The 57671-nt window shown below is 51.3% G+C and carries 57 protein-coding genes (2 of these 57 running past the window's edge); 35 read left to right on the forward strand and 22 right to left on the reverse strand.

The features are described 5' to 3' along the window. Positions 1–432 carry the 3' end of a 23S rRNA pseudouridine(2605) synthase RluB gene (gene rluB / locus HV314_RS12055; protein WP_006684306.1) on the forward strand. 444 nt of this gene lie to the left of the window's left edge, so the window shows 432 of its 876 coding nt (coding positions 445–876); the start codon falls outside the window, past its left edge; the stop codon is at positions 430–432. Positions 433–515: 83 nt separating this feature from the next. On the opposite strand, the gene cobO is transcribed toward rluB, so the two are convergent. After that, a complete protein-coding gene (cobO, locus tag HV314_RS12060) occupies positions 516–1106 on the reverse strand; it encodes a cob(I)yrinic acid a,c-diamide adenosyltransferase (protein ID WP_016156652.1) in 591 nt (196 codons plus the stop codon). Continuing rightward, positions 1103–1864: a YciK family oxidoreductase gene (locus HV314_RS12065; protein WP_016156651.1), complete on the reverse strand. Its 762-nt coding sequence runs from the start codon at positions 1862–1864 to the stop codon at positions 1103–1105. Before HV314_RS12065 ends, cobO begins: the two co-directional genes overlap by 4 nt. Before the next feature lie 210 nt (positions 1865–2074). Here HV314_RS12065 and sohB point away from each other — a divergent pair, with 210 nt between their 5' ends. Further along, complete coding sequence (gene sohB / locus HV314_RS12070) at positions 2075–3121, forward strand: protease SohB (protein WP_049269473.1); 1047 nt, start codon at positions 2075–2077, stop codon at positions 3119–3121. A 53-nt stretch (positions 3122–3174) separates the two neighbouring features. Here the strand turns inward: sohB and HV314_RS12075 are convergent, their stop codons facing one another. Continuing rightward, entirely contained in the window at positions 3175–3426 is a 252-nt protein-coding gene (locus tag HV314_RS12075) for a YciN family protein (protein ID WP_003020616.1), read from the reverse strand. 397 nt (positions 3427–3823) lie between these two features. On the opposite strand from HV314_RS12075, the gene topA reads away from it, so the two are divergent. From topA to acnA, 5 genes are all read left to right on the forward strand, one after another. Next, complete coding sequence (gene topA / locus HV314_RS12080; protein ID WP_016153252.1) at positions 3824–6421, forward strand: type I DNA topoisomerase; 2598 nt, start codon at positions 3824–3826, stop codon at positions 6419–6421. Positions 6422–6629: 208 nt separating this feature from the next. Continuing rightward, positions 6630–7604, forward strand: coding sequence for an HTH-type transcriptional regulator CysB (gene cysB / locus HV314_RS12085; RefSeq protein ID WP_016153251.1), 975 nt, complete (start codon positions 6630–6632; stop codon positions 7602–7604). A 314-nt stretch (positions 7605–7918) separates the two neighbouring features. Next, a complete protein-coding gene (locus HV314_RS12090) occupies positions 7919–8059 on the forward strand; it encodes a YmiA family putative membrane protein (RefSeq protein ID WP_213238933.1) in 141 nt (46 codons plus the stop codon). A gap of 3 nt (positions 8060–8062) precedes the next feature. Next, positions 8063–8233, forward strand: coding sequence for a hypothetical protein (locus tag HV314_RS12095; protein WP_176442202.1), 171 nt, complete (start codon positions 8063–8065; stop codon positions 8231–8233). Between the two features lie 267 nt (positions 8234–8500). Then, positions 8501–11176, forward strand: coding sequence for an aconitate hydratase AcnA (acnA, locus tag HV314_RS12100; protein ID WP_094761282.1), 2676 nt, complete (start codon positions 8501–8503; stop codon positions 11174–11176). Between the two features lie 50 nt (positions 11177–11226). Here the strand turns inward: acnA and ribA are convergent, their stop codons facing one another. Beyond that, positions 11227–11817 carry a GTP cyclohydrolase II gene (gene ribA, locus HV314_RS12105; protein ID WP_016153247.1) on the reverse strand — a complete coding sequence of 197 codons (591 nt, stop codon included), beginning with the start codon at positions 11815–11817 and terminating at the stop codon, positions 11227–11229. A 202-nt stretch (positions 11818–12019) separates the two neighbouring features. Here ribA and pgpB point away from each other — a divergent pair, with 202 nt between their 5' ends. The 5 genes from pgpB to yciH all read left to right on the forward strand — a co-directional run bounded on the left by pgpB (position 12020) and on the right by yciH (position 15673). Next, the gene (gene pgpB / locus HV314_RS12110; RefSeq protein WP_181548053.1) at positions 12020–12784 is read left to right on the forward strand and encodes a phosphatidylglycerophosphatase B; all 765 of its coding nucleotides are present in this window, start codon (positions 12020–12022) and stop codon (positions 12782–12784) included. Positions 12785–12933: 149 nt separating this feature from the next. Continuing rightward, positions 12934–13242, forward strand: coding sequence for a LapA family protein (locus HV314_RS12115; RefSeq protein WP_181548054.1), 309 nt, complete (start codon positions 12934–12936; stop codon positions 13240–13242). Positions 13243–13248: 6 nt separating this feature from the next. Further along, on the forward strand, positions 13249–14418 hold the full coding sequence (gene lapB / locus HV314_RS12120; protein WP_047417273.1) for a lipopolysaccharide assembly protein LapB: 1170 nt from the start codon (positions 13249–13251) through the stop codon (positions 14416–14418). Positions 14419–14608: 190 nt separating this feature from the next. Beyond that, a complete protein-coding gene (gene pyrF, locus HV314_RS12125; RefSeq protein WP_049282555.1) occupies positions 14609–15346 on the forward strand; it encodes an orotidine-5'-phosphate decarboxylase in 738 nt (245 codons plus the stop codon). Then, entirely contained in the window at positions 15347–15673 is a 327-nt protein-coding gene (gene yciH / locus HV314_RS12130; protein ID WP_016153243.1) for a stress response translation initiation inhibitor YciH, read from the forward strand. A gap of 90 nt (positions 15674–15763) precedes the next feature. Here yciH and osmB read toward each other — a convergent pair whose 3' ends face one another. The 7 genes from osmB to fabI form a co-directional block, all read right to left on the reverse strand. After that, positions 15764–15982 (reverse strand): osmotically-inducible lipoprotein OsmB, encoded by a 219-nt coding sequence (gene osmB / locus HV314_RS12135; RefSeq protein WP_003020583.1) that lies wholly within the window; start codon positions 15980–15982, stop codon positions 15764–15766. A 268-nt stretch (positions 15983–16250) separates the two neighbouring features. After that, a complete protein-coding gene (yciT, locus tag HV314_RS12140) occupies positions 16251–17003 on the reverse strand; it encodes a DNA-binding transcriptional regulator YciT (protein ID WP_016153242.1) in 753 nt (250 codons plus the stop codon). Positions 17004–17098: 95 nt separating this feature from the next. Continuing rightward, entirely contained in the window at positions 17099–17281 is a 183-nt protein-coding gene (locus tag HV314_RS12145; protein ID WP_016153241.1) for a YciZ family protein, read from the reverse strand. A gap of 182 nt (positions 17282–17463) precedes the next feature. Next, a complete protein-coding gene (pdeR, locus tag HV314_RS12150) occupies positions 17464–19455 on the reverse strand; it encodes a cyclic di-GMP phosphodiesterase (RefSeq protein ID WP_047502364.1) in 1992 nt (663 codons plus the stop codon). Positions 19456–19720: 265 nt separating this feature from the next. Then, positions 19721–21655, reverse strand: a complete 1935-nt coding sequence (locus HV314_RS12155; protein WP_181548055.1) for an exoribonuclease II — start codon at positions 21653–21655, stop codon at positions 19721–19723. Positions 21656–21744: 89 nt separating this feature from the next. Next, positions 21745–22890 (reverse strand): carboxymuconolactone decarboxylase family protein, encoded by a 1146-nt coding sequence (locus HV314_RS12160; protein ID WP_181548056.1) that lies wholly within the window; start codon positions 22888–22890, stop codon positions 21745–21747. A gap of 199 nt (positions 22891–23089) precedes the next feature. Then, the gene (fabI, locus tag HV314_RS12165) at positions 23090–23878 is read right to left on the reverse strand and encodes an enoyl-ACP reductase FabI (RefSeq protein ID WP_131345935.1); all 789 of its coding nucleotides are present in this window, start codon (positions 23876–23878) and stop codon (positions 23090–23092) included. Positions 23879–24319: 441 nt separating this feature from the next. Here fabI and HV314_RS12170 point away from each other — a divergent pair, with 441 nt between their 5' ends. Further along, positions 24320–25009, forward strand: coding sequence for an EAL domain-containing protein (locus HV314_RS12170; protein WP_141875524.1), 690 nt, complete (start codon positions 24320–24322; stop codon positions 25007–25009). A gap of 38 nt (positions 25010–25047) precedes the next feature. Here HV314_RS12170 and sapF read toward each other — a convergent pair whose 3' ends face one another. From sapF to sapA, 5 genes are read right to left on the reverse strand one after another with little or no spacing between them, the layout of a single operon-like run. Further along, positions 25048–25854 carry a peptide ABC transporter ATP-binding protein SapF gene (gene sapF / locus HV314_RS12175; protein WP_016153235.1) on the reverse strand — a complete coding sequence of 269 codons (807 nt, stop codon included), beginning with the start codon at positions 25852–25854 and terminating at the stop codon, positions 25048–25050. Position 25855: 1 nt separating this feature from the next. Continuing rightward, positions 25856–26848: a peptide ABC transporter ATP-binding protein SapD gene (gene sapD / locus HV314_RS12180; RefSeq protein WP_016153234.1), complete on the reverse strand. Its 993-nt coding sequence runs from the start codon at positions 26846–26848 to the stop codon at positions 25856–25858. After that, positions 26848–27738 (reverse strand): peptide ABC transporter permease SapC, encoded by an 891-nt coding sequence (gene sapC, locus HV314_RS12185; protein ID WP_016156640.1) that lies wholly within the window; start codon positions 27736–27738, stop codon positions 26848–26850. The genes sapD and sapC overlap by 1 nt, the downstream gene beginning before the upstream one ends. Then, the gene (gene sapB, locus HV314_RS12190; RefSeq protein ID WP_003020545.1) at positions 27725–28690 is read right to left on the reverse strand and encodes a peptide ABC transporter permease SapB; all 966 of its coding nucleotides are present in this window, start codon (positions 28688–28690) and stop codon (positions 27725–27727) included. Before sapB ends, sapC begins: the two co-directional genes overlap by 14 nt. Continuing rightward, a complete protein-coding gene (sapA, locus tag HV314_RS12195; RefSeq protein ID WP_016153232.1) occupies positions 28687–30330 on the reverse strand; it encodes an ABC transporter substrate-binding protein SapA in 1644 nt (547 codons plus the stop codon). Before sapA ends, sapB begins: the two co-directional genes overlap by 4 nt. 313 nt (positions 30331–30643) lie before the next feature. Here sapA and HV314_RS12200 point away from each other — a divergent pair, with 313 nt between their 5' ends. Next, positions 30644–30967: a hypothetical protein gene (locus HV314_RS12200; RefSeq protein ID WP_094761287.1), complete on the forward strand. Its 324-nt coding sequence runs from the start codon at positions 30644–30646 to the stop codon at positions 30965–30967. A gap of 8 nt (positions 30968–30975) precedes the next feature. Here the strand turns inward: HV314_RS12200 and HV314_RS12205 are convergent, their stop codons facing one another. Beyond that, entirely contained in the window at positions 30976–31620 is a 645-nt protein-coding gene (locus tag HV314_RS12205; RefSeq protein ID WP_032492467.1) for a quinolone resistance pentapeptide repeat protein QnrB10, read from the reverse strand. 93 nt (positions 31621–31713) lie between these two features. Further along, entirely contained in the window at positions 31714–32703 is a 990-nt protein-coding gene (pspF, locus tag HV314_RS12210) for a phage shock protein operon transcriptional activator (protein ID WP_181548057.1), read from the reverse strand. 155 nt (positions 32704–32858) lie between these two features. On the opposite strand from pspF, the gene pspA reads away from it, so the two are divergent. The 15 genes from pspA to HV314_RS12285 all read left to right on the forward strand — a co-directional run bounded on the left by pspA (position 32859) and on the right by HV314_RS12285 (position 47271). Then, a complete protein-coding gene (gene pspA / locus HV314_RS12215) occupies positions 32859–33527 on the forward strand; it encodes a phage shock protein PspA (protein WP_016153228.1) in 669 nt (222 codons plus the stop codon). Between the two features lie 54 nt (positions 33528–33581). Beyond that, on the forward strand, positions 33582–33806 hold the full coding sequence (pspB, locus tag HV314_RS12220) for an envelope stress response membrane protein PspB (protein ID WP_016153227.1): 225 nt from the start codon (positions 33582–33584) through the stop codon (positions 33804–33806). Beyond that, positions 33806–34165, forward strand: a complete 360-nt coding sequence (pspC, locus tag HV314_RS12225; protein ID WP_003020497.1) for an envelope stress response membrane protein PspC — start codon at positions 33806–33808, stop codon at positions 34163–34165. The genes pspB and pspC overlap by 1 nt, the downstream gene beginning before the upstream one ends. 8 nt (positions 34166–34173) lie before the next feature. Then, positions 34174–34404 (forward strand): phage shock protein PspD, encoded by a 231-nt coding sequence (pspD, locus tag HV314_RS12230; protein ID WP_003833267.1) that lies wholly within the window; start codon positions 34174–34176, stop codon positions 34402–34404. A 164-nt stretch (positions 34405–34568) separates the two neighbouring features. Next, positions 34569–36275 carry a sugar phosphorylase gene (locus HV314_RS12235; protein ID WP_239008176.1) on the forward strand — a complete coding sequence of 569 codons (1707 nt, stop codon included), beginning with the start codon at positions 34569–34571 and terminating at the stop codon, positions 36273–36275. Between the two features lie 16 nt (positions 36276–36291). After that, a complete protein-coding gene (locus HV314_RS12240; protein ID WP_181548059.1) occupies positions 36292–37584 on the forward strand; it encodes an ABC transporter substrate-binding protein in 1293 nt (430 codons plus the stop codon). A 20-nt stretch (positions 37585–37604) separates the two neighbouring features. Then, the gene (locus tag HV314_RS12245) at positions 37605–38486 is read left to right on the forward strand and encodes a carbohydrate ABC transporter permease (RefSeq protein ID WP_003840754.1); all 882 of its coding nucleotides are present in this window, start codon (positions 37605–37607) and stop codon (positions 38484–38486) included. Then, entirely contained in the window at positions 38473–39315 is an 843-nt protein-coding gene (locus HV314_RS12250) for a carbohydrate ABC transporter permease (RefSeq protein ID WP_003020474.1), read from the forward strand. Before HV314_RS12245 ends, HV314_RS12250 begins: the two co-directional genes overlap by 14 nt. Before the next feature lie 27 nt (positions 39316–39342). Continuing rightward, the gene (locus HV314_RS12255; protein ID WP_181548060.1) at positions 39343–40395 is read left to right on the forward strand and encodes a zinc-dependent alcohol dehydrogenase; all 1053 of its coding nucleotides are present in this window, start codon (positions 39343–39345) and stop codon (positions 40393–40395) included. Between the two features lie 16 nt (positions 40396–40411). Then, the gene (locus tag HV314_RS12260) at positions 40412–41200 is read left to right on the forward strand and encodes a sugar phosphate isomerase/epimerase family protein (protein WP_181548061.1); all 789 of its coding nucleotides are present in this window, start codon (positions 40412–40414) and stop codon (positions 41198–41200) included. Positions 41201–41210: 10 nt separating this feature from the next. Beyond that, positions 41211–42266, forward strand: coding sequence for a Gfo/Idh/MocA family protein (locus tag HV314_RS12265; RefSeq protein ID WP_016156633.1), 1056 nt, complete (start codon positions 41211–41213; stop codon positions 42264–42266). Continuing rightward, complete coding sequence (locus tag HV314_RS12270) at positions 42263–44539, forward strand: glycoside hydrolase family 65 protein (RefSeq protein WP_181548062.1); 2277 nt, start codon at positions 42263–42265, stop codon at positions 44537–44539. The genes HV314_RS12265 and HV314_RS12270 overlap by 4 nt, the downstream gene beginning before the upstream one ends. Further along, complete coding sequence (gene pgmB / locus HV314_RS12275; protein ID WP_181548063.1) at positions 44536–45204, forward strand: beta-phosphoglucomutase; 669 nt, start codon at positions 44536–44538, stop codon at positions 45202–45204. Before HV314_RS12270 ends, pgmB begins: the two co-directional genes overlap by 4 nt. 10 nt (positions 45205–45214) lie before the next feature. Further along, a complete protein-coding gene (locus HV314_RS12280) occupies positions 45215–46297 on the forward strand; it encodes an ABC transporter ATP-binding protein (RefSeq protein WP_016153219.1) in 1083 nt (360 codons plus the stop codon). Positions 46298–46365: 68 nt separating this feature from the next. Continuing rightward, the gene (locus HV314_RS12285; RefSeq protein ID WP_181548064.1) at positions 46366–47271 is read left to right on the forward strand and encodes an OmpG family monomeric porin; all 906 of its coding nucleotides are present in this window, start codon (positions 46366–46368) and stop codon (positions 47269–47271) included. A 29-nt stretch (positions 47272–47300) separates the two neighbouring features. On the opposite strand, the gene HV314_RS12290 is transcribed toward HV314_RS12285, so the two are convergent. Continuing rightward, entirely contained in the window at positions 47301–48311 is a 1011-nt protein-coding gene (locus HV314_RS12290; protein WP_046274546.1) for a LacI family DNA-binding transcriptional regulator, read from the reverse strand. A 228-nt stretch (positions 48312–48539) separates the two neighbouring features. On the opposite strand from HV314_RS12290, the gene pspE reads away from it, so the two are divergent. The 4 genes from pspE to tyrR all read left to right on the forward strand — a co-directional run bounded on the left by pspE (position 48540) and on the right by tyrR (position 53147). Beyond that, the gene (gene pspE / locus HV314_RS12295; RefSeq protein ID WP_016153216.1) at positions 48540–48857 is read left to right on the forward strand and encodes a thiosulfate sulfurtransferase PspE; all 318 of its coding nucleotides are present in this window, start codon (positions 48540–48542) and stop codon (positions 48855–48857) included. Positions 48858–48999: 142 nt separating this feature from the next. Then, complete coding sequence (locus HV314_RS12300) at positions 49000–50397, forward strand: YcjX family protein (protein WP_016153215.1); 1398 nt, start codon at positions 49000–49002, stop codon at positions 50395–50397. After that, positions 50394–51455: a YcjF family protein gene (locus HV314_RS12305; RefSeq protein WP_181548065.1), complete on the forward strand. Its 1062-nt coding sequence runs from the start codon at positions 50394–50396 to the stop codon at positions 51453–51455. Before HV314_RS12300 ends, HV314_RS12305 begins: the two co-directional genes overlap by 4 nt. Positions 51456–51602: 147 nt before the next feature. After that, entirely contained in the window at positions 51603–53147 is a 1545-nt protein-coding gene (tyrR, locus tag HV314_RS12310; protein WP_016153213.1) for a transcriptional regulator TyrR, read from the forward strand. A 53-nt stretch (positions 53148–53200) separates the two neighbouring features. On the opposite strand, the gene tpx is transcribed toward tyrR, so the two are convergent. Then, positions 53201–53707: a thiol peroxidase gene (gene tpx, locus HV314_RS12315; protein WP_181548066.1), complete on the reverse strand. Its 507-nt coding sequence runs from the start codon at positions 53705–53707 to the stop codon at positions 53201–53203. Positions 53708–53822: 115 nt separating this feature from the next. Here tpx and ycjG point away from each other — a divergent pair, with 115 nt between their 5' ends. Further along, a complete protein-coding gene (gene ycjG / locus HV314_RS12320; RefSeq protein WP_181548067.1) occupies positions 53823–54788 on the forward strand; it encodes an L-Ala-D/L-Glu epimerase in 966 nt (321 codons plus the stop codon). Here the strand turns inward: ycjG and mpaA are convergent. Further along, positions 54763–55491 (reverse strand): murein tripeptide amidase MpaA, encoded by a 729-nt coding sequence (gene mpaA / locus HV314_RS12325; RefSeq protein ID WP_016153210.1) that lies wholly within the window; start codon positions 55489–55491, stop codon positions 54763–54765. The genes ycjG and mpaA overlap by 26 nt on opposite strands. A 184-nt stretch (positions 55492–55675) precedes the next feature. On the opposite strand from mpaA, the gene mppA reads away from it, so the two are divergent. After that, positions 55676–57289, forward strand: coding sequence for a murein tripeptide ABC transporter substrate-binding protein MppA (mppA, locus tag HV314_RS12330; protein ID WP_016153209.1), 1614 nt, complete (start codon positions 55676–55678; stop codon positions 57287–57289). A 107-nt stretch (positions 57290–57396) separates the two neighbouring features. Here mppA and HV314_RS12335 read toward each other — a convergent pair whose 3' ends face one another. Then, positions 57397–57671, reverse strand: partial view of a DeoR/GlpR family DNA-binding transcription regulator gene (locus HV314_RS12335; protein ID WP_065554831.1) — the final stretch only. The gene runs 496 nt beyond the window's last position; only the last 275 of its 771 coding nucleotides appear in the window; its start codon lies off the right edge, out of view; its stop codon occupies positions 57397–57399.

A 57671-nucleotide genomic window follows, 5' to 3' on the forward strand; every position in this document is an offset into this window, starting at 1 on the left:
GATGACGCAAAACTGCGCGATCTGAGTCGTGGCGTGCAGCTGGAAGATGGTCCGGCCGCATTTAAAACGATCAAGTTCAGCGGCGGTGAAGGGATCAACCAGTGGTATAACGTCACGTTGACCGAAGGGCGTAACCGTGAAGTCCGTCGCCTGTGGGAAGCCGTGGGCGTGCAGGTAAGCCGTCTTATCCGTGTACGTTACGGTGATATCCCGCTGCCGAAGGGCCTGCCGCGTGGCGGCTGGACGGAACTTGACCTCGCGCAGACCAACTATTTGCGTGAACTGGTGGAACTGAAGCCGGAAACCACCTCTAAAGTTGCCGTTGAGAAAGATCGTCGCCGTATGAAGGCAAACCAGATCCGCCGTGCGGTGAAGCGCCACTCTCAGGTTGGCGGCAGCCGTCGTCCGGGCGGTCGCAGCAACAACGGTTAATCATGAGTAGGCCTGATAAGCAACGCGCCATCAGGCGTTAGCGTGGAGCCGGATGCGGCGTAAGCGCCTTATCCGGCCTACTGTCAGTAATCGATCCCCATCTGGGCTTTCACACCCGCTTCAAAGGCGTGCTTAACCGGCCGCAGTTCGCTGACCGTATCCGCTAACTCCAGAATATCGCGATGACATCCACGACCGGTGATAATAACCGTTTGATGGGCAGGGCGCGCGTTTAGGGCATTGATGACCTCGTCGAGCGGCAGATAGTCGTATGCAACCATGTAGGTCAGCTCGTCCAGTATCACCATATCCAGCTCAGCGTCGGCCAGCATCCGCTTGCCGTGTTCCCATACGGCCATGCAGGCTGCGGTGTCCGACTCGCGGTTCTGCGTTTCCCAGGTAAATCCTGTCGCCATGACCTGAAACTCAACGCCGTGGGGTTCGAGTAAGTTTCGTTCACCGTTTGGCCATGTCCCCTTAATAAATTGCACTACGCCGACTTTTTTACCGTGGCCTACTGCGCGCGTGGCGGTACCGAACGCGGCGGTGGTTTTACCCTTACCATTTCCGGTGAACACAATAATAATCCCGCGCTCGTCTATGGCGGCGGCAACACGGGCGTCAACCCGGTCTTTTACGCGCTGCTGGCGCTGCTGATAGCGTTCTTCACTCATTGGGCGATTCCTGGTTTACGGCCCGGCTGGGCATCGAAAGTCATACCGGTTTTACGGCGGCTGTCATCGCCCATCAGCCACAGGTAGAGCGGCATAATATCGGCGGGGGTTTTCAATTTTTGCGGATCTTCCGTCGGGAACGCGCTGGCTCGCATGCCGGTACGCGTTCCACCAGGATTGATACAGTTTACGCGCAGGTGGCGGTTCTGATATTCATCAGCCAGAACCTGCATCATTCCTTCGGTAGCAAATTTGGAGGTGGCGTATGCCCCCCAGTTGGCGCGCCCCTGGCGACCGACGCTGGAGGAGGTAAAGACCAGCGATCCGGCATCTGATTTGAGCAACAACGGCAGCAATGCCTGAGTCAGCATAAAGGTGGCGTTCACGTTTACCTGCATCACGTCCTGCCATACCTGCGGGTTTTGCTCGCTCATCGGGCAAATGTCACCGAGCAATCCGGCATTATGCAGTACGCCATCCAGACGCGGGAAATGCGCGGCAATGCGCTGTGCGAGCTGGTGGCATTCGTCAGACGTACAGGTGAGCAGATCCAGCGTGAACCAGTGTGGTTGCGTACCTTTTTCTTCGGCGATGGAGCGGGCAACCTGACGCAGTTTTTCTTCGTTACGCCCTAACAGAATCACGGTCGCGCCATAACGCGCGTAGGTCTGTGCGGCTTCACGTCCGATACCATCGCTGGCACCGGTGACCAGAATAATGCGGTCCTGTAGAAGATCTTGTTTCGGTTGATAATGCACGGCTACTCCTCGGCGACGTCCTGGCCATCTCGTTCGCGATAACTTGTGGGCTTTATGCCTTAAACCCTGTTCTTTTTCAATCAGCCAAAGGCAATAACACCGCAAAATGAACGCGTTGTCATGCTTTTTACTGAATGGATGAAGCAAGACGGGTTAACAAGGCTGTTGTACACTGAGCGAAAGTAGCGTTGTTTAACCAAGGTGGGTCACGTGGAATTGTTGTCTGAATATGGGTTGTTTTTGGCAAAAATTGTCACTGTCGTGGTGGCTATTGCGGTGGTAGTTTTGCTGATCGTAAACGCGACACAACGCAAACGTCAGCGTGGGGAATTGCGGGTTATTAATCTCAGCGATCAATATAAAGAGATGAAAGAAGACCTGTCGTTGGCCTTATTGGATGGGCATCAGCAAAAATTCTGGCATAAGGCGCAGAAAAAGAAACACAAGCTTGAGGCGAAGGCCGCTAAGGCAAAAGCGAAACTGGGAGACAGTACGTCATCTGATAAACCACGGGTATGGGTACTTGATTTTAAAGGCAGTATGGATGCCCATGAGGTCAGCGCATTACGCGAAGAGGTGACGGCAGTGCTGGCGGTCGTTAAACCCCAGGATCAGGTCGTAGTTCGTCTGGAAAGTCCGGGCGGCGTAGTACACGGCTATGGCCTGGCCGCGTCCCAGTTACAACGTCTGCGCGATAAGCAGATCCCGCTGACCGTTACGGTAGATAAAGTCGCTGCGAGCGGCGGATATATGATGGCTTGCGTGGCGGATAAAATTGTCTCGGCGCCGTTTGCTATTGTCGGCTCTATTGGCGTTGTGGCACAGATCCCGAACTTTCACCGCTTCCTGAAAGGGAAAGATATTGATATCGAACTGCACACCGCCGGACAGTACAAGCGTACGCTGACCTTACTTGGTGAAAACACGGAAGAAGGGCGGCAGAAATTCCGCGAAGACCTGAACGAAACCCATCATCTGTTTAAAGATTTTGTACAGCGCATGCGTCCGGCTCTGGACATTGAGCAGGTTGCCACGGGTGAACACTGGTTTGGTCAACAGGCGCTGGCCAACGGGCTGGTGGATGAGATCAATACCAGTGATGAGGTGATCCTCGGACTGATGGACGGTCGTGACGTATTAAACGTACGTTATCTGCAGCGTAAAAAACTGATGGACCGTTTTACCGGCAGTGCCGCCGAGAGCGCCGATCGTTTACTGATGCGTTGGTGGCAGCGAGGACAAAAACCGCTGATGTAAAATTGTAATTGCCGGATGAGGCGCAGCCGTCATCCGGCAAATCATTTCTCGTGTTAATCGATCAAGTGATACTTTTCAGAAAGTACGTGCGCCAGATGTTTAAACATATTAAACACCGCCGTACTTTTGGGCGTCGGTAGCCCTTGCTCGTCTAAAAAGTAATCTCCGCTGAAAACCAGCACGCCATTTCGCTGCGTTACGCCGGTGGCGACAATCCCCGCCAGCGTGTCCTCATGCTCACGAATGATTTTGTTGGCTTCAATCAGCAGTGTTTCGCGATCGATGGGTTGAGTGTCTTTATGCATTATTTACTCCTTAAACAAGGACATTAGTCTACGCCGAGCCCGGCTTATGGGCAAATATTCCCTGACTTAAATGAAGGTCTTACGACAGTGTTGCAAGTGGCGAGATTTGTTTTTGCATGCTAATAAAGTTGCGTAACGCATTTTATCAGGTACAGTGTGACGCTTTCGTCAATCTGGCAACAGATTTGCTTGACATTCGACCAATACTCCGTCGTGCTATAGCGTTTGTGAGCGAAAAAGCCTGTTAACTCAGTTACATGAGAGTTACATTACAAGCGTGAATCAGTTTAAGGGTTGATATCCGCCGACGCAGAGACCATATCGATGTCTCGTCGCCAGTGGAAGGTGAATCAACGTGCGACGCATTCTGGAAGAATCAAATTAGGTAAAGGTGAATATGGGTAAAGCTCTTGTCATCGTTGAGTCCCCGGCAAAAGCCAAAACGATCAACAAGTATCTGGGTAATGACTACGTGGTGAAATCCAGCGTCGGTCATATCCGTGATTTGCCGACCAGTGGCTCAGCAACTAAAAAGAGCGCCGACTCAACCTCCACCAAAACGGCTAAAAAGCCCAAAAAGGATGAACGTGGCGCTCTCGTCAATCGTATGGGTGTTGACCCGTGGCACAACTGGGATGCGCGCTATGAAGTGCTGCCCGGTAAAGAAAAAGTTGTTTCTGAACTGAAGCAACTGGCTGAAAAAGCCGACCACATCTATCTCGCAACCGACCTTGACCGCGAAGGGGAAGCCATTGCGTGGCACCTGCGGGAAGTGATCGGCGGCGACGACACCCGCTACAGTCGCGTGGTGTTTAACGAAATTACCAAAAACGCTATTCGTCAGGCGTTTGAAAAACCGGGCGAACTGAACATCGACCGCGTCAATGCGCAACAGGCGCGCCGCTTTATGGACCGTGTTGTGGGCTATATGGTGTCGCCGCTGTTGTGGAAAAAAATTGCGCGAGGCCTGTCAGCGGGACGCGTACAGTCGGTTGCCGTGCGTCTGGTGGTTGAGCGTGAACGTGAAATCAAAGCATTCGTTCCAGAAGAGTTCTGGGAAATTGATGCTAACACGACTACGCCAGGCGGTGACGCGTTACCGCTTGAGGTGACGCATCAGAATGATAAACCGTTCCGCCCGGTCAACCGGGAACAAACGCTTGCCGCCGTTAGCCTGTTGGAAAAAGCGCGCTACAGCGTTCTGGAACGTGAAGATAAGCCGACCAGCAGCAAGCCGGGTGCGCCGTTCATCACCTCCACGCTACAGCAGGCCGCCAGCACGCGTCTGGGCTTCGGCGTGAAGAAAACCATGATGATGGCGCAGCGCTTGTATGAAGCGGGCTACATCACTTATATGCGTACTGACTCAACCAACCTGAGCCAGGATGCGGTGAACATGGTTCGCGATTACATCAGCGATAATTTCGGCAAAAAGTATCTGCCGGAGAGCGCGAACCAGTACGCCAGCAAAGAGAACTCGCAGGAAGCGCACGAAGCTATCCGTCCTTCCGATGTCGCCGTTCAGGCGGAATCGCTGAAAGATATGGAAGCCGATGCGCAAAAACTGTATCAGCTGATCTGGCGCCAGTTTGTTGCCTGTCAGATGACACCTGCTAAATATGATTCCACCACGCTGACGGTGGGCGCGGGTGATTTCCGTCTGAAGGCGCGTGGTCGTATTCTGCGCTTCGATGGCTGGACGAAAGTGATGCCTGCGCTGCGTAAGGGCGATGAAGACCGCATTTTACCAGCGGTGGATAAAGGCGATACGTTGACGCTCATCGAACTGACACCTGCGCAACACTTTACCAAACCGCCTGCGCGCTTCAGTGAAGCTTCGCTGGTAAAAGAGCTTGAAAAACGTGGTATTGGTCGCCCATCCACGTATGCGTCGATCATTTCTACGATTCAGGATCGCGGTTATGTTCGCGTTGAGAACCGTCGCTTCTACGCTGAAAAAATGGGTGAAATCGTCACCGATCGTCTGGAAGAAAACTTCCGCGAACTGATGAACTACGACTTTACCGCACAGATGGAAGACAGCCTCGACCAGGTGGCAAATCACGAAGCCGAATGGAAGGGCGTACTCGACAACTTCTTCACTGATTTTACTCAGCAACTGGATAAAGCCGAGAAAGATCCTGAAGAGGGCGGTATGCGTCCGAACCAGATGGTGCTGACCAGCATTGATTGCCCAACCTGCGGTCGCAAGATGGGTATTCGTACCGCCAGCACCGGCGTTTTCCTGGGGTGTTCTGGCTATGCGCTTTCCCCGAAAGAGCGTTGCAAAACCACCATTAACCTGGTGCCGGAAAACGAAGTGCTGAACGTGCTGGAAGGCGACGATGCGGAAACCAACGCTCTGCGCGCCAAACGTCGTTGCCAGAAGTGCGGCACGGCGATGGACAGCTACCTTATCGATCCTAAGCGCAAACTGCACGTATGTGGTAATAACCCTACCTGCGACGGCTATGAGATCGAAGAAGGCGAATTCCGCATCAAGGGTTATGACGGTCCTATCGTTGAGTGCGAGAAATGTGGCTCTGAAATGCACCTGAAAATGGGACGTTTCGGCAAGTACATGGCGTGTACCAACGACGAGTGCAAAAATACCCGTAAGATCCTGCGTAACGGTGAAGTTGCTCCACCGAAAGAGGATCCGGTTCCGTTGCCGGAACTGCCGTGTGAAAAATCTGATGCGTATTTCGTGTTACGTGATGGTGCTGCAGGTATCTTCCTGGCGGCAAATACGTTCCCGAAATCACGTGAGACACGTGCGCCGCTGGTTGAAGAGTTGTACCGCTTCCGCGATCGTCTGCCGGAAAAACTGCGCTATCTGGCAGATGCGCCGCAGACTGACCCGGACGGCAACAAGTCGATGGTTCGTTTCAGCCGTAAAACCAAGCAGCAATACGTTGCTGCGGAGAAAGACGGTAAGGCGACCGGCTGGTCCGCGTTCTTCGTTGACGGTAAATGGGTAGAAGGGAAGAAATAACAGCATTCCGGCTGAATTTCTCCTCAAAGGGTCGCGTAAGCGGCCCTTTTTGTTTCTGGCGTATTATTTTTTGTCATCCCTATACAGCTCACATAGAAATGATATAGTGGTTATAGTTAACACACTTTTTATTATTAAATCGTATTAGCAGCGCCAACGAGCCTGCTCTGAAACGATGATTTGATGGCGCAAATCGGGATGGCTTAACATGAAATTACAGCAGCTTCGCTACATTGTTGAGGTGGTGAACCACAACCTTAATGTCTCCTCAACGGCGGAAGGGCTTTATACCTCGCAGCCAGGTATCAGTAAGCAAGTTCGTATGCTGGAAGATGAACTTGGCATCCAGATTTTTGCCCGTAGCGGTAAGCACCTGACCCAGGTTACGCCAGCGGGCCAGGAAGTCATTCGAATCGCGCGAGAAGTTTTGTCGAAGGTGGATGCCATTAAGTCCGTTGCTGGCGAACATACCTGGCCGGACAAAGGCTCACTGTATATCGCCACCACGCACACTCAGGCGCGTTACGCTTTGCCGAACGTTATTAAAGGCTTTATTGAGCGTTATCCACGCGTCTCATTGCATATGCACCAGGGATCGCCGACGCAAATCGCCGAAGCCGTCTCGAAAGGGAATGCAGATTTTGCTATCGCGACGGAAGCCCTGCACCTGTATGACGATCTGGTGATGCTGCCTTGCTACCACTGGAACCGTTCGATTGTCGTTACGCCGGACCATCCGTTGGCGGGCAAATCCGCCGTATCCATTGAAGAACTGGCGCAGTATCCACTGGTGACCTACACGTTCGGATTTACCGGACGTTCGGAACTGGACACCGCGTTCAACCGTGCGGGGCTTGAGCCGCGTATAGTTTTTACCGCGACCGATGCCGATGTCATTAAGACCTATGTACGCCTGGGCCTTGGCGTGGGGGTAATTGCCAGTATGGCGGTTGATCCTGTCTCCGACCCTGACCTGGTGCGCGTTGATGCCCATGATATCTTCAGCCATAGCACCACCAAGATTGGTTTTCGTCGCAGCACTTTTTTACGCAGTTACATGTATGATTTTATTCAACGTTTCGCGCCGCATCTGACGCGTGATGTGGTGGATACGGCGGTGGCGCTACGTTCCAACGACGATATTGAAGCCATGTTTAAAGATATTAAATTGCCTGAGAAATAATAACGGCTGTTACCTCGTCGGTATCCTCAAACATAAAGCGATACCGACGGCAGAGTCTGAATCTATTCAATATTTTTCCTCTATATATTAACCATATATTGTTTATGGTAAACACTTGCTAAAGTAGTTTCAAATTAGTAAGGTCGCCAAAAATCCCTCTCAAATATTTATAACCGATCAAATAATTAATTTATTTATCAGGTCGAGTATGAAAATTATCTGGCTTTTTTTGACCTTTTTTATTAGGATTCCTCCTATCTGATGATTAATTGTACCGATTGTTTGGTGCTTAAATGATAAGTGATTTCGATAGTATGAGGTTAGCGATGCCTTCAGGAAACCAGCCAGCACGCCGGGATCCCGTCATGAAACGTAAAGCCTGGTTCGCTGTGTTTCTTGGCTCTGCCGTGTTCTGGATTATTGTCGCGCTCGTGGCCTGGAATGTGTGGGGGTAGGTCATGTCCACACTGGAACAACGCTCCACCGTGATGCCATATCCGGATGACCCTGAACAAGAGAGTCAACGCAGCGCAGAGAATAAGCCGAATATTCCAGCGACCTGGAAACTCTCTCCTGAACAACGGGCGTTTATCGATCTGTTTGCGGATGATGATGAACAGAAACAATAATTGATACGAATTTTATAATTATTATTAGTCTGTTGTCTTGTACTGCAAATATTTTATTCCGGGCAATCGTGATGAGCCATGCTTATCACCGTATTAACCTTGACCGCTTAAACCTTTCTCCTCGCCAGATACTTCAGTTGCCCCTTTTGTAGCCCTCCACTTTTATCAATTTGAGTTGTTATCAAAGCGTTACATTTTGTTTGTGTTATCTTTAATACTAACCCTGAGGAAAATCAGGGGATCCAACCCTGTCATTAAGGAGGAGCTATGTCGTCGACCCTACGAGAAGCCAGTAAGGACACATTGCAGGTTAAAGATAAAACCTACCGTTACTACAGTCTGCCGCTGGCCGCTAAATCACTGGGTGATATCACCCGTTTACCGAAATCGCTAAAAGTTTTGCTGGAAAACCTGCTTCGCTGGCAGGACGGTAATTCCGTTACCGAAGATGATATTCATGCGCTTGCGCATTGGCTGAAGACCGCTCATGCCGATCGAGAAATTGCCTATCGACCTGCTCGTGTTCTGATGCAGGATTTTACCGGCGTGCCGGCGGTGGTCGATCTCGCCGCCATGCGCGAAGCGGTGAAACGTCTGGGTGGGGATACGGCAAAAGTGAACCCGCTTTCGCCAGTGGATCTTGTCATTGATCACTCTGTAACGGTGGATCGTTTCGGTGATGATGATGCTTTCGAAGAAAACGTGCGTCTGGAAATGGAACGTAACCATGAACGTTATGTGTTCCTGAAATGGGGACAGCAGGCATTTAGTCGCTTCAGCGTTGTACCGCCGGGTACGGGGATTTGCCACCAGGTTAACCTTGAATATCTTGGCAAAGCTGTCTGGAGCGAGTTACAGGACGGTGAGTGGGTGGCTTATCCCGATACACTGGTCGGTACCGATTCCCATACCACGATGATTAATGGCCTCGGTGTGCTGGGCTGGGGCGTTGGAGGCATTGAAGCTGAAGCGGCAATGCTGGGTCAACCGGTCTCAATGCTGATCCCGGATGTTGTGGGCTTTAAACTGGTGGGTAAACTGCGGGAAGGCATCACTGCCACCGACCTGGTTCTGACCGTCACCCAGATGCTGCGTAAGCACGGTGTAGTCGGTAAATTCGTTGAATTCTACGGTGATGGGCTGGACACCTTACCTCTGGCCGATCGAGCAACCATTGCGAACATGGCACCGGAATACGGCGCAACCTGCGGTTTCTTCCCGATCGATGACATTACCCTTGAGTATATGCGTCTGAGCGGGCGCAGTGAGGAACAGGTTGAGTTGGTCAATGCCTATGCCAAAGCGCAGGGAATGTGGCGTAACCCAGGGGATGAACCTGTGTTTACCAGTTCGTTGGAGCTGGATATGGGCAGCGTAGAGGCAAGCCTTGCTGGACCGAAGCGTCCGCAGGATCGGGTGGCGCTGGCTGATGTGCCGAAAGCCTTTTCGGCGAGTAATGAACTCGAGGTGAATAGCTCGCTGAAAGACCGTCAGCCAGTGGACTATACCATGAGCGGTCAGCAGTATAAGCTGCCGGACGGCGCGGTGGTGATAGCCGCTATCACCTCTTGTACCAACACCTCAAACCCAAGCGTATTGATGGCGGCGGGGCTGCTGGCGAAAAAAGCCGTCACGCTTGGTTTGAAACGTCAGCCATGGGTGAAAGCCTCGTTGGCGCCAGGATCGAAGGTGGTTTCCGATTATCTGGCAAAGGCTGGGTTCACTCCGTACCTTGATGAGCTGGGATTTAATCTTGTGGGTTATGGCTGTACCACCTGTATTGGCAACTCTGGACCCTTACCCGATCCTATCGAAACAGCCATCAAAAAAGGCGATCTTACGGTTGGGGCAGTGCTTTCTGGAAACCGTAACTTTGAAGGTCGTATCCATCCGCTCGTGAAGACCAACTGGCTGGCGTCTCCGCCGCTGGTGGTGGCCTATGCGCTGGCGGGGAATATGAATATCAACCTGACGAAAGATCCGTTAGGCCATGACAGAAAAGGCGATCCCGTTTATCTGAAAGATATTTGGCCGACAGCCAAGGAAATTGCCCGCGCCGTTGAGCAGGTCTCTACCGCCATGTTCCACAAAGAGTATGCTGAAGTCTTTGAAGGCACGCCAGAATGGAAAGCAATCCAGGTTGATCGCGCTGATACCTATGGCTGGCAGTCTGACTCGACCTATATCCGTTTGTCACCGTTCTTCGATGGTATGCAGGCTACGCCAGCTCCGGTTCAGGACATTCACGGTGCGCGTATTCTGGCGATGCTCGGAGATTCTGTTACCACCGACCATATTTCTCCTGCCGGCAGTATTAAACCAGACAGTCCGGCGGGGCGTTATCTGCAAAGCCATGGCGTGGAGCGTAAAGATTTTAACTCCTACGGTTCGCGACGCGGGAATCATGAAGTGATGATGCGTGGTACCTTTGCCAATATTCGTATTCGCAATGAGATGGTACCCGGCGTGGAAGGTGGCATGACGCGTCATTTGCCGGGAACCGAAGTGGTGGCTATTTATGATGCGGCCATGCAATACCAGCAGGAGAACGTGCCTCTGGCGGTGATTGCCGGGAAAGAATATGGATCCGGCTCCAGCCGCGACTGGGCGGCGAAAGGCCCACGTTTGCTGGGCGTTCGCGTGGTTATCGCAGAGTCTTTTGAGCGAATTCACCGTTCTAACCTGATTGGCATGGGCATTTTACCGCTGGAATTCCCGCAGGGCGTCACGCGTAAAACGCTGGGATTAACCGGTGAGGAGGCGATCGATATTACGGACCTACAAAACATTAAACCGGGGGCGACAGTTCCGGTGAGTATGGTACGCGCAGATGGGCGTAAAGAGGTGATTCTATGCCGCTGTCGCATTGATACCGCGACGGAGCTAACGTATTACCAAAACGACGGCATTCTGCACTACGTGATTCGTAATATGTTGAATTAAAATGCAAAAAAGCCTGCGAGAGCAGGCTTTTTGATAGGCGGTGACAACGATTATTTGCCCAGCAAATGTCCCATCTTGGCGGCTTTGGTGTCCAGATAATGTTCATTTTTTGGATTACGGCCCACGATCAGCGGCACGCGTTCAACAATATTGATTCCCGCTTCGGTCAGGATTTCTACTTTCTTCGGATTATTGGTCAGCAAACGTACCGCATCCACGCCCAGCAGCTTGAACATATCGGCACACAGCGTGAAATCGCGCTCGTCTGCCGCAAATCCCAACTGATGATTCGCTTCAACGGTATCATAACCCTGGTCCTGCAACGCGTAAGCGCGGATTTTGTTGAGCAGGCCAATGTTGCGTCCTTCCTGACGGTGATAAAGCAGAATGCCACGCCCTTCTTCTGCAATGTGGGTGAGGGCCGCTTCGAGCTGGAAACCGCAATCGCAACGCAGGCTAAACAGCGCATCGCCAGTCAGACATTCGGAGTGGACGCGCGCCAGGACAGGTGTTTGGCCTGTTATATCACCAAAAACCAGTGCGACATGATCGTGTCCGGTTGCCAGTTCTTCAAATCCCACCATCAGGAAATCACCCCAGGGGGTTGGCAGTTTGGCTTCTGCCACACGTTTAAGCTGCATGTAATTCTCCAGATTATGCTGGCACTCGTCGTGCCTTCGCCTGTCGGCTTCTGTTCTGTATTACACTATTTTGCCATAAGGCAACGACGTTCACCTAATCGCGACCACGGATTCGCTTTTGGAATGGCACAAAATTGTCAATTTTCCCGGCGTGCGAATTTTTCAGTTATGATTGTGATACTTATCGACGAAAGGAGAGGCAATGCTGTCTATTGCAAAGCGCACCGCAGTGGGGACCGGACTGCTACTTATCATGCCGGTTGCCGTATGGGTATCAGGCTGGAGCTGGCAGCCGGGGCACAATGTCTGGTGGTTAAAGTCCTTGTACTGGGTAACGGAAACGGTGACGCAGCCGTGGGGAATTTTCACTCACGTTGCGCTTTGTGCATGGTTTCTGTGGTGCCTGCGTTTTCGTCTTAAAGCCGCGGTAATGTTGTTTGCTATTCTGGCAGCGGCGATTTTAGTGGGACAGGGCGTGAAGTCCTGGGTAAAAGACAGGGTGCAAGAACCGCGACCTTTTGTCGTGTGGCTGGAAAAAACGCACCATATTCCGGTTGATGAGTTCTACACTTTAAAACGTAAAGATCGTGGGCATTTAGTCAAAGAACAATTGGCTGAACAGCAGGATATTCCAACGTTTTTACGCAAGCACTGGCAAAAAGAAACGGGTTTTGCCTTTCCGTCCGGACATACGATGTTTGCCGCCAGTTGGGCTTTACTGGGCGTAGGGCTGTTATGGCCGCGCAGACGTACGCTGACGATTGTGTTTCTGCTGATCTGGGCGACCGGCGTGATGGGTAGCCGCTTGCTGTTAGGCATGCACTGGCCCCGTGATTTGGTGGTGGCAACGCTGATTTCGTGGCTGTTGGTGACGCTGGCAACCTGGCTTGCACAGCGGGTATGCGGACCATTAACCCCACCAGAGCAGGAGGAAAAAGAAATCGCGCAGCGAGAACAAGAAAGCTAGCGATGATTGATTTTTCAAATTTTGCCCTTAAATCAGAAAGTGGAAAGCGCTTTTCCGTTTCGCACTCGTTGTGAAAATGGTAATTTAAAGGGCTAAACGCGGTAAGTTGGACACGATTTATTCGCTCAAACCACATAACGGGAAGTAATGTGAAATATTTACTCATTTTCTTACTGGTGTTGGCGATTTTTGTTATTTCGGTGACATTGGGTGCGCAAAACGATCAACAGGTTACGTTTAATTACCTGCTGGCTCAGGGTGAGTATCGTATCTCTACGCTGCTTGCTGTATTGTTTGCCGCAGGGTTTGCGATTGGTTGGCTAATTTGCGGCCTTTTCTGGCTGAAGGTTCGTGTGTCTCTTGCGCGCGCCGAACGTAAAATCAAACGACTGGAAAACCAGCTTGCGCCTGCGACCGACGTTGCGGTATCTGCCAATTCGTCGGTTGTGAAGGAATAATTATTTATGTTGGAGTTGTTGTTTCTGCTTTTACCTGTAGCCGCTGCCTATGGGTGGTATATGGGTCGCAGAAGTGCGCAACAAACCAAGCAGGATGAAGCTAACCGTCTTTCTCGTGACTATGTCGCCGGGGTTAACTTCCTCCTGAGCAACCAACAAGATAAAGCGGTGGATCTGTTCCTTGATATGCTAAAAGAGGACACAGGCACCGTTGAGGCTCATCTCACCCTCGGAAACCTGTTCCGCTCTCGCGGTGAAGTCGATCGCGCAATCCGCATCCATCAAACGTTAATGGAAAGTGCCTCGCTGACCTACGAGCAGCGTTTGCTGGCCGTGCAACAGCTGGGGCGCGACTACATGGCCGCGGGACTGTACGACCGCGCGGAAGACATGTTCAATCAGCTTACCGATGAAACTGATTTTCGGGTTGGCGCATTACAGCAACTGTTGCAAATTTATCAGGCCACCAGCGAATGGCAAAAAGCCATTGATGTAGCAGAGCGTCTGGTAAAACTCGGCAAAGACAAACAGCGTAATGAGATAGCCCACTTCTACTGCGAACTGGCCTTACAGCAAATGGGCAGCGACGATATGGATCGCGCCATGACGCTGTTGAAAAAAGGCGCGGCGGCAGACAAAAACAGTGCACGGGTATCCATCATGATGGGTCGCGTGTACATGGAAAAAGGTGATTACGCGAAGGCGGTTGAAAGCCTGCAACGGGTCATTTCCCAGGATAAAGAGCTGGTCAGCGAAACGCTGGAAATGCTGCAAAGCTGCTACCAGCATCTGGGGAAAAACGATGAGTGGGCGGAGTTTTTACGTCGGGCCGTTGAGGAAAATACTGGTGCCGCCGCCGAACTGATGCTGGCTGATATTCTTGAGGCGCGTGAGGGGGCTGATACCGCTCAGGTCTATATCACTCGTCAGTTGCAACGTCATCCTACGATGCGCGTGTTCCACAAGCTGATGGATTATCATCTCCACGAAGCAGAAGAAGGGCGTGCTAAAGAGAGCCTGATGGTTCTGCGCGATATGGTCGGAGAGCAGGTACGCAGTAAACCGCGTTACAGCTGCCAGAAGTGCGGTTTTACGGCGTATACGCTTTACTGGCACTGTCCATCCTGCCGTTCATGGTCAACCATTAAGCCCATTCGCGGACTTGATGGGCTGTAATTTTTAAAAAAAACCTCACTTTAGTTACAACATACTATTGGTATGTAATCAATCCATCCTCAACCTCCGCTGCCGGTTCGCCTGGCAGAAATGTAATCGCGCCTGTTAATTTTCTATTACCGCAGGTAGAATGCACGCCGTTTACCCATTTCGCGCCGCCGTGGGCGCCCATCCTCAAGAAGGTCTGGTCATGACGTTTACTGCTTCATCTTCTTCTCGTGCTGTTACCGATTCTCCTGTCGTTGTCGCTCTCGATTATTCTAATCGTGATAAAGCATTAGCTTTTGTTGACAGAATTGATCCTCGTGATTGCCGTTTGAAAGTGGGCAAAGAGATGTTCACGCTTTTTGGGCCTCAGTTGGTTCGCGATCTACAACAGCGTGGTTTTGACATCTTTCTTGATTTGAAATTTCATGATATTCCCAATACCACCGCGCATGCAGTTGCCGCTGCTGCCGAACTTGGCGTCTGGATGGTTAACGTTCACGCTTCTGGCGGGGCGCGTATGATGACTGCAGCCCGTGAAGCCTTAGTGCCTTTTGGCCAGGATGCGCCGCTACTGATTGCCGTGACGGTTCTGACCAGTATGGAAGCCAGCGACCTCGCCGATCTAGGCGTGACGTTGTCACCTGCGGATTATGCTGAAAGACTGGCGCGCTTAACCCAGAATTGTGGTCTGGATGGTGTCGTATGCTCAGCTCAGGAAGCGGTGCGATTCAAGCAGGCGTTGGGCCAGGCATTTAAGCTGGTGACACCGGGTATTCGTCCAGAAGGCAGCGAGGCGGGCGATCAGCGTCGTATTATGACACCGGAACAGGCGCAATTAGCAGGTGTGGATTACATGGTGATTGGTCGTCCGGTCACCCAGTCGGCCGATCCCGCGCAGACGCTGAAGATGATCAATGCTTCCCTGAAACGAGGTGCGTAAATGAACGACTCAAACTCTCGTCTGGTCTACTCTACCGACTCCGGGCGTATTGATGAACCGAAAACAGCGCCTGAGCGTCCAAAAGGCGATGGCATTGTTCGTATCCAGCGCCAGACCAGTGGTCGCAAAGGGAAGGGCGTGTGCCTGATTACCGGTATTGATCAAGACGATGCCGAACTGACCAAATTAGCCGCAGAACTGAAGAAAAAGTGTGGTTGCGGTGGAGCAGTGAAAGATGGCGTGATTGAAATTCAGGGGGATAAACGCGACCTGATTAAATCGCTGCTGGAAGCTAAAGGAATGAAAGTTAAACTGGCTGGCGGTTAATAAAAAAGCCACGGAAAATTTCCGTGGCTTTTTAATAATACAGACCTGAAAAAGTAAACGTATTATTATATCGAGCCGTTTAACCGTAGATTATTTACCCACCTGGTGGCCAATAATACCACCTACTGCAGCACCACCCAGCGTACCCAGCGTGCTACCGTCAGTCAGGACTGCACCACCTATTGCACCTGCACCAGCACCGATTGCGGTGTTACGATCTCGTTTGGACCAGTTAGAGCAGGCACTCAGCGACATTGCCAGAGTAATCGCCAGAATGGCAGCGGTCATTTTTTTGCTCGTTACTAACATAATACTTTCTCCTGAATTATTGATTCACGGAATCCAGTGTTCTTTAAGGATAGCGTCAAATTAAGACTATCGAAGATATTTCCGTGAAACCGTTTAGCGAAGTCATTACAAACACTATCCTGAAGTTGGAGGTTCGTTCCTGTTATATCGCTAACATTAATTTTACGACTTTATCCTGTTAACGACAGGTAAAAAGTCTTAATTGGACTGTCAGATAACTCTCAGAGAGCAGATGATTTGTCTGGTGACAAACCATCTACTGAAGATTTTATGCGTGGGCATCAATGATATTGACGATTAATCCTGAATGTTCGAGCTGCATTTGTACGCTGGCGCTGAGTCTGGAGTCCGTTACTACGCGGCTGAATCGCTCTAATGGACCCAGCGTGTAAGGGTGAATGGCGTCGAATTTTGAGCTGTCGGTCAACACAATAACTTCTGCGCCTTTTTCCAGCACCGCGTTAACCACGTCAGAACGCATCATATCGCGTCCGGTAAAACCGGTATCAGCCTGCCAGCCGTCAATGCCGATAAAGGCCTTACTGAAGTGTACCTGTTGGATAAACTGGCGAGTTAAGGGGCCAACCATGCTCTCACTTTTTTTCTGGTAAATTCCACCGAGAAGTATCACTTCACAGGGCGTTTCTTTGAGCAGATGAGCAATGTAGCTGCTCACGGTGATGATGGTGACATCTTTTTGCTCTGCCAGCGTTCTGGCCAGAAGTGCATTGCTGCTGCCATTCTCAATGAATACGGATTCGCCTGGACTGACCAGAGATGCAGCGAATTCAGCCAGTTCACGTTTCAGAGTGAAATTGGTCATCATGCGCGTTTCAACATCATCGCTGTTCAATGAAACAGCAAAACCGTGGGCTCGGCGTAAGTAACTCTGTTTTTCCAGCGTGTTCAGATCCTGTCGAATCGTCACTTCGGAGACACCGGTGACTTTTGCCAGATCGGCGACGCTCATCTGACCTTTATCGGTCACCATCTGCAAAATAGATTGTTGTCGGGAATTCATAGTATTAATTTTATTGCGATATCGTATCGGAAATTAAACGGAAACTGCATTATCTGCAGTTTGCTGATAGCAGCGACATCAAAAGATCACTGTCATCAGATCTCCCATGGCGCCTTCTGCTTTTTCGCCAAAGATTCGGCATCTTCTTTGACCGTGTTTAACAGTTCAGCTTTCAAAATTTCAAGATTGTGGATGGCTGAGTGGTAATCACCTGCAACGAGGATATCCAGCACGGTATCAATACGTTCGGCCAGACGCTGAGCGTCGATATCAGACATGGTCGTCATCCTAATGGCAATAGAGTGTGAATTTCATGATGCAGAATTTCATGGCAAAAGAGAAGGGAAAAATAGTATTAACCTGAACGATTGAAGAATATTATATATTCTGTGATTACATGCGGATAGCGTCGTCAAGTAATGTCCATTTATGGCTATTTATCACCTTCATTCTCTCTGCATTAGCGCATTTTTTTACTCAGATGGCGGCGATACCAACGTTCAAATGCGGCGGCTGGCATTGGTTTGGCGAATAAAAACCCCTGACGCTCATTGACGCCATTTTTGGTCAGAAACGCATCCTCTTTCGCGCTTTCCACGCCTTCGGCGATGACCTGCAGGTTGAGTGCCTGTGCTACCGCAACTATGGCCCGTACCAGCGATTGTGAAATAGGTTGTTTGTGGATCTCTCTGACAAAGGTCTGATCCAGTTTAATGGCATCTAGCGGAAAGCGGGCCAGTTGAGACAGCGACGAATAACCGGTACCAAAATCATCCAAATGGATTTGCGCTCCCAACTGGCTAAACTGCTGAATGACTGACAACGCCAGTTGCTCATTTTCTATCAAACTGCTTTCCGTTAATTCAACATCGATGGGGCAATACTCAAAGTTGAGCTCGTGAAGTACCTGCTTAAGTGCGGTAAAAAGCGTCTGATCGGCGAGCTGGCGGGCAGAAACGTTTACCGCCACGCGCAGGTTTATTCCCTTGTCGCGCCATTTCGCGACCTGACGCACAACGTCGAGAATAACCCAACGCCCCAGCGGGACGATGAGCCCCGATTCTTCGGCGTAGGATATAAACTCCAGCGGTGGAATGAGGCCGCGTTCCGGAGATTGCCAGCGAACCAGCGCCTCCAGGCTGCGCACTTCACCGCGCCAGGTTATCTTTGGTTGATAATGGATAACCAGTTGATCGTTATCCAGCGCCTTACGCAGATTAGTATCCAGCCACAGATATTCAAATACCCGCTGATTCATTTCCGGAGAAAAAACACAAAACTGCCCACGGCCGCCTTCTTTCGCGGTGTACATGGCTGTATCCGCGTTACGAATGACGCTCTCGCAGTCCTGGCCATGCTGAGGTGCGAGGGATATACCAATAGAGCATCCGGTATAGACTTCAATCAGACCGATGCGGAAGGGCTGGCGCAGGCGCGTCAGAATGCGTGATGCGGTGGCTTCCAGTGTGCCCTGGGATGTTTCGGTGGCAAGAACAATGAATTCATCGCCGCCAAATCGCGCCAGGATCTGGTTGTCTTCGAGGCAACTGAGGATTGCCAGCGACACGCTTTGTAGTAGCTGATCGCCAAACATATGCCCGTAGGCATCGTTTACCTTTTTGAAGTTATCCAGATCGAGGTACGCAATACCGACCTGCGTATCGCCCGCGTTCTCAATTGCATTGCTGATCAGTTCATGAATTGCGTTGCGGTTTGGTAATCCAGTGATGGAGTCGGTATTTGCCAACACCCGCAGTCGTTCCTGTGCGCGGCGTTCTTCAGTGATATCGGTCCCGGAACAGATCAGAAAAATTTCGTTCTTGCCGCTACCGTTATGCACAAATTTATTGCGAAACAGAAACAGACGCTGGCCTTTGCAGGTCTTGACCCAGCGTTCAACCTCATACGAGTTACCTTCGCGAAAAAAGACCTCAATATTGCGCCGTGAAGCCGCTGCTTCACGACGGCTCATAAATAATGTGAATACACTTTGACCAATGACTTCACGTTCTTTGAGGCCGGTGTACTCTTCGCACAGGCGATTAAACCGCTGAATGTTGCCCATGCGGTCAAGAATGACAATAACGGAATTGGCTTCGGAAACGACTTGTTCGGCAAAAGAGAGGCCGTGGGCCAGATCGCGGGCGACGGAAGGGGTGTCATCCCAGGCTGATGCGCTACCAGCCCATTCGCGCTTATTGATTTTTCGACCGACCAGATGCACGGGAATGTCGTCATCTTCAATGGGCAACGTCATTAGCAGACTTGACGTGATCACCGTCATTTCGCGAATGCGATCGGCTTGTTCAGGTAATAATTCGATGGTCTGATCAGCTTCTGACGCTTCGTCGATAGAGAAATGCAGGATGTTGCAATCCTCTGACAAACGCCAGTAGGGGTTATGAGTGCCCACATAGCTATACAACGTAACCAGCTCCCGGACGTCTTTCATCATGTGTACTATCCCGTTTAAAGCGCATAGAGCCTCAAAAGTATGGGTAGCCATGATTCATTCGGGGTGATTATGGCTGAACGTATTGTTTTTTTTATATATTTATGTTTAATCCAGAATCCGTAAAAAGCAAAGCCAGCGGAACTGAAAAAAGTAAAAAAATAAAATTGACTGAATGAAAGAAGTGTAGTGCGGTGGTGGGAATTTGGGCGGAAAAAAGAAACGACCTTTCACAAAATGAGAAAGGTCGCTGGATTGATACGTGTTACGCGGCTGGACGCGCGATAACGCTGCGGGTTTCCATGCGAACTTCGGCGATGGTTACGTCAATCACATCCGTGACTTTGTAAACCACTTCACCTTTAATTTGCACCGTGCCGCTTTCCTGGCTGCATACCAGCTCGTCCCGAACGGCGTGCAGGAATGGGGCAGGAATAAATGCGACTGCGCCATTATCAATTAAACGCACGCGCATACCGCCGCGGCTGACGTCAATTATCTCGGCCGCAAAGCGGGTATCGGTCCCGGCTTTGTCACTCAGGAAACGGGCGTATAACCAGTCGCCCACATCACGCTCAGCCATCCGGTTCAGGCGACGACGTTCCGCCATTTGCACCGTGGTATCATCCCCAGGACGGGCGATGGTTTCACCTTTGATGACGGCCTTAAGCAGGCGGTGGTTAATCATATCGCCATATTTACGAATAGGAGAGGTCCAGGTGGCATAAGCCTCCAGACCCAGCCCAAAGTGCGGCCCTGGCTCGATACTGATTTCAGCGTAAGACTGGAAGCGACGAATTCGGCTGTCGAGGAAACCAGAAGGCTGCGCATCCAGCTCGCGGCGCAGTTTGCAGAAACCTTCCAGCGTCAGGACTTCCTCGGCATCAACGTGCATACCATGGGTTTTTAGCAGCGCGGCCAGAGCGTCGGCGTTGGCTGGGTCGAATCCCATATGGACGTTATAAATCCCGAAGCCCAGCTTGTCGCGAAGCACGCGGGCGGCGCAAATGTTTGCCGCAATCATGGATTCTTCCACGATACGGTTTGCGATGCGGCGTGGCTCAGCAACGATGTCCAGGACTTCACCTTTTTCACCAAGAACAAAACGGTAATCCGGGCGATCTTTAAATACCAGAGCATGGTTATGACGCCATTCACCGCGGCTCAGGCAAATACGGTGTAGCAGACGGATTTGTTCAGCAATCGCGTCATTTGCAGGCTGCCAGTCACCGGCACCTTCCAGCCAGTCGGAGGCGTTGTCGTAGACCAGCTTCGCTTTCGACTCAATCGTCGCTGCGAAGAAGGTGATGTTGTCTTCAATCGCGCCATCCGCGGTGATGGTCATACGACAAGCCAGAACCGGACGCACTTCGTTCGCGCGTAAAGAGCACAGATCGTCAGACAACTCGCGTGGTAGCATCGGGATATTGAACCCCGGCAGATAGTTAGTAAACGCGCGAATTTTTGCCGTTTTATCCAGCTTGCTGCCTTCTGCAATCCAGGCCGTAGGGTCGGCAATGGCGACAGTTAATTGCAGTTTGCCGTCGGCCAGCTCTTCAGCATACAGCGCATCGTCCATATCTTCGGTGCTGGCGCTGTCGATGGTGACAAAGTTGAGGGCGGTTAAGTCCTGACGAACCAGACCTTCATCCAGCATCTCAGTTGCCACACCGTCCGGCGCTTCTTTTTCGAGATTATGGCGTGCCAGCGTGACCCACCACGGGACAAAGTGGTCATCAGCAAAAGTGATAAATTGGGTTAACTCGGCATAGAAGGTGCGATCGCCTTTCAGCGGGTGGCGGCGCATTTCAGCGACGGCCCAGTCACCTTCTTTAAAGTCGTGCTCAACGCCGCGGGCGGCACGGCAAGGGATCGCTTCTTTCAGTAACGGATGATCCGGCACAATGGACAGACGATCATTTTTGCCCTGAACTTTACCCACGAAGCGCGTCAGGAAGGGTTCGATAAGTTCTTCCGGCTCGGCAGATTCACGATCTTTTTCTGTATGGATAACCGCAACAATGCGGTCGCCATGCATCACTTTTTTCATCTGCGGCGGTGGAATGAAATAGCTTTTTTGTGCATCGACTTCCAGGAAGCCAAAGCCTTTTTCCGTGGCTTTTACCACCCCTTCAGCACGTGGCGTCTGGGAATGCAGTTGCTGTTTAAGCTGCGCTAGCAGCGGGTTGTCCTGAAGCATAATTGTCTATTTTCGTGGCTAAAAGAGCGGCTGACAGTTTTACGCGATTCTCTCAGTTGCGGCAAGCGCTCTTTCAGTAAGTGGATCGGTTAATAAGTCTCGCCCAGCGCGATTTTCAAGCGATTCAACCATCCGCACAATCCGCTCCAGGCCAGCAGGTTAATCGCTTGTTCAGAAGAGATGCCCTGATCGAACAAAGGGGTTAACAGCGCGGCGCTAAAACGGTCGGGCGCTCGGGTTAGCCATTGTACCGCCTGCAGGGTGACGCGCTCAACCGGATGTCGCTGTTCCCAACGCTGTAATTCACGTTCCTCCTGGCGAAGCAGGGCGATAACGTTGGCTAATTCATTGGCTGTATGTGCCTGTTCATTAAAGCAGGCCACGCTGCCGTTAATCCGTGACGTCATTAGCGCCGCCAGTGAAAATGCCCGCACCGGCACAGCGCTGCGCCGGGTACTGGAAATCAGTGTCGTGAATAAATCCAAAATGACTGGTGAATGAATCAGTAATGGCACCAACGCTTGCAGTTCATCGGGAAAATGTCTGGCCGTCGTCTCGTCCTGAGAATGATATTTTTCGATTGGGAATGGCGCAGCGTGCCAGGTAGCGTTTGTTGCACTAAATGGCGAAGCGTGAGCGAATTGCTGTATATCCAGCCCCGGTATTCGGCGTACCTGATGTCCAAACCAGGCCTGAAAAAGGGCCACGGTCCGGGCCTGAAAACCGACGAAGCCGATAATTTGATTCATCAAAATACTATCGCTGGTAGTCAGCCCGACCGCATCCAGATGCTGGCGATCGCGTGCGCCTATCACGTCAGGAGAGCTGGCAAGTTGGCGAGCATATTGGGTGATTTGCGCCAGCCGATGGTTACTTTCCCGTGACGAGTCAGGACCAGGAAGCGGTGTTAACCGCGCGGCATAGTGATTGCACAATCGCTGGACGCCATACACCTGAGCGACGGTTAGCGCCGTACTCATCCGTTCATAGGCGCTGAATGTGTGCATCTGATTCAGTTTTACGTGAACCGGGAAGAGAACCTGGGCAAGCTTACGGGCAGGGGTTAACCAGGATTGAAAAGGCAAAAGGGCGTCATCAGGTATCGCCAGATCCAGTAAAAAGCTGTCGTCGACATGAGCGGCTTCCGGAACCAGCGGCAGAATATCTTGCGGATGCTTGCTGGATTGCGTCTCATGATACCAGTGGCTTTTGCCTTCAATTCGGCGTTGTTCCATGGGCGGTCCTTGGTCTAAAAAGTGGCGACCCGGACACGTCGTCTACTACTACGCCGGATCGTTTGCGCTGCAATATCCTGACGTAAGCAGAAGAGGGGATGAAAGATTGTTCCGTGATAATAAATATCAGAAAAGCATATATGGCGGCGGGCAGAGGAGAGTCATGGGCGGGGCAAGACCGCCCATAGAAGACTTACGATTATTTCAGTTCCAGCTCGTTCATTGCCGCGATACTGAAGCCACCATCGACGTGAACGACTTCACCCGAGATGCCGGCAGCAAGATCGGAGCACAAAAATGCTGCGGAGTTGCCCACATCTTCAATGGTTACAGTGCGGCGAATCGGCGTAACCGCTTCACAATGCGCCAACATTTTACGGAAATCTTTAATGCCGGAAGCGGCGAGTGTACGGATAGGACCGGCAGAAATAGCGTTCACACGCACGCCTTCAGGACCCATCGCATTAGCCATATAGCGGACGTTCGCTTCCAGTGAGGCTTTTGCCAGTCCCATCACGTTGTAGTTAGGGATGGCGCGCTCTGCGCCCAGATAGGATAGCGTCAGCAGCGCCGAGCCTGGATTCAGCATGGAACGGCAGGCTTTTGCCATCGCCACAAAGCTGTAAGCGCTGATGTCATGAGCAATTTTGAAGCCTTCGCGGGTGACTGCATTCACATAGTCGCCATCCAGTTGGTCTGCGGGCGCATAACCAATGGAGTGCACGAAACCGTCGAATTTCGGCCAGGCTTTGCCCAGTTCGGTAAACAGTGCATCAATGCTGGCGTCTTCCGCCACATCACACTGCAGTACGATGCTGGAACCCAGTTGAGCTGCAAATTCTTCGACGCGGCCTTTTAGTTTGTCATTCTGGTAGGTGAACGCCAGTTCAGCCCCTTCGCGATGCATGGCCTGAGCGATACCCCAGGCGATGGACAGTTTGCTGGCAAGACCCGTTACCAGAATGCGCTTACCGGAAAGAAAACCCATAGCTTTAATCCTTATGGTCATTGCTTATTTTTAGCAATCAATGAGTTATGATCACAATTTGAAGGTGGTTCGAAATGGGGCAGCAATTATATCCCACTCTTTGTGCCTTGTAGAATAGTTATCATCCCTTACTGATAATCACTTTTCATTACACATGAGGGTTATAACACTTTCCCTGGTTAAGTCTCTTTCATTCTGCGAAGCCCGGGGGGATGGAGAAAATACAAGGCTTTAAAGGCATCTCAATGGTATTATTAACTGCTAGCTTATGTTTTAAAACATAGCAATGTAGGAACTTTCTTAAAACAAAAAATATGACCGTATTCAGTTCGTTATGATATATTGTTTTTATCGATCAATATTGACACATTGATCGTTATTATTGATTGATTGTGATTAAAAGTGCATTATCAGGAAGTTATGATCAATTGGAGTGGTCTTATGCACTATCATTTCATCGCGGAACCGATGATAGACACAACTGATACGTTACTGGGTGTTGAGATGAGCGTCCGGTTTGCTTCAGATACGGTTTCGCCGATACATCCAGAGTTCATCATTTCAGCGTGGAATAGCGAACAAAAACGTAATTTCATGCTCGAGCAAATTCGATTAATTGCCGAAAAGCGTAATTGGTTTGAGAGCCACAACCTTTTCTGTACTCTGAACCTCATTGATGAAATGGCGCTGCTGGCAATTGGCGACCCGAGCGTCAAATCGGCGCTACATGCCATGCCTTTTGTCGCACTAGAACTTTCAGAGCGTTTTCTGACGAATACCGTATGTCTGAATAATCTGCTGATTAATTCACTTTGCGACGGTCCAAACGCATTATGGCTGGGCGATCTGGGCTCCGGCAGCATTGGGGCCAGTCCGCTGGTTTGCGGTCGTTTTGATGTTGTGAAGTTGGATCGTGGTTTTTTCCTGGATCAGGCTGAAAAACCGATGTTCCCGGTGCTAATTAAAAACATCCGCGAATATTGCGACCGCATTGCGGTGGAGGGCGTGGAAACCAAACAGCTTATCGACGAAGTAGGCGCGGCTGGTGTTTGGGTGATGCAGGGATCCCTTTTCCCTTCGGTCGCGTTTAGCGAGGTTGATACACTGCTCTTACCAAATGTTTGTCACTGATTGCAAAATTGCCCTCCGGTTGAGGAGGGCTGCATCTGCTAGCGATCTTTACGCCACGCGTCAGCGGTTAGCGCTTCGCCGAAATGGCCGGCAATCAGGCGACGGGTCAGCTCATGCAACGGCGAGGCCAGAACATCTGCTGTACTGCCGCGTTCAACCACTTCACCCTGGTGCATGACTAATACCTGATCGCTGATGTGCTTCATCATGCCGATGTGCTGAGTCACATAGATATATGAAATCCCCTGTTTTTCCTGTAATTCCAGCATCAGATTGATGAGCTGCGAACGCATCGACATGTCCAGAGAGGCCAGGGCTTCGTCGGCGATAATGACTTTGGGTCGCAAAATGAGCGCTCGGGCAAGGCCCAGACGCTGTTTTTGTCCCGGAGCCAGCATATGCGGGTAATAACTCACATGGTCAGGCAACAGACCGACCATCCGCATGGTCTCGATGATCTGTTTGCGGCGCTGTTCAGGCTCGAGGTCGGTGTTCAGACGTAGCGGAAAATCGAGGATCTGCGAAATACGTTGCCGTGGGTTAAGCGACGTTGACGGATCCTGGAAAATCATACGGATACGCTGACTACGGAATGAATAATCACCATATTTTAACGGGTGATCGTCAATCAGCAGCTCACCGCTGGTGGGCTCAATCATACCGGCCAGCATCTTCGCCAGCGTAGATTTACCGGAACCATTTTCACCTATGACGGCGAGCGTCTGACGCTCGCGCAGGGTAAAGCTCAGTGGCTTAACGGCCTCAACGGTCTGACGGCGGAATAATCCCGTCCGGTAGCGAAAGGTTTTGCTCAGATTACGAACTTCGAGCAGGGTTTCTACCATCTCACTCTCTCTCCATGTTCAGCGGGAAATGACAGGCGTAGAGATGATTCTTTGCTCCGGTCAGTCTTGGGGTTTCGATACATTCGCGCTGAGCATAAGGGCAGCGCGGCCCCAGACGACAGCCGATAGGTAATTGTTCCAGCAATGGAATGGCTCCTGGCATGGTATTCAGGCGGCTTTTGTGCGGCATTGCGCTACCAAAATCAGGAATGGCGCGAATCAACGCTTGGGTATAAGGATGATGCGGAATAGTCACCAGCTCTTTACTGGGCGCAGTTTCCACCGTTTGCCCACAGTACATCACGTTAATTTTGTCAGCCCACTGGCTGAGCATTTGCAGGTCATGGCTGATCAGCAAAATGGTGGTATTGCTGTTTTGGTTCAGACGGGTCAGCAGGCGGAAAATTTGCGCCTGAGTGGTTGGCTCCATCGCGTTCGTTGGTTCGTCGGCTATCAGTAAACGCGGCTGATTAGCCAAGGCGATTGCGATCATCACCTTCTGGCATTCGCCGTCGGTCAGCTCATACGGGAAGCTGCGCATCGCATCTTTATGATCTTTTATCCCGACGCGGTGCAGGAGTTCAATCGCGCGGCGTTTACGCCAGCCGATACGCTGCCACCAGCGGCCTTTATAAGTCCATGCCGGAATATTTTGCATCAGTTGTCGTCCAATGCGCTCAGACGGATCGAGACACGATTGCGGTTCCTGAAAGATCATGGAAACGTTATGGCCGACCAGCTTGCGTCGTTCACGCGCGGAAAGGCGCAACAGATCGATATCATCAAAGCGCATGCGGTCTGCGGTTACGCGCCAGTTATCTTTAGCGACGCCGCAAATGGCCTTGGCGATCAGGCTCTTGCCCGATCCAGACTCGCCAACCAGTCCACGGATTTCACCTTCATTGAGGGTCATACTGACGCGGTCAACCGCCTTCACCCAGTCGTCGCCGGTTCTGAATTCAATGGTCAGGTTGCGGATATCCAGTAATGGCATTATTCCACCCCCGCAATAATTGCCCGGCGCACGCCATCTCCCAGCAGGTTAACCAGCAGCACGCTTATCATAATCGCCGCACCTGGCAGCATAACCGTCCAGGGTGCGACATAAATCAGCTCCAGCGCGTCGCCAAGCATGGCTCCCCATTCTGGTGACGGCAACTGTGCGCCAAGGTCGAGAAAACCCAGCGCAGCGATGTCCAGAATCGCCATCGACAGCGCACGGGTGATTTCAGTGATAAGTCCGGCGGTAATATTGGGCAGAACGGCAAACCACAGGATATTGAGCGTGGTTGCCCCGTCCAGGCGAGCGGCGATAACGTACTCTTTTTCCAGCTCGTCATGCACCATGCTGTAGACGGAGCGTACCATGCGCGGCAGCAGCGCCAGCCAGACGGCAAACATCGCGTGTGTCAGATGCGGTCCGGCAAAGGCCACCACAATAATCGCCAGCAGCAGCGAAGGGATCGAGAGCAGGGTGTCCAGAATGTGGTTCAGCACCGCGGAGCGCAAACCGTGCGTTGCACCGGCAACCACGCCCAGTAACAGGCCACATAGTGTGGCGGCGAGGGTGACGACAAACGCGCCGCCAACGGTCGGGGCCGCGCCGCTGAGCAGGCGACTTAACACGTCACGCCCGAGATCGTCAGTTCCGAGGAAAAATGAGACTTCGCCATAGCGCGACCATGACGGCGGTAAAAGCTGATAGCCGAGAAATTGCTGGTCGATGCCATAAGGGGCAAACCAACCACCAAAAATACACAGAATCGCCAATCCTGCGCAGCCATACAGGCCGATCATCGCAGTCGCATCGCCGTAAAAATTGCGCCATGCGGTGCGCAACGTACCCGGCGGGCGCTTTTCGCTGTAGACGCTATCGTAAGGCATACCATTCCTTATGTTTCAGAGGGTTAGCCATAGCACCCAAAATATCAGAGATGACGTTAACGATGATAACCAGTGAGCCAATCACCATGACGCCCGCCGAAATTGCCGCGTAATCCTGCTGGCGAATTGCGTTAATCAGCCAACGGCCAAGACCTGGCCAGCTAAAGACCATCTCGGTGATCATCGCCAGCGTCAGCATGGTGGAAAACTGTAAGCCCAGACGCGGGATCACCGGCGGAAGGGCGTTGTGCAGAACGTGACGGCGCAGAATGGTTAAGCGTGACAGACCGCGCGTGGCGGCCGCTTTAACATAGTTTTGATCAAAGACCTCAATGGTGCTGATTCGCATCAGGCGAATAACTTCCGTGGTAGGGGCGACGGAAAGCGTCAACACCGGAAGCACCATGTGACGGATTGCGCTGACCAGCATTTCATCGCGCCAGGGCGAGTCGGAGATCCACGCATCAATAATGGCAAATCCGGTAACGGGCTTCACTTCATAGAGAAGATCAAAGCGTCCCGAAACGGGAAGCCAGCCGAGAGTCAGTGAGAAGAGCAACGTCAGCAACAGCGCCAGCCAAAAAACCGGAATAGAAAAGCCCATCAACGCTAAGGCGCTGATGCAGCGATCCTGCCACTTGTTCCGCGTGATGCCTGCCAGCATACCAACGGGGATCCCAACCATCAGCGCAAAACCAAAGGCCAGAATGCACAGTTCCATCGTCGCCGGGAACACCTCCTTCAACTGTTCTGAAATCAACTGACCGTTAATACTGGATACACCAAAATCCCAGTGAATGAGGCCATTGAACCAGAATACCCAGGCGTTCCACAGCGATGCACCCTGTAACGGCGCATGGGGCGTGAAGTAGCTCAGGCTGAATCCAATAAAGGTCAGGAAGAAGAGGGTGACCAGCAGCAATAAAAAACGACGCAGGGTGAAGATAATCATGGCTTTTTCACCTCATCTTTCTTTTCCCTGGAAACCCCGGCAAAAGATGCATTGCCGAACGGACTCAACACCAGTCCTTTGATATCGTAACGATAAGCCTGTAGACGCAGTGAAGAGGCCAGCGGCAGGATCGGTAACTCTTTCGCGAGAATATTTTGCGCTTCGTCATAGGCATCAATTCGCGATGAGAGTTGCTGCGAAGAGAGGGCTTTGCGCAGAACACTGTCAAATTCCGGATTACACCAGTGGGCGAAGTTAGTCTGCGAGTTGATGGCGGCGCAGCTTAGCAACGGTCGGAAAAAACTGTCAGGATCGTTACTGTCCGTCGCCCAACCGGATAACGTTAGATCATGGTTCATATCCATTAATCGCGCCTCCTGAAAACGACCTTCTACCGGAATGATTTTAACTTTCACACCCACCTGAGCCATGTCAGCCTGAATCAGCTCGGCGGTTTTCAGTGGACTGGGGTTCCAGGCCTGAGAACTGGTGGGTACCCAAAGCTGTAATGTCAGGTTCTCCAGCCCCAGTGCTTTTAACTGCTCGCGCGATTTTGCCGGATTGTACTCTGTAATTTTAGCTTCGTTGTCATAAGCCCACGAGGCGCGAGGCAAAATAGATGCTGCGGTTTCCGCCGTCCCGTAGTAGATGGACTGCATCAGCCGTTGGTTATTGATGGCCAGCGCCAGCGCATGCCGCACGGCGGGATTATCCATCGGTGGTTTATTGGTGTTAAATGCCAGATAGGCGATGTTCATCCCCGGGCGCAGGGTCAGACGCAGGCGCGGGTCATCACGCAAAATGCTGAGCTGACTGGCGGCAGGCCAGGCCAGAACATCACACTCACCGGTCAGGAGTTTCGATAGACGTCCGGTGCCGCCAGAGCCGAGGTCCACAACCACCTGCGGCATCAGAGGAGTACCACGCCAGAATTTTTCATGGCGCTGCAGTCGAACATATTGCCCTGCGCGATTCTCCGAAAGCTGGTACGGTCCGGTGCCGACGGGTTGTCTGTCGAGCAGCTCCTGACGATCCTGTTTTGCCAATTTAGCCGCATATTCTGCTGACATCACGGAGGCATAGTGCGTGGCGAGGTGCCACATGAAGGAGGCGTCGGGCTGAGTTAAGCGGAACTCAACGGTGTTGTTGTCCAGCTTGCGTACGCTTTGGACGTTATCGGCGAACTGTAGGCTGTCGAAGTAGGGGAAACTGCTACCGTTTACATTGTGCCACGGATGCTGGCGATCAAAGATGCGCTCGAAGGTAAACACCACGTCGTCCGCATTCAGTTTGCGGGTGGGGGTGAACCAGGCCGTCTTCTGAAACTGGACGTCACGACGCAGATGGAAGCGGTAGGTTGCGCCGTTATCCAGCACCTCCCAGCTTTCAGCCAGCTCAGGCACCAGTCGATAGGTGTACGGATCGACATCGAGTAGTCGGTCATACAGCTGGGCTGCCAGGGTGTCGACGATAAGACCGCTGCTCGCTTTTTGCGGGTTGAACGTATTGACCTGCCCGCTAACGCAATAGACAAAGCCGCTGTCACGAATATCAGCATGCGAAGCCTGTTCAGGCGCAGCAGCAGCCTGACCACTCAGAAATCCAGCCATCACGATCAGAGATGATAAAACCAGGCGCATAATTTTAAAGGATTATAAATAAAGAGGCTATCTTACTAATATTTAATGACATTTGCCATTACCGTTTGTGTTTGGGGGCCGTAGAGGTGATGACCGCGAATTCAACATCGCGACAGGGTCACCCTTCATACCCGCTATCCACTTTGAATTTACTCTGTTAACTATCTTAGCATTTTCATGACCCATCTGACTCGTTATAAACGCGGTGCAGGATGTGGACAGTTGGCGTAATTTGTTACGGTTTCCTCGCTGTGACAAAATGCATAAGCGATTACAATGCGTTAGTGTACGAATCAAAGGGAATATTTAATAAATGAGCAACTTAGCGGATTACGTCAATGCTATAAAAATAGGCAAAAATGTTATTTGTATTGAGGATGTCAGTAAACGGGATGACATGGCTGAAGTTGAGATTATAAATAAGACATGGCTTCATGATTCGGGAGTGGTTATTCGTTGTTCTCGCGAAAATGAATTGGTTATATATTCATCAAATTCCTGTCCAGAATGCAGCATTAGATGGCATGTCGTTGATGCGGCAGGTCAGGATATTCGTCCACTGGAGAAAACATTTCACAATGCTTGCCAGGAGTCGTACTGGTTAAAAGTAAATCGTCAAACGCATCTCCCGGTGTAAACGCTGAGCTAACCAATCACAGCGATGCCAAGCCGCTCCATGAGCAACGATGCCTGGTAGTTGTCTAACTTAACGCCTTGTAAATCAACACCCCGAATATCTAAGTCACCTAACTCCGAATTGGTCAGATCGCAATGTGTGAAGTTTGCTGCTCGCCAGTCGAAAGTCGAAAACTCGCCGCCGGAGAGATCTGAACCACTGAACGTCGCACCCAGTACCTGAGTCCCCATCCAGCGGTTTTCCCATAGCTCACACTTTTCCAACACGACTTTCGAAAAATTGGCGTAGCTTAGATTGGTATTAGTGATATATGCGCTGCAAAACCAGGTGCGCGTGGTGATCATATTCATAAAGCTTGCACCGCGGAAATCTGCGCCTTGTGCGCGGCAGTGGCGAATTTCAATGCCCAATGCGCTGACGTTGCGGAAATCTGCCATTGATAAATCACAGCTTTTGAAAATGGCATCTTTCAGCATTGCGCGACTAAAATTGCATCCTTTCTGACTTTCGCGATCATAGAACTGGCAGCCGATAAATTCAGTGCCGCTCAGGTCGGCACCTGAAAAATCGCAGTTAAAAAATGTACTATTTTCAACTTTCTCACCGGTGAAGCGATTTCTGTCAATTTTTTCGCCAACTAATGCCAGAGTCATATCTATGCCTGTGTTTTTATACAGTAATGACGCCATGGTAAACCTTATGACGTTATGCGTCAAACCCGCCAGTATGACACCTGCAAATGCGTATTAGATCTGATGTTTCTTAAGCAACGCGCGTAGCTGATGGTAAGTCAGACCCAGTAATTCAGCGGCTTTTTTCTGATTAAATTTCGCCTGCTGCAAACTGGTTTGTAGAAAGTCTTTCTCTTGTTGCTGCTGGAATTCACGCAGATCCAGCGGTAATGCTACAGATGTCTGCTTTGGTGGTGCTGCCTGTGGCTGCGCAACGTGGCGGCGGAAGGGGTCAATGATGATCTCATCCAGCGGGTAATCGCTGGTACCGTGCCGGTAAACGGAGCGCTCAACGACGTTTTTCAGTTCACGAATATTACCCGGCCAACGGTAATGGAGGAGGGTTTCTCTGGCCTTGGCGCTAAATCCCGGAAAAAGCGGTAACCCGATCTCGCGGCACATCTGAATGGCAAAGTGTTCGGCCATTAACATGATGTCGCTTTGACGCTCGCGTAGTGGGGGAAGTTGCACCACGTCAAAGGCCAGACGATCCAGCAGGTCTGCGCGGAAAGTGCCTTCGCTGACCATACGTGGCAGGTCGGCATTGGTCGCGCAGACCAGTCGCACGTTAACCTGCAAGGGCTGGCTGCCGCCGACGCGTTCCAGCTCGCCATACTCAATTACGCGCAGCAGTTTTTCCTGTACCAACATTGGCGCGGTCGCCAGTTCATCAAGAAACAGCGTGCCGCCGTCGGCGCGTTCGAAACGTCCTGGATGGCGTTTTTGCGCACCGGTAAACGCACCGGCTTCGTGACCAAACAGTTCGGAATCAAGTAAGTTCTCGTTGAGGGCCGCGCAGTTAAGCGAAATAAATGGGCCCTGCCAACGGCTGGAGAGGTAGTGCAGGCGGTTGGCAATAAGCTCTTTCCCCGTACCTCGCTCACCGATAACCAGTACAGGTTTATCCAGCGGCGCCAGATGAGAAACCTGTTCCAGCACTTCAATAAAGCTATTCGCTTCGCCCAGAATATTGTCTTTGTATCCTGCCATGATGAAATTCACCACTTGTTAGTGTTATTCACCAATTTACCCTAATTCTCCTGTCAGGTAAAATTAGATATTTATATTAAAATCAATCGGTTAAAAAGTTGGCACGCCAAGTGCATTACGAAAACAGCAGGGCATAGCCCGATATCAGAACAGTAAGTGAGGATTACATTATGGGTATTTTTTCTCGTTTTGCCGACATCGTGAACGCCAACATTAATGCGTTGCTGGAAAAGGCTGAAGATCCGCAGAAACTGGTGCGGTTAATGATCCAGGAAATGGAAGACACGCTGGTTGAGGTGCGCTCAAACTCCGCACGCGCTCTGGCAGAAAAGAAACAATTATCTCGCCGTATCGAACTGGCCAGCGCACAACAGGCAGAGTGGCAAGAAAAAGCCGAGCTGGCGCTGCGTAAAGAGAAAGAAGATTTGGCGCGTTCTGCTTTAATCGAAAAACAGAAACTGACTGATCTGATTGCTTCTCTGGAGCATGAGGTGACGCTGGTTGACGATACGCTGGCGCGAATGAAAAAAGAGATCGGTGAGCTGGAAAATAAACTCAGTGAAACCCGTGCTCGTCAGCAGGCATTGATGCTGCGCCATCAGGCTGCGAGCTCTTCGCGTGATGTTCGTCGTCAACTGGACAGCGGTAAGCTGGATGAAGCGATGGCACGCTTTGAATCTTTCGAGCGTCGTATCGATCAGATGGAAGCTGAGGCCGAAAGCCATAACTTCGGTAAACAGCAGTCTCTGGATCAGCAATTTGCTGACCTGAAAGCAGATGATGAAATCAGCGAGCAGCTGGCGCAACTTAAAGCCAAAATGCAGCAAGATAAGCAATAATAACATCTGGCGGCGCCCGAACGCGCCGCCGCTCATCACCTGTAAGGAGTACTCATGAGCGCGCTATTTCTGGCTATCCCATTAACCATCTTTGTGCTGTTCGTTTTACCGATTTGGCTCTGGCTGCATTACAGCAACCGTTCCAGTCGTGGCGAACTGGCGCAAAGTGAACAGCAACGTCTGGTAGAACTCAACGATGACGCACAGCGGATGCGCGAGCGCATTCAGGCGCTGGAAGACATCCTTGATGCTGAACATCCAAACTGGAGGGACCGCTAATGGGAGGCGTTAATCTGAACAAAAAACTGTGGCGTATTCCGCAACAGGGCATGGTGAAGGGGGTTTGCGCAGGTATTGCGCATTACCTCGATGTGCCTGTGAAGCTGGTACGGATCCTGGTGGTGTTGTCCGTCTTTTTTGGTCTGGCCTTTTTCACCTTCGTCGCTTACATCGTGCTGACGTTTGTGTTGGACCCGATGCCGGACAATGTGGTTTCCGGTGAGCAGCAGCCATCAAGCGGCGAGCTGTTAGATGCCGTCGATCGCGAGCTGGCGGCAAGTGAAAAGCGTTTGCGTGAAATGGAGCGTTATGTCACGTCTGATACCTTTTCATTGCGCAGCCGTTTCCGCCAATTGTGAGGATAGAAATGAACAATCGCTGGCAACGTGCCGGGCAAAGGGTTAAGCCGGGCTTTAAAATAGCAGGTAAGCTGGTGCTTTTAACTGCGCTTCGTTACGGCCCGGCGGGGGTAGCAGGGTGGGCGGTGAAGTCCGTCGCCCGACGCCCGCTTAAAATGCTGCTGGCGTTGGTCCTGGAGCCGGTTTTGAGTCGGGCAGCGGCAAAATTATCGAAACGCTATTCAGGTAATCAACCCTGATATCCGAATCAGCAAAAGCAAGCAACAATTAATCAACATTCCCTCTGTTAATTTGCGGCAGCTCACAAATACGATTTTTTGGCTGCCAAAATTCTTTTATTATCCCCCTCCTGGCCACCTCAGCCGATTGACAGCTTATTTCCCGCAGAGTAGTCTCTTGATTCATGGGACCGCTACCACGAGAATTGAAGGTGAACCAAAAAATCCAAAAATGCCTGGCAGAAGTTTATGGTGATACGTTTACTTCATGCCACTATGAAGCGCTGATTGCACGTTTAGAGAAATCACAGGGATTAATTAAAAAAATCCGTAAAGCGCATTGGGACGAGGGCGATGTGGTTCTTATTACCTACGCCGATCAATTCCACGGGGCAGGCAAAAAACCACTGCCGATGTTTAATCAGTTTTATAATGAATGGCTTAAGTCGACATTTTCTCATGTGCATCTGTTGCCGTTTTATCCGTGGTCATCGGATGATGGTTTTTCCGTAATTAATTACCATCAGGTTGCCGAAGAAACCGGTGACTGGAATGATATTAAGCAATTGGGTAAATCCAGTCGACTGATGTTTGATTTTGTTTGTAACCATATGTCAGCGAAAAGCGAATGGTTTAATAACTATTTGCAACAGCTTGACGGTTATGAAGATTTCTTTATTGCGATGGATCCTGATACGGACCTGAGCAACGTAACGCGTCCACGCGCATTACCGTTACTGACGCCTTTTACGCTGAAAGATAACACCGTACGCTATTTATGGACGACGTTCAGCGACGACCAGATCGATCTCAACTATGCCAACCCGATAGTGTTACTGGCGATGGTCGATGTGCTATTGAGTTATCTTGAGCAGGGCGCTGATTATGTCCGCCTGGATGCGGTTGGCTTTATGTGGAAAGAGCCTGGAACGACCTGTATTCACCTGGAAAAAACGCATCAGCTTATCAAACTATTTCGCGCTATTGCTGACTGCGCGGCGCCTGGTACGGCGATTATTACTGAAACAAACGTTCCGCATAAGGATAATGTGTCCTACTACGGAAATGGCCGTGATGAAGCGCATATGGTGTACCAGTTCTCGTTACCGCCGCTGGTGCTGCATGCGGTACAACGCCAGGATACCTCAACCTTGTGCCAGTGGGCGCAATCACTGGAACTGTCGTCCAGTGAGACCACCTGGTTTAATTTCCTCGCATCGCATGACGGTATTGGTCTCAACCCATTACGTGGTTTGTTACCTGAAGACGAGATCGTGCGCCTGGTGACGGAATTACAACAGGAAGGCGCGCTGGTTAACTGGAAAAATAACCCTGATGGTAGTCGCAGTCCGTATGAAATTAACGTCACATATATGGACGCACTAACGCCAGGCAATTGTAGTGATGCCGAACGTTTTTCCCGTTTTATTCTCGCACATGCCATTTTGCTGAGTTTTCCGGGTGTACCTGCGGTTTACATTCAAAGCATTCTTGGGTCACGCAATGATTATAAAGGTGTCGAGGCGCTAGGTTATAACCGCGCGATCAACCGCAAAAAATATCAAATAAGCCAAATCGAAACGGAGCTGGCAGATGAAACCAGTTTGCGCCACGCTATTTATCATGAATTATCCCGATTAATTGTAATACGTCGTAGTAATAAAGCATTTCACCCTGATAGTGATTTTCAGATTAGCAGTGTTACACCGGCTGTAATGCAAATTAAACGTACGGCGGAAACTGGCGAAAAAATTACCGGATTATTTAATGTCAGCGGTCATACGCAAACCATTAGTATTGATGTTGAAAATGGATTTGATTTGATTAGCGGTAAAACTATTTCAGGTAAAGAATTAACGTTGAACGCCTGGCAGGTCATGTGGGTTAAGTAATAAAAAGGAACATTTCATGCTTAAAACTAAAATTGTGCTGATTTCAGCACTGGTTTCCTGCGCCCTGGTTTCCGGGTGTAAGGATGATAAAACGTCCTCTGTTGCGATTGAATTTATGCACTCTTCTGTTGAACAGGAGCGGCAGGCGGTTATTGCAAAACTGATTGAGCGTTTTGAAAAAGAGAACCCGGGGATCAGTGTCAAACAGGTTCCTGTAGAAGAAGATGCGTACAACACCAAGGTCATCACCCTGGCGCGGAGCGGTTCACTGCCTGAAGTCATTGAAACCAGCCATGACTACGCGAAAGTTATGGATAAAGAATCACTTATCGATCGTAAAGCCGTAGCGCAGGTCATCAACGCCGTAGGTGAAGGTGCTTTTTATGATGGCGTGCTGCGTATTGTGCGCACTGAAGACGGTACCGCCTGGACCGGGGTTCCGGTTAGCGCCTGGATTGGCGGGATCTGGTATCGCAAAGATGTGCTGGCAAAAGCTGGGCTGGAAGAGCCAAAAGACTGGCAACAACTGCTGAGCGTGGCGCAGAAGCTAAACAATCCTGGTAGTAAGAAATATGGTATTGCGCTGCCCACGGCGGAAAGCGTTTTGACCGAACAGTCATTTTCCCAGTTCGCGCTCTCAAACCAGGCCAACGTTTTTGATGCGCAAGGAAAGATAACGCTCAACACACCTGAAATGGCGCAGGCGCTGCAGTATTACCGCCAATTGGCAATGAACACTATGCCGGGCTCAAACGACATCATGGAAGTCAAAGACGCGTTCATGAACGGCACGGCACCGATGGCGATTTATTCCACCTATATCCTCCCGGCGGTGATTAAAGAGGGCGATCCTAAAAATGTGGGCTTTATGGTGCCGACGGAAAAAAACTCTGCTGTTTACGGCATGCTGACGTCGTTAACCATTACCGCGGGTCAAAAGTCTGAAGAGACAGAAGCGGCAGAGAAATTTGTCACCTTTATGGAGCAGGCCGACAACATCGCGGACTGGGTCATGATGTCGCCAGGGGCGGCGCTGCCGGTCAACAAAGCGGTGGTGAATACCGCGACGTGGAAAGATAACACTGTCATCAAAGCGCTGGGTGAATTACCCGATCAGCTGATTGCCGAACTGCCGAATATCCAGGTGTTTGGTGCCGTCGGCGATAAGAACTTCACCCGCATGGGCGACGTCACAGGCTCCGGTGTTGTGAGCTCAATGGTGCACAACGTGACGGTAGGCAAAGCCGACCTCGTCACCACGATTGAAGCGAGCCAGAAAAAACTGGATGACCTCGTTGAACAGCGCTAATGGGGAAATGGAAAGCCGTGATGAATAAGTTCTTTTCAGGTCGATCTGATATGCCATTCGCCATGCTGCTGTTGGCGCCCAGCTTGCTGTTGCTGGGCGGTTTAGTGGCGTGGCCGATGATATCAAACATCGAAATCAGCTTTATGCGACTGCCGCTGAATCCGCAAATTGAGTCTACGTTTGTCGGGCTGAGCAACTATATCCGTATCTTATCCGATCCCGGATTCTGGCATTCGCTGTGGATGACGGTCTGGTATACCGCGCTGGTTGTGGCAGGAAGCACGGTACTGGGGCTGGGCGTGGCGATGTTTTTTAACCGTGAGTTTCGTCTGCGGAAAACGGCGCGCTCACTGGTCATCCTCTCTTACGTGACGCCATCAATTTCGCTGGTGTTTGCCTGGAAATACATGTTCAACAACGGCTACGGCATTGTGAACTACCTCGGCGTGGATCTGTTGCATCTCTACGATCAGGCGCCGCTGTGGTTCGACAATCCCGGCAGCAGCTTCGCGCTGGTCGTGCTGTTCGCCATCTGGCGCTACTTTCCGTATGCCTTTATCTCGTTTCTGGCGATTTTACAGACGATTGATAAATCGTTGTATGAGGCGGCAGAAATGGACGGCGCGAATGCCTGGCAACGGTTTCGTATCGTCACGCTGCCAGCGATTATGCCGGTGCTGGCAACCGTGGTCACGCTGCGCACGATCTGGATGTTTTACATGTTCGCCGATGTTTATCTGCTGACCACTAAAGTCGATATTCTCGGGGTCTATCTCTATAAAACAGCGTTTGCATTTAACGACCTAGGCAAAGCGGCCGCTATTTCTGTCGTCCTCTTCGTCATTATTTTCGCTGTTATCCTGCTGACCAGAAAACGGGTGAACCTCAATGGCAACAAATAAGCGCACACTTGGCCGCATCGGCTTTTACTGTGGATTAATTGTCTTCCTGGGCATCACGCTATTCCCATTTTTTGTGATGTTGATGACCTCATTTAAAAGCGCCAAAGAGGCGATCTCGCTACATCCGACGCTGTTACCGCAGCAATGGACGCTGGAACATTACATCGACATCTTCAACCCGATGATTTTCCCGTTTGTTGACTACTTCCGTAATAGCCTGGTGGTATCGGTCACTTCTTCGGTGGTGGCGGTATTTCTCGGCGTACTCGGAGCGTATGCGCTTTCCCGCCTGCGTTTTAAGGGGCGAATGACTATCAATGCCAGCTTTTACACGGTGTACATGTTTTCGGGGATCCTGCTGGTGGTGCCGCTATTCAAAATCATTACGGCACTTGGCATCTATGACACCGAAATGGCGTTGATTATCACCATGGTCACCCAGACGCTGCCGACCGCGGTGTTCATGCTGAAAAGCTACTTCGACACCATTCCGGATGAAATAGAAGAAGCCGCGATGATGGATGGATTGAACCGTCTGCAGATCATCTTTCGCATTACCGTGCCGTTGGCGATGTCCGGTCTGGTTTCGGTCTTTGTGTACTGCTTTATGGTGGCGTGGAATGACTATCTGTTTGCCTCGATTTTCCTCTCCAGCGCCAGCAATTTTACCTTACCGGTCGGTCTGAACGCGCTGTTCAGTACGCCTGACTATATCTGGGGACGCATGATGGCGGCATCGTTAGTCACCGCATTGCCGGTCGTCATTATGTATGCGCTTTCCGAACGTTTTATTAAAAGTGGTTTGACCGCAGGCGGCGTGAAAGGCTAAGCGGCCAGTTTAATTAAGGAGTTGTAAATGAAGAAGTTAGTTGCCACAGAACCGCGTGTTGCGGCGCTGGTGGAATATGAAGACAGAGCTGTATCCGCCAATGAAGTGAAAGTTCGCGTTCGCTTTGGTGCGCCAAAACATGGCACGGAAGTGGTCGATTTTCGCGCTGCCAGTCCGTTTATTGACGAAGATTTTAACGGCGAATGGCAAATGTTCATGCCGCGTCCGGAAAGGGCGCCGCGCGGGATTGAATTCGGCAAGTTCCAGCTTGGCAACATGGTGGTGGGCGATGTTATTGAGTGTGGCAGCGATGTGACCGAATACGCCGTTGGCGATTCAGTTTGCGGCTACGGCCCACTGGCAGAAACGGTTTTCTTTAATGCGGTAAACAACTACAAACTGCGCAAAATGCCGGAAGGCAGTTCGTGGAAAAATGCCGTGTGCTATGACCCGGCACAGTTCGCCATGAGTGGCGTGCGCGACGCCAATGTGCGTGTCGGCGACTTTGTTGTCATCGTCGGCTTAGGGGCGATTGGCCAGATTGCCGTCCAACTGGCTAAGAAAGCGGGAGCCTCGGTGGTCATAGGTGTGGATCCGATTGCCCATCGTTGCGATATCGCGCGTCGTCATGGCGCGGATTTCTGTCTGAATCCTATTGGCACCGATGTCGGCATGGAAATTAAGAAGCTGACCGGCAAGCAGGGCGCGGATGTGATTATCGAAACCAGTGGCTATGCGGATGCGTTGCAATCGGCGTTACGCGGTCTGGCTTATGGTGGAACCATCTCCTATGTCGCTTTCGCGAAACCTTTTGCTGAAGGCTTCAACCTGGGGCGTGAAGCGCACTTCAACAACGCCAAAATTGTCTTCTCCCGTGCCTGCAGTGAGCCAAATCCGGATTATCCGCGCTGGAGCCGCAAGCGTATTGAGGAGACCTGTTGGGAACTGTTGATGAACGGTTACCTGAACTGTGAAGAACTTATTGACCCGGTAGTTACATTTGCCAGCAGCCCGGAAAGCTATATGCAGTATGTCGATCGCCATCCGGAAAAGAGCATCAAAATGGGCGTGACGTTTTAATTAAGGAATGCAGAAGATGAAAATTGGAACACAGAACCAGGCTTTTTTTCCGGAAAATATTCTCGATAAATTCCGTTACATCAAAGAGATGGGGTTTGACGGTTTTGAAATTGACGGCAAGCTGCTGGTTAACAACCTGGCAGAAGTGAAAGCAGCAATCAAAGAAACAGGCCTGCCCGTCACCACCGCCTGTGGAGGATATGACGGTTGGATCGGTGATTTTATCGAAGAGCGTCGTTTGAATGGCTTACAGCAGATTACCCGCATTCTCGAAGCGCTGGCCGAAGTCGGTGGGCAGGGCATTATTGTACCCGCTGCATGGGGCATGTTTACCTTCCGCTTACCGCCGATGACCTCTCCGCGCAGCCTGGCGGGTGATCGTAAAGCAGTAAGTGATTCATTGATTTATCTCGATAAAGTTGCCGAGCGTACGGGGACGGTGGTGTATCTGGAGCCGCTTAATCGCTATCAGGATCATATGATCAACACCCTGGCGGATGCCCGTCGCTATATCGTGGAAAACAACCTGAAGCATGTGCAAATCATTGGTGATTTTTACCATATGAATATCGAAGAAGACGATATGGCTCAGGCGCTGCATGACAATCGCGATCTGCTGGGACACGTCCATATTGCGGATAACCACCGTTATCAGCCGGGGAGCGGTACGCTGGATTTCACTGCGCTGTTTGATCAGTTGCGTGAAGATAATTATCAGGGTTACGTCGTGTACGAAGGGCGTGTACGGGCAGAGAACCTGCCGGAAGCGTACCGTCAGTCACTGGCCTGGCTGCGTACCTGCTAAGAGGATTTCTGTGAAAAGTGCACTGACAAGCTCTCCGCTACGCATCGCCATTATCGGCGCCGGGCAGGTGGCGGATAAAGTTCATGCTTCGTACTACTGCACCCGCAACGATCTGGAACTGGTGGCTGTCTGTGACAGCCGCCTGTCACAGGCGCAGGCGTTGGCAGAGAAATACGGCAATCCGCAGGTTTGGGACGATCCTCAGACGATGCTACGCGAGGCTAAGCCAGATATCGTCAGCATCTGTTCACCCAATCGTTTTCATTATGAACACACCATGTTGGCGCTGAACGCCGGATGCCATGTGATGTGTGAGAAACCTCCGGCGATGACGCCAGCCGAGGCGCTGGAAATGTGTAACACGGCGCGTCGAATGGGGAAAGTTCTGGCTTATGATTTTCATCATCGTTTCGCACTGGATACGCAGTTGCTTCGTGAGCAGGTGATGGCCGGCGTGCTGGGTGAAATCTATGTCACCAATGTCCGCGCTTTGCGCCGCTGCGGCGTGCCCGGCTGGGGGGTATTTACCAACAAAGAACTGCAGGGCGGCGGGCCGCTGATTGATCTCGGCATCCATATGCTTGATGCCGCCATGTATGTGCTGGGGTTTCCGGCAGTAAAGCGCGTTAACGCACACAGCTATCAACGCATTGGCACGCGTAAAAACAGCGGCCAGTTTGGGAAATGGGATCCCGAGACGTATACCGTGGAGGATTCTCTGTTCGGGACGATTGAATTTCATAACGGCGGTATCCTGCGACTGGAAACCTCTTTCGCGCTGAATATCCCGGAACAATCGATTATGAACGTTAATTTCTGCGGCGATCTGGCAGGGGCGACGTTATTCCCGGCCCAGGTTTATACCGATCGTGAGGGGACGCTTGACGTACTGCTTCAGCGCGAAATGGCCGATGACAATCGACATTATCGCAGCATGGAAGCTTTTGTGAATCATGTCCAGGGCGAGCCTGTCACTATTGCTGACGCAGAGCAAGGCGTCGTTATTCAACAACTGGTTGCCGCACTGTATCAATCGGCTGAAACAGGGACCTACGTAGACTTATGACGAGGCCAGTAATGCTAACTGAACCGGCTTTTTGCCCACACAACCTGAATAAATATGCGTCACTCATGACGACCGGTAACGGTTATATGGGGATTCGCGCCAGCCACGAGGAAGCCTACACCTTACAAACTCGCGGCATGTACATTGCTGGACTGTATCACCGGGCAGGGAAAGGCGAGATTAATGAACTGGTTAATCTGCCTGATGTGGTGGGGGTGGAGATTTCACTCAATGGTGAGATTTTCTCGCTCACCAGCGGCGTTATCGAAAGCTGGCAACGTGAACTGGATTTTGCCAGTGGGGAATTACGCCGTGCGCTTACCTGGCGTGCGTCTGGCGGGGCGCGTTTTGCCATTGAGAGCCGGCGATTTGTCTCGGCACAAAAACTGCCGCTGTTTGCTATGGAAGTTGTCGTCACGCCACTGGATGGCGATGCCAGCATTGGTATCTCGACCGGAATTGACGCCACGATGACCAATCATGGTCGTCAGCATTTGGATGAAACGCAGGTCCGGGTCTTTGGCCAGCATCTTATGCAAGGGATTTACACCACCCAGGACAATCGTAATGATATCGCTATCACCACGTATTGCGATGTAGATGGTGCAGTGCAGCGCTGCTTCACGGCGAAAGAACGTCGGCTGTTACAACACAACAGCGTGCAGGCGAAAGCCGGACAGCGCGTCACACTGACAAAAATTAGCTGGGTAGACTGGGCGAGCGAACGCAGCCTGTCGCTTGAGACCTGGGGACGCCAGTCGCTGCGCAACCTGGAAGTGTGCGCGCAGCAAGGCTATGACGCTCTGCTGGCGGAGTCGGCTGCTAACTGGCATGCCTGGTGGCAAAATCGTCGCGTTCAGGTCACCAGCACTGATGCCAGCGATCAGCGAGCGCTGGACTATGCGCTCTATCATCTGCGTGTGATGACTCCTGACCACGATGAGCGCAGTAGTATTGCGGCCAAAGGTTTGACGGGGGAAGGGTATAAAGGTCACATATTCTGGGATACCGAGGTCTTTCTGTTACCGTTTCATCTCTTTACCGAGCCGAAAACCGCGAGAAGTTTGTTGCGTTACCGCTGGCATAATCTGTCGGGGGCGCGTGAGAAAGCCCGCCGTAACGGTTGGCAGGGAGCGCTTTTCCCTTGGGAAAGCGCTCGCAGCGGTGATGAGGAAACGCCTGAATTTGCGGCGATCAACATCCGTACCGGACTGCGTCAGAAAGTGGCCTCCGCGCAGGCTGAACATCACCTCGTGGCGGATATTGCCTGGGCGGTAATCAATTACTGGCATGCTTCAGGGGATCTAAACTTCATGTCCCGTGAGGGAATGACGTTGCTGCTGGAAACGGCGAAGTTCTGGATCAGCAGGGCGGTCATGGTTAATAATCGTTTAGAGATCCACGATGTGATTGGCCCGGATGAATACACTGAGCATGTGAACAACAACGCGTTCACCAACTACATGGCCTGGTACAACGTGGAACAGGCGCTGGGTTTTGCCCGTCGGTTGGGCTGCGGTGATGAGACGTTTATTCACCGCGCAGAGTATTTTTTACAGCGTCTCTGGCGACCGGAAGTTCAGCCCGATGGCGTGCTACCTCAGGACGATACCTTCCTGAGCAAACCGGCTATCGATCTGTCACAGTACAAAGCCAAAGCGGGCAAGCAGACGATTTTGCTCGATTACTCCCGTGCAGAAGTCAATGAGATGCAAATTCTCAAACAGGCCGATGTGGTGATGCTGACCTACATGCTACCGGAGCAATTTTGCCCGCAAACCTGTCTGGCAAACCTGCGCTTTTACGAGCCGCGCACAATTCATGACTCCTCGTTGAGTAAAGCGATCCACGGGATTGTGGCAGCGCGTTGCGGTGATCCGGCTCAGGGCTATCGGTTCTGGCGTGAAGGATCGCTTATCGATCTCGGGGAGGACCCACATAGCTGCGATGACGGCATTCATGCTGCGGCAACGGGCGCCATCTGGCTGGGTGCAATCCAGGGTTTTGCCGGCGTGAATATTCGCCACGGGGAGTTACACCTTGCTCCTGCCTTACCGACTCATTGGCAAACGCTGTCTTTCCCGCTGCGCTGGCAGGGCATCGATATGCAGGTAATCATTAATGCGGCTGAAATCCGTATTAACAGTACTGAGCAGATTGTCCTTTGGGTCAATGGTGAAAAGGTCTCCGTGCAGGGGGAAACCGTAATCCGCAATGACGCCATTATTTCGCCCACTTATGGGACCGCTACCACAGAAAGGGGCGATGAATGATACTCAAACCACAGGCCATCATTTTTGATTTGGATGGCGTGATTACCGATACCGCGCATCTGCATTTTCTGGCCTGGCGGCAGGTAGCCGATGAAATAGGGATTGTGATCGACGAAGTATTTAATGACAGCCTGAAAGGGATTAGTCGCGGCGAATCACTACAGCGTATTTTGCACCATGGTGGGAAGGCGGGGGTGTTTTCTCCCGAGGCCTGCGCACAATTGGCAGAGAGAAAAAACAGACTGTATGTCCATTCTTTGCGCCAGCTGACAGTTAACTCGGTATTACCGGGAATATGTGAGCTGTTGATGACGTTGCGGGAAGAACGGATTCCGGTGGGGTTTGCCTCTGTGTCGCGCAATGCCCCGGCTATTTTACAAGCGCTTAATCTTAGCTCTTGCTTTGATTTTTGTGCGGATGCGGCATTGATCACCCGCTCGAAACCGGATCCGGAAATTTTCCTGGCAGCCTGCGCGGGTCTTGGCGTTGACCCGCAACAATGTATTGGCATAGAAGACGCACAAGCGGGAATTGATGCAATCAACGCCTGCGGCATGCTTTCTGTCGGCATCGGTAAAGGGCTGAATGGGGCAGACTTGCTGCTTCCGGCAACCGAATTTCTGACGTGGCCGTGCTTATCGGCTTTCTGGCAACACGACAAGTAAAGGATTCAACATGGCACAGCTTTCGTTGCAACACATTCAAAAAATTTACGACAACCAGGTACACGTCGTTAAAGACTTCAATCTGGAAATTGAAGATAAAGAGTTTATTGTTTTTGTTGGACCTTCCGGCTGCGGGAAGTCAACTACGTTACGCATGATCGCCGGTCTGGAGGAGATCAGCGGCGGCGATCTGCTGATTGACGGTAAACGGATGAACGATGTGCCGGCGAAATCACGCAACATTGCGATGGTTTTTCAGAACTACGCGTTGTACCCACACATGACCGTCTATGACAACATGGCGTTTGGTCTGAAAATGCAGAAAATAGCGCCTGCTGTGATTGAGGAGCGCGTCAACTGGGCGGCGCAGATCCTTGGCCTGCGCGATTATCTGCAGCGTAAACCCGGCGCGTTATCCGGTGGTCAGCGTCAGCGTGTGGCGCTGGGGCGTGCGATTGTACGTGAAGCGGGGGTCTTCCTGATGGATGAACCCTTATCGAATCTTGATGCCAAACTTCGCGTTCAGATGCGGGCTGAAATTAGCAAACTGCATCAGAAACTCAATACCACCATGATCTATGTTACCCACGATCAAACCGAAGCCATGACTATGGCGACGCGTATTGTGATTATGAAGGATGGCATTGTTCAGCAGGTTGGTGCGCCGAAAACGGTTTATAACCACCCGGCTAATATGTTTGTCGCCGGATTTATTGGCTCACCGGCCATGAACTTTATTCGTGGCGCGATTGATGGTGATAAGTTTGTTACTGAAACACTGAAATTAACGATTCCACAAAATAAATTAGCACAATTAAAAGCGCAGGGTTATGAACATCAGGCGGTCACTCTGGGAATTCGTCCTGAAGATATACACCCGCAGCTTAATAATGAAAATAGTATATCGGCAAAAATTAGCGTTGCAGAATTAACCGGCGCTGAATTTATGCTTTATACCATTGTTGGGGGGCATGAGTTGGTGGTCCGTGCTGGGGCAGTGAATGATTATCATGCAGGAGAAAATATCACTATTCATTTTGATATGGCGAAATGCCATTTCTTTGATGCTGAAACTGAAGTGGCTATTCAATAAAATTCCGGGGGGATAAATCCCCCCCAAGCCTTGGGGCATTTTTGCGAGTATTTTAACAAGGAATAATAATGAAAACCCTACTGTCCGCTACTGCGCTGATTATGAGCGCAGGAATGGCCTGCGCGCAGGCTGCTGAAAATAATGACTGGCACTTTAATATTGGTGCTATGTACGAAATAGAAAACGTTGAAGGTCAGGGCGAAGATATGGATGGACTGGCTGAGCCGTCCGTCTATTTCAATGCCTCTAATGGGCCGTGGAAAATATCGCTGGCCTATTATCAGGAAGGACCGGTTGATTACAGCGAAGGTAAGCGTGGTACCTGGTTTGATCGTCCGGAACTGGAAGTCCGCTATCAATTTCTGGAAAGTGAGGATGTTAATTTCGGTTTGACCGGTGGCTTCCGTAATTACGGTTATCACTATGTCAATGAACCAGGAAACGACACCGCTAATATGCAGCGCTGGAAAGTTCAGCCGGACTGGGATGTTAAACTGACCGACGACCTGCGCTTTAGCGGTTGGCTGTCGATGTATCAATTCGTTAATGATTTGAATACTACTGGCTACTCCGATAGTCGTGTCGAAAGCGAGACCGGTCTGAATTACAGGTTTAACGAAACGGTGGGCTTAACGGTCAACTATTACCTTGAGCGCGGCTTTAATCTGGCTGATTCGCGCAATAATGGTGAGTTCTCAACCCAGGAAATTCGTGCATATTTACCGTTGTCTTTAGGCAATACCACCCTGACGCCGTATACCCGTCTGGGGCTTGATCGCTGGTCAAACTGGGACTGGCGAGATGATCCGGAACGTGAAGGCCATAATTTCAATCGTCTCGGTTTACTGTATGCATATGGTTTCCAGAATGGTTTATCAATGTCACTGGAGTATGCCTATGAGTGGGAAGATCACGACGAAGGTGAAAGCGATAGATTCCATTATGCTGGTATAGGCGTGAACTACGCATTCTAAAATATACTGGGGCATTTATGCCCCAGTTTTTACACCAGTGAGTCGGCCAGCGATATTTGTGTGCTCACCGTGATATTTTGTAATCCTTTCTCGCCCGCAATCAGGTTAAATAATAAATTACAGCTTTGTTCACCCAACTGCTGGGTAGGCACATCAATTCCCCCAGGAACGGGCGTGAGCATAAAAGACAACAGCTCATTACTGTAGCCCACAACGGCAAGTTGTTGTGGGATAATTATATTTTTCTCAGCCGCCACGCGATATAAGCTCATTAATTTCAAGCTGTCGGTGGCAAATACGGCGTCGGGTAACGGCTGCTGACTCAGTAATTTTCGTGAAGCGAGCAGGGCTGTTTCATGGGTATAGCCCCCGTCAACAATCCATTCATCGCGCATTTTAATATTATGCGCCTGAAGGCTGGCTTTATATCCGTTAACGCGATCGATAGAAACATGAACATCAAGCGGCGCGTGCAAACAGGCTATATTACGGTGTCCACTCTCAATCAGCGCATCAGTTAGTGTAATGCTGTCGCGATAATTATCTGTGTCTACAGAATAGACATTGGCGTAATCGCCTTCAACCTTTCCAATAACCACGACCGGTACGTTGTATTTATCCAGCCTTGCAAAAAAAGATTCATCGGCGGGAGAACTCAGCATAATGATACCTTTGATCAATTTCTGCTTAATTTTGCTCTCACATTTTTGTAAATCATCTTCAGTGCTTCGCGACGTCTGTAATATGACATCAAAACCGACCTCTTCAGCCTTGGCAGTAATAGCATGCAGCACTTCAGAGAAAAACGGATTACCGGCGGTTGTTTTTGCTGAACGGGTAGATATCACCATTATTGCATCAAACCCGGAAGAGGTGAGTGCGCGAGCAAGTTTATTGGGCTGGTACTGTAACTCATCAATAGCACGCAGCACTTTTTCAAGCGCTTCCGGCGAGATATTGGTTTGCTTATTAAGCACGCGCGATACCGTGGATTTTGATACGCCAGCGGCTCGTGCAATATCATAAATGGTAGGAGACATAGATCCCAAGCTCCGTCCGAGAGTCAATGGCGAACATATTATGGAGTTAATTGGCGAATGACAACAATATCGGAATGCGGGCAGAAAAATCAAAAAACTAACCGCAGTATGCGCAACCAGAGGAAGAGTCGTCCACGGGTGCCGAGGGTGATAATGCGGTCGCAATATTTTCTTAAGAACTGGCGTATAGTGTGTTGGTTAAATCCAACTATCAGTCAGGAAGATATTATGTTGAAAAAAGGCGTATTAGCGTTGGCACTGGTCATCGGCATGCCGGTTTTTGCAGCCGAGCACTGGATTGATGTTCGCGTTCCTGAACAGTATCAACAGCAGCATATTCAGGGGGCGGTCAACATTCCATTAAAAGAGATGAAGGCGCGTATCGCTGCTGAAGTTCCTGATAAGACCGACACCGTGAAGCTGTACTGCAACTCCGGGCGTCAATCGGGGCAGGCGAAGGATATGTTGACGGAAATGGGCTACACGCAGGTGACCAACGAAGGTGGCATCAATCAGATAGCGCTTCCTAAAGTAGAGAATCAATAAACCGCTCGCATTCCTTCTGCTCCAGGCGGTAAGAATAATGCCGCCTGTTACAGCTCAGGTAGTTGATAAGTAAGAATTGACCCCTATCTTTACTTCCTGTTTGTTATAATTTCTTCGGTTCCTTCAGCAAAACGGGATGGCGATGAAGCGACTTAAAAATGAACTCAATTCGCTGGTTAATCGCGGCGTAGACCGGCATTTGCGCCTGGCTGTCACCGGACTTAGCCGTAGCGGTAAGACGGCGTTTATCACCGCGATGGTAAACCAGTTACTCAATATTCATGCTGGTGCGCGTCTGCCGTTGCTCAGTTGCGTGCGCGAAGAGCGTCTGCTCGGCGTTAAACGGGTTCCACAACGCGATTTTGGTATTCCGCGCTTTACCTATGATGAGGGACTGGCGCAGCTGTATGGCTCTCCGCCGACCTGGCCGACACCTACGCGCGGTGTGAGTGAAATACGCCTCGCGCTGCGCTACAAATCCAATGATTCTTTACTGCGCCACTTTAAAGACACCTCCACGCTGTACCTGGAAATCGTCGATTATCCGGGGGAGTGGCTGCTCGATTTACCGATGCTGGCCCAGGATTATCTCAGCTGGTCGCGGCAAATGACCGGATTATTACAGGGACAGCGGGGCGAATGGTCGGCAAGATGGCGGCAGTTATGCCAGGGGTTGGATCCGCTGGCGCCTGCTGATGAAAACCGTCTTGCGGAAATCGCTGCCGCCTGGACGGAGTATCTGCACCAGTGCAAGCAGCAGGGACTGCATTTTATTCAGCCGGGCCGTTTTGTTCTGCCCGGAGATATGGCGGGCGCTCCTGCGCTGCAGTTCTTCCCGTGGCCGGACGTTGATGCCTGGGGGGAATCGAAGCTGGCGCAGGCAGACAAACACACCAATGCAGGCATGCTGCGCGACAGGTTTAATTATTACTGTGAAAAAGTCGTGAAGGGATTTTATAAGAATCACTTCCTGCGCTTTGACCGTCAGATTGTGCTGGTCGATTGTCTGCAACCGCTCAACAGCGGGCCACAGGCGTTTAATGACATGCGTCTGGCGCTCACCCAACTGATGCAAAGTTTCCATTATGGACAGCGCACGCTGTTTCGTCGGCTGTTTTCCCCGGTGATCGACAAACTTCTGTTTGCCGCCACCAAAGCCGACCATGTGACGGTCGATCAGCACGCCAATATGGTGTCGTTATTGCAGCAGTTGATCCAGGACGCCTGGCAAAACGCTGCGTTCGAAGGTATCAGCATGGATTGTCTGGGACTGGCATCAGTACAGGCAACCACCAGCGGCCTGATCGATGTGAAAGGCGAAAAGATCCCGGCGCTGCGTGGTCATCGTCTGAGCGATGGTGAACCGCTAACCGTTTATCCGGGGGAAGTGCCCGCGCGTTTACCTGGACAAGCATTCTGGGACAGCCAGGGCTTTCAGTTTGAGGCGTTTCGCCCGCAGGTTATGGATGTTGATAAACCCTTACCGCATATTCGTCTTGATGCCGCGATGGAGTTTTTAATAGGAGATAAATTGCGATGAGCGAGCCGTTAAAACCGCGTATCGATTTCTCAGGTCCGCTGGACGTGGAACAAAACGCGGCGTTTAAAGCGCAGCAGATGTTCAATGAAACAGAGGCGCAGACTTTTTCTCCGGCGACAGTGGATGAACCTCTGCAAGACGAAGGTCAGGCTGAGGCCGTCATTGATGCGGCCCTACGCCCCAAACGCAGTTTGTGGCGCAAAATGGTGATGGGCGGGTTGGCGCTGTTTGGCGCGAGCGTTGTTGCTCAGGGCGTACAATGGACCATGAACGCCTGGCAGACTCAGGACTGGGTCGCGCTGGGAGGATGTGCCGCTGGCGCATTGATTATCGGTGCAGGTGTCGGATCGGTCGCGACCGAGTGGCGTCGGCTATGGCGTTTGCGCCAGCGTGCGCACGAGCGTGATGAAGCGCGAGATCTGCTCCACAGCCATGGAACCGGAAAAGGTCGTGCATTTTGTGAAAAGCTGGCGCAGCAGGCGGGTATCGATCAGTCCCATCCGGCGCTACAGCGCTGGTATGCCTCAATTCATGAAACGCAGAACGATCGCGAAGTCGTCAGCCTGTATGCCCATCTTGTGCAGCCGGTGCTGGACGCGCAGGCCCGACGTGAGATTAGCCGTTCAGCGGCGGAGTCCACGCTGATGATTGCCGTCAGTCCGCTGGCATTGGTGGATATGGCGTTTATTGCCTGGCGAAACCTGCGGCTGATTAATCGCATCGCATCGCTGTATGGCATTGAACTCGGTTATTACAGCCGCCTGCGTTTGTTCCGCCTGGTGCTACTAAATATCGCTTTTGCCGGGGCCAGTGAGCTGGTGCGGGAAGTGGGAATGGACTGGATGTCGCAGGATTTAGCCGCTCGCTTATCGACGCGTGCCGCGCAGGGTATTGGCGCGGGATTATTAACGGCGCGTCTGGGTATTAAAGTCATGGAACTTTGCCGACCGCTGCCGTGGATCGATGACGATAAGCCACGACTGGGCGATTTTCGCCGTCAACTGATTGGTCAGGTGAAAGAAACCTTACAAAAGAACAAATCGCCGCGCGAAAGTTAGCTAAAAATTGGGCGCCAGTCGTTTAACTTTACGTCCTGGCGCCTGATTTTCCAGCGAGCTGTCAATATTTGTTGACAGAGTTCTTCCTGCAAACCCAATACTGTCTTATCATTTAATACATAATCCCTTGTCCAGGTGAAGGTTCCTATGCGTTTGGAAGTCTTTTGTGAAGACCGACTTGGTCTGACCCGCGAATTGCTCGATTTACTGGTGCTGAGAAGCATTGATTTACGCGGTATCGAGATTGACCCCATCGGGCGGATTTACCTCAATTTTGCGGAACTGGAGTTCACCAACTTCAGTAGTCTGATGGCTGAAATCCGCCGTATTTCAGGGGTTACGGATGTGCGTACCGTGCCCTGGATGCCTTCCGAACGAGAACATCTTGCGTTGAGTGCGCTGCTTGAGGCGTTACCAGAACCGGTCCTTTCTCTGGATATGAAAAGCAAAATCGAGATGGCGAACCCTGCGAGCTGTCAGCTTTTCGCGCACACTCAGGATCGGATGCGCAATCATACCGCCGCCCAGTTAATCAATGGGTTTAACTTCCAGCGCTGGCTCGAAAGCAATCCGCAGGATTCTCATAGCGAGCATGTCGTAATTAACGGACAGAACTTCCTGATGGAGATTACGCCTGTCCATTTGCAGGGTGAAAATCAGGAGCAGATGCTGACTGGTGCTGTTGTCATGCTGCGATCCACCATTCGAATGGGGCGTCAGCTGCAAAATATGACTACGCAGGATTTGAGCGCGTTTAGCCAGATTATTGCCGTCAGCGCCAAAATGAAACACGTAGTGGAACAGGCGCGTAAGCTGGCGACACTGAGTGCGCCGCTGCTGATTACTGGTAATACCGGCACCGGCAAAGATCTCTTTGCCCATGCCTGCCATCTGGCAAGCCCGCGTGCGTCGAAGCCGTATCTGGCGCTGAACTGCGCGTCAATTCCTGAGGATGCGGTCGAAAGTGAGCTGTTTGGCCATGCCCCGGAAGGCAAAAAAGGCTTCTTTGAGCAGGCGAATGGCGGCTCGGTTCTGTTAGATGAAATTGGTGAAATGTCGCCGCGTATGCAGACCAAATTGCTGCGTTTTCTCAATGACGGCACGTTCCGCCGCGTGGGAGAAGATCACGAAGTTCATGTTGATGTCCGCGTGATTTGCGCGACGCAAAAGAACCTTGTGGAAATGGTGCAGAAAGGGCTTTTCCGTGAAGATCTCTATTATCGTCTGAATGTACTGACGCTAAATCTGCCGCCGCTACGCGATTGCCCGCAGGATATTATGCCGCTTACCGAACTGTTTGTGGCGCGCTTCGCCGACGAGCAGGGCGTGCCGCGTCCGAAGTTGTCTGCCGATCTCAGCACGGTGTTAACCCGCTACGGTTGGCCGGGCAACGTGCGTCAGCTTAAAAATGCCATCTACCGGGCGCTGACCCAGCTTGAAGGCTATGAGCTGCGGCCGCAGGATATTTTACTGCCGGATTACGATGCGGCAACGGTTGCGGTCGGAGAAGAGGTGATGGAAGGATCGCTGGATGAAATTACCAGCCGCTTTGAACGCTCTGTGCTGACGCAGCTTTATATGAATTATCCCAGCACGCGCAAACTGGCCAAGCGCCTCGGTGTTTCGCACACCGCGATTGCCAACAAATTGCGTGAATACGGCCTGAGCCAGCAGAAAAAAAGCGAAGAGTAACGCGGTAAATGAAAATGCCTCCCTGCGGAGGCATTTTTGTATGCAGACGTGGCTTAAGCTTTCAGTACGTCCAGCGCAGCAGTGTAGTCTGGCTCGTTGGTGATTTCATTGACCAGTTGGCTGAAAACGACGTTGTCATTTTCATCAATAACGACCACGGCACGTGCGGCCAGAGCTTTCAGTGGGCCTTCAGCGATTTCTACGCCGTAGTTTTTCAGAAATTCTGCGTTGCGCAGGGTGGACAGCGTGATAACGTTGCTCAGACCTTCCGCGCCGCAAAAACGTGAATGGGCGAATGGCAGGTCGGCCGAAATGCACAGTACGACGGTATTGTCGATTTCTGTCGCCAGTTGGTTAAACTTACGTACCGATGCCGCACAAACGCCGGTATCGATGCTTGGGAAAATATTCAGCACTTTGCGCTTGCCTGCGAACTGGCCCAGCGTAACGTCAGACAGGTCTTTAGCCACAAGGGTAAAAGCCTGAGCTTTGCTTCCAGCCTGAGGAATTGAGCCGGCAACTGTAACCGGGTTGCCCTGGAAATGAACGGTTTGTGACATGGTTATCTTCCTGTTTACATATAGTTAACGTCGAGGCTAGTTTATGCCATCAGCAGTTAACACGGCAAACGCTATTTGCGGATATCCGCTTCAGGGACTGCATTAAGGAAAGCAAATGAGAACAGTTAAGGTGTATGAGGAAGCCTGGCCGCTGCACACTCCCTTTGTTATTGCCCGTGGGAGCAGAACCGAAGCGCATGTGGTGGTGGTTGAAGTGGCAGAAAACGGCGTCACGGGTATCGGCGAGTGCACACCGTATCCGCGCTATGGTGAAAGCGATGCCTCAGTGCTGGCGCAAATTATGAGCATTGCCCCACAACTGGAAAATGGACTGACGCGTGAAGAGCTGCAAAAGCTGCTGCCAGCGGGAGCCGCGCGTAATGCTGTGGACTGCGCGTTGTGGGATCTGAGTGCGCGTCAACAGCAACTGTCACTGGCAGAGTTGGTGGGAAGTGAACTGGCGGCAGTGGTGACGACGGCGCAAACAGTGGTAATTGGCACGCCGGAACAAATGGCGGTGAGTGCGGCTGCACTGTGGGAAAATGGCGCGAAACTGCTAAAAGTTAAACTGGATGCGCGCTTGATTAGCGAGCGGATGGTTGCTATTCGTGCAGCAGTCCCTGATGCCACGATTATTGTCGACGCCAATGAATCCTGGCGGGCAGAAGGTCTGGCGGCACGCTGCCAGCTTCTGGCTGATTTAGGGGTGGCGATGCTGGAGCAGCCGCTGCCAGCGCAGGACGATGCCGCGTTGGAAAATTTTGTGCATCCGCTGCCGATCTGCGCAGATGAAAGCTGCCACACCCGCAGCAGCCTGAAAGCGCTGCACGGGCGCTATGAAATGGTCAATATCAAACTGGATAAAACAGGCGGCCTGACGGAGGCGCTGGCGCTGGCAACCGAAGCCCGCGAGCAGGGATTTGCGCTAATGCTGGGCTGCATGTTGTGTACTTCCCGGGCGATTGGCGCGGCGTTACCCCTTACGCCGCAGGTTAACTTTGCCGATCTTGATGGCCCTACCTGGCTTGCCAGCGACGCGGAGCCGGCCCTGCATTTTACGACCGGACAACTTCATCTCTAGGGTGCCAGCGCAGGAGATTGGACATGGCCAGCAGGTATTTCTCGCTCGCTTCATCTGAAGAGATGGGCGGAAATTCGGCGGTTATACAGTGTAAGTTCAGGTCTGCGCACCAGCTTCCAAATGAGCCGGGCGTTTCATAACCTACGCTGGTGACGAGAGGTAATTCAAACGACTGCGCCAGCCACGCACCTAATTCGCTGCGCCTGGGATCTTCAATACAGGCCAGCGGATCGTGAAAAGAGACCACCCACGCAGGATGAATTCGGTGAATAAGCTGGCACAGCGCCTGGGTTTCTGGTTCTGAGCCCGGATTTTCGCCGGTCAACAACACCACATCGCGTTCTTCTGCGCTGCTGTTCCAGCGATACACCGTTTCACCCGCTTTCCAGTTGGCAGCGGGAAAGTTACGGTTTAGATCCACTCCGTTCGCATTTGCGCGCAGCCCGAGCTGGCAACCGTCAGGGTTAACCGCCAGCACCACATGGTGACGACGTAAGGAAGGATTAAGCGTACGCAATGCGCAGGAAAGGGTGACAACCGATGCGTTTTCGTCGCCGTGCGTTCCTGCCAGTATCAGACCGCTTTCACGATCGGCCGCCATTGCGGGAAACCAGATTAGCGGCGCGCCTAATAATGAACGTCCGTAATGTTCGGTTCCAGGTGGGAATGCGCCGCGCTCGGCACGGGGTCGGGTAACGGTCATAGTCATCTCTGAATGCGTGGATTGTTACTCGCAGTGTTGTGCAAAATGTATGGATAATCAAATCGTTTTCACACACTTATCTTTTCAGATGTAATATTATTTCCTTGTCGAAAGTTAATTGCATTTCCTGCTGGCGATACAAATAATTACACATTCACTTAGTAGCCGGAATTGAGGGTATTTTATGCAGCATTCTGTTTCAGTAACCTGTTGTGCGCTATTGGTAAGCAGCATTTCATTATCCTGGGCTGCTGATGTTCCCAGCGGAACGGTACTGGCAGAAAAGCAAGAACTGGTGCGTCATATCAAAGACGAACCGGCGTCATTGGATCCGGCAAAGGCCGTCGGGCTTCCTGAAATTCAGGTTATTCGTGATTTATTTGAAGGGCTGGTCAACCAGAATGAGAAGGGCGAGATTGTGCCCGGTGTTGCCACTCAGTGGAAAAGTAACGATAACCGTATCTGGACGTTTACGCTGCGCGACAATGCGCAATGGGCAGATGGTACGCCGGTAACGGCGCAGGATTTTGTCTATAGCTGGCAGCGTCTGGTTGACCCGAAAACGCTGTCGCCGTTTGCCTGGTTTGCTGCGCTGGCGGGTATTAACAACGCACAGGCGATAATTGATGGAAAAGCCTCGCCAGATAAGCTCGGCGTTAGCGCGATCGATGCGCGTACATTGAAGGTCCAACTGGATAAACCGCTGCCCTGGTTTGCTAATCTGACGGCGAGTTTTGCTTTCTATCCGGTACAAAAAGCTAACGTTGAGAGCGGTAAAGATTGGACCAAACCGGGTAATCTAATTGGTAACGGCGCCTATGTGCTCAAAGATCGTGTGGTGAACGAAAAACTGGACGTTGTGCCGAACACGCATTATTGGGACAACGCCAAAACGGTGCTGCAAAAAGTCACCTTCCTGCCTATTAACCAGGAATCGGCAGCGACCAAGCGCTATCTTGCTGGTGATATCGATATTACCGAGTCGTTCCCGAAAAACATGTATCAGAAACTGTTGAAGGACATCCCGGGCCAGGTTTATACCCCGCCGCAGCTTGGCACTTACTACTATGCCTTTAATACCCAGAAGGGACCGACTGCCGACTCACGCGTGCGCCTGGCGCTCAGCATGACTATCGATCGTCGCCTGATGGCGGAGAAAGTTCTGGGTACCGGCGAAAAGCCCGCATGGCATTTTACGCCGGATGTAACGGCAGGGTTTGTGCCGGAACCTTCACCGTTTGAGCAAATGAGTCAGGAAGAGCTGAACGCGCAGGCGAAAACGCTGCTGCGTGCGGCGGGCTATGGTCCACAGAAACCACTTAAACTGACGCTGCTGTATAACACCTCTGAAAATCATCAGAAGATTGCTATTGCTGTCGCGTCTATGTGGAAGAAAAATCTCGGCGTTGACGTGAAACTGCAAAACCAGGAGTGGAAAACCTATATAGATAGCCGCAATACCGGTAATTTTGATGTGATCCGCGCCTCGTGGGTGGGCGATTACAATGAGCCATCTACGTTCCTGTCGCTATTAACATCAACCCATACGGGCAATATCTCCCGCTTTAATAATCCGGCGTACGATAAAGTGTTGACCCAGGCAACCCTGGAGAATACGCAGAAAGCACGCAATGCTGATTATAACGCCGCGGAGAACATTCTGATGGAACAGGCTCCCATTGCGCCGATTTATCAGTACACCAACGGGCGTTTAATTAAACCGTGGCTGAAAGGGTATCCGATTACTAACCCTGAAGATGTGGCTTATAGCCGCACAATGTATATTGTGAAGCACTGATATCACTGGCCTGTTCGGGACGTTGCATTGGCGATTTCCCGAACAGGCAAGGCTGTTGGGAAGGTGGGTCATGAAAGCAAGGGAAAAGTATCACCCAATAGAATGGGTTACACTGTATAAATACGAATATCGTGCGCCTGAAACGCCGTGGCATACTCTTTGCTGATATTTTCCTCGACGACAATTACATCGATATTGCTGCTTTCGGTAACGACATAACGGGCGACAGCCGGGATCTTTTCAGCCGTCAGCGCGACAATAGTTTCATTACACTGTTTGATCACCGCTTTTTTGAACTCACAATCCGCGTAATCAAATCCGGTTAAGCCGGATTCTGGCGACATCGCGCAGCCGCCAATAAATCCCTGATCGAATAAAATGC

The sequence above is a fragment of the Citrobacter sp. RHBSTW-00887 genome (assembly GCF_013728095.1).
In the GTDB taxonomy this organism is placed as follows: domain Bacteria; phylum Pseudomonadota; class Gammaproteobacteria; order Enterobacterales; family Enterobacteriaceae; genus Citrobacter; species Citrobacter braakii.

Coding starts and splice junctions, on each gene's coding strand:
- cobO (WP_016156652.1), bottom strand. CDS start 1,106: ATGAGTGAAGAACGCTATCAGCAGCGCCAGCAGCGCGTAAAAGACCGG.
- HV314_RS12075 (WP_003020616.1), bottom strand. CDS start 3,426: ATGCATAAAGACACTCAACCCATCGATCGCGAAACACTGCTGATTGAA.
- topA (WP_016153252.1), top strand. CDS start 3,824: ATGGGTAAAGCTCTTGTCATCGTTGAGTCCCCGGCAAAAGCCAAAACG.
- cysB (WP_016153251.1), top strand. CDS start 6,630: ATGAAATTACAGCAGCTTCGCTACATTGTTGAGGTGGTGAACCACAAC.
- HV314_RS12090 (WP_213238933.1), top strand. CDS start 7,919: ATGAGGTTAGCGATGCCTTCAGGAAACCAGCCAGCACGCCGGGATCCC.
- HV314_RS12095 (WP_176442202.1), top strand. CDS start 8,063: ATGTCCACACTGGAACAACGCTCCACCGTGATGCCATATCCGGATGAC.
- acnA (WP_094761282.1), top strand. CDS start 8,501: ATGTCGTCGACCCTACGAGAAGCCAGTAAGGACACATTGCAGGTTAAA.
- ribA (WP_016153247.1), bottom strand. CDS start 11,817: ATGCAGCTTAAACGTGTGGCAGAAGCCAAACTGCCAACCCCCTGGGGT.
- pgpB (WP_181548053.1), top strand. CDS start 12,020: ATGCTGTCTATTGCAAAGCGCACCGCAGTGGGGACCGGACTGCTACTT.
- lapB (WP_047417273.1), top strand. CDS start 13,249: ATGTTGGAGTTGTTGTTTCTGCTTTTACCTGTAGCCGCTGCCTATGGG.
- pyrF (WP_049282555.1), top strand. CDS start 14,609: ATGACGTTTACTGCTTCATCTTCTTCTCGTGCTGTTACCGATTCTCCT.
- yciH (WP_016153243.1), top strand. CDS start 15,347: ATGAACGACTCAAACTCTCGTCTGGTCTACTCTACCGACTCCGGGCGT.
- osmB (WP_003020583.1), bottom strand. CDS start 15,982: ATGTTAGTAACGAGCAAAAAAATGACCGCTGCCATTCTGGCGATTACT.
- yciT (WP_016153242.1), bottom strand. CDS start 17,003: ATGAATTCCCGACAACAATCTATTTTGCAGATGGTGACCGATAAAGGT.
- HV314_RS12145 (WP_016153241.1), bottom strand. CDS start 17,281: ATGTCTGATATCGACGCTCAGCGTCTGGCCGAACGTATTGATACCGTG.
- pdeR (WP_047502364.1), bottom strand. CDS start 19,455: ATGAAAGACGTCCGGGAGCTGGTTACGTTGTATAGCTATGTGGGCACT.
- HV314_RS12155 (WP_181548055.1), bottom strand. CDS start 21,655: ATGCTTCAGGACAACCCGCTGCTAGCGCAGCTTAAACAGCAACTGCAT.
- HV314_RS12160 (WP_181548056.1), bottom strand. CDS start 22,890: ATGGAACAACGCCGAATTGAAGGCAAAAGCCACTGGTATCATGAGACG.
- fabI (WP_131345935.1), bottom strand. CDS start 23,878: ATGGGTTTTCTTTCCGGTAAGCGCATTCTGGTAACGGGTCTTGCCAGC.
- HV314_RS12170 (WP_141875524.1), top strand. CDS start 24,320: ATGCACTATCATTTCATCGCGGAACCGATGATAGACACAACTGATACG.
- sapF (WP_016153235.1), bottom strand. CDS start 25,854: ATGGTAGAAACCCTGCTCGAAGTTCGTAATCTGAGCAAAACCTTTCGC.
- sapD (WP_016153234.1), bottom strand. CDS start 26,848: ATGCCATTACTGGATATCCGCAACCTGACCATTGAATTCAGAACCGGC.
- sapC (WP_016156640.1), bottom strand. CDS start 27,738: ATGCCTTACGATAGCGTCTACAGCGAAAAGCGCCCGCCGGGTACGTTG.
- sapB (WP_003020545.1), bottom strand. CDS start 28,690: ATGATTATCTTCACCCTGCGTCGTTTTTTATTGCTGCTGGTCACCCTC.
- sapA (WP_016153232.1), bottom strand. CDS start 30,330: ATGCGCCTGGTTTTATCATCTCTGATCGTGATGGCTGGATTTCTGAGT.
- HV314_RS12200 (WP_094761287.1), top strand. CDS start 30,644: ATGAGCAACTTAGCGGATTACGTCAATGCTATAAAAATAGGCAAAAAT.
- HV314_RS12205 (WP_032492467.1), bottom strand. CDS start 31,620: ATGACTCTGGCATTAGTTGGCGAAAAAATTGACAGAAATCGCTTCACC.
- pspA (WP_016153228.1), top strand. CDS start 32,859: ATGGGTATTTTTTCTCGTTTTGCCGACATCGTGAACGCCAACATTAAT.
- pspB (WP_016153227.1), top strand. CDS start 33,582: ATGAGCGCGCTATTTCTGGCTATCCCATTAACCATCTTTGTGCTGTTC.
- pspC (WP_003020497.1), top strand. CDS start 33,806: ATGGGAGGCGTTAATCTGAACAAAAAACTGTGGCGTATTCCGCAACAG.
- pspD (WP_003833267.1), top strand. CDS start 34,174: ATGAACAATCGCTGGCAACGTGCCGGGCAAAGGGTTAAGCCGGGCTTT.
- HV314_RS12235 (WP_239008176.1), top strand. CDS start 34,569: ATGGGACCGCTACCACGAGAATTGAAGGTGAACCAAAAAATCCAAAAA.
- HV314_RS12240 (WP_181548059.1), top strand. CDS start 36,292: ATGCTTAAAACTAAAATTGTGCTGATTTCAGCACTGGTTTCCTGCGCC.
- HV314_RS12245 (WP_003840754.1), top strand. CDS start 37,605: ATGAATAAGTTCTTTTCAGGTCGATCTGATATGCCATTCGCCATGCTG.
- HV314_RS12250 (WP_003020474.1), top strand. CDS start 38,473: ATGGCAACAAATAAGCGCACACTTGGCCGCATCGGCTTTTACTGTGGA.
- HV314_RS12255 (WP_181548060.1), top strand. CDS start 39,343: ATGAAGAAGTTAGTTGCCACAGAACCGCGTGTTGCGGCGCTGGTGGAA.
- HV314_RS12260 (WP_181548061.1), top strand. CDS start 40,412: ATGAAAATTGGAACACAGAACCAGGCTTTTTTTCCGGAAAATATTCTC.
- HV314_RS12270 (WP_181548062.1), top strand. CDS start 42,263: ATGACGAGGCCAGTAATGCTAACTGAACCGGCTTTTTGCCCACACAAC.
- pgmB (WP_181548063.1), top strand. CDS start 44,536: ATGATACTCAAACCACAGGCCATCATTTTTGATTTGGATGGCGTGATT.
- HV314_RS12280 (WP_016153219.1), top strand. CDS start 45,215: ATGGCACAGCTTTCGTTGCAACACATTCAAAAAATTTACGACAACCAG.
- HV314_RS12285 (WP_181548064.1), top strand. CDS start 46,366: ATGAAAACCCTACTGTCCGCTACTGCGCTGATTATGAGCGCAGGAATG.
- HV314_RS12290 (WP_046274546.1), bottom strand. CDS start 48,311: ATGTCTCCTACCATTTATGATATTGCACGAGCCGCTGGCGTATCAAAA.
- pspE (WP_016153216.1), top strand. CDS start 48,540: ATGTTGAAAAAAGGCGTATTAGCGTTGGCACTGGTCATCGGCATGCCG.
- HV314_RS12300 (WP_016153215.1), top strand. CDS start 49,000: ATGAAGCGACTTAAAAATGAACTCAATTCGCTGGTTAATCGCGGCGTA.
- HV314_RS12305 (WP_181548065.1), top strand. CDS start 50,394: ATGAGCGAGCCGTTAAAACCGCGTATCGATTTCTCAGGTCCGCTGGAC.
- tyrR (WP_016153213.1), top strand. CDS start 51,603: ATGCGTTTGGAAGTCTTTTGTGAAGACCGACTTGGTCTGACCCGCGAA.
- tpx (WP_181548066.1), bottom strand. CDS start 53,707: ATGTCACAAACCGTTCATTTCCAGGGCAACCCGGTTACAGTTGCCGGC.
- ycjG (WP_181548067.1), top strand. CDS start 53,823: ATGAGAACAGTTAAGGTGTATGAGGAAGCCTGGCCGCTGCACACTCCC.
- mpaA (WP_016153210.1), bottom strand. CDS start 55,491: ATGACCGTTACCCGACCCCGTGCCGAGCGCGGCGCATTCCCACCTGGA.
- mppA (WP_016153209.1), top strand. CDS start 55,676: ATGCAGCATTCTGTTTCAGTAACCTGTTGTGCGCTATTGGTAAGCAGC.